The organism is Caulobacter sp. BE254 (genome assembly GCF_031457295.1).
GTDB lineage: Bacteria > Pseudomonadota > Alphaproteobacteria > Caulobacterales > Caulobacteraceae > Caulobacter.
Genome location: NZ_JAVDWJ010000005.1, coordinates 1 through 56,502, shown reverse-complemented (window position 1 = coordinate 56,502; position 56,502 = coordinate 1). Strand labels below are relative to the sequence as shown.

General features: G+C 69.9%; 49 protein-coding genes and 2 pseudogenes (1 of these 51 only partly in view). 27 read left to right on the top strand and 24 right to left on the bottom strand.

Translation table 11 applies throughout. The annotated features are described in order from the left end of the window. The 3 genes in view from J2X41_RS11000 to J2X41_RS10990 are tightly spaced (at most 12 nt apart) and all read right to left on the bottom strand, a layout consistent with a single transcriptional unit that may run on beyond the window. Positions 1–758: the 5' portion of an efflux transporter outer membrane subunit gene (locus J2X41_RS11000; RefSeq protein WP_310081836.1), read on the bottom strand. It extends 649 nt beyond the left edge of the window; only the first 758 of its 1,407 coding nucleotides appear in the window; its start codon is at positions 756–758; its stop codon lies beyond the left edge, outside the window. A gap of 1 nt (position 759) precedes the next feature. After that, a complete protein-coding gene (locus J2X41_RS10995) occupies positions 760–3,954 on the bottom strand; it encodes an efflux RND transporter permease subunit (protein ID WP_310081835.1) in 3,195 nt (1,064 codons plus the stop codon). A 12-nt stretch (positions 3,955–3,966) separates the two neighbouring features. Next, the gene (locus J2X41_RS10990; RefSeq protein ID WP_310081834.1) at positions 3,967–5,136 is read right to left on the bottom strand and encodes an efflux RND transporter periplasmic adaptor subunit; all 1,170 of its coding nucleotides are present in this window, start codon (positions 5,134–5,136) and stop codon (positions 3,967–3,969) included. Positions 5,137–5,324: 188 nt separating this feature from the next. Here J2X41_RS10990 and J2X41_RS10985 point away from each other — a divergent pair, with 188 nt between their 5' ends. Together J2X41_RS10985 and J2X41_RS10980 are read left to right on the top strand one after the other, a co-directional pair. Beyond that, positions 5,325–5,924: a TetR/AcrR family transcriptional regulator gene (locus J2X41_RS10985; RefSeq protein ID WP_310081833.1), complete on the top strand. Its 600-nt coding sequence runs from the start codon at positions 5,325–5,327 to the stop codon at positions 5,922–5,924. Between the two features lie 224 nt (positions 5,925–6,148). Beyond that, the gene (locus J2X41_RS10980; RefSeq protein WP_310081832.1) at positions 6,149–6,907 is read left to right on the top strand and encodes a YceI family protein; all 759 of its coding nucleotides are present in this window, start codon (positions 6,149–6,151) and stop codon (positions 6,905–6,907) included. Positions 6,908–7,154: 247 nt separating this feature from the next. On the opposite strand, the gene J2X41_RS10975 is transcribed toward J2X41_RS10980, so the two are convergent. Next, positions 7,155–8,780 (bottom strand): family 43 glycosylhydrolase, encoded by a 1,626-nt coding sequence (locus J2X41_RS10975; RefSeq protein WP_310081831.1) that lies wholly within the window; start codon positions 8,778–8,780, stop codon positions 7,155–7,157. Between the two features lie 326 nt (positions 8,781–9,106). After that, positions 9,107–10,546 carry a sugar porter family MFS transporter gene (locus J2X41_RS10970; protein ID WP_310081829.1) on the bottom strand — a complete coding sequence of 480 codons (1,440 nt, stop codon included), beginning with the start codon at positions 10,544–10,546 and terminating at the stop codon, positions 9,107–9,109. A gap of 280 nt (positions 10,547–10,826) precedes the next feature. On the opposite strand from J2X41_RS10970, the gene J2X41_RS10965 reads away from it, so the two are divergent. Continuing rightward, entirely contained in the window at positions 10,827–13,013 is a 2,187-nt protein-coding gene (locus tag J2X41_RS10965) for a TonB-dependent receptor domain-containing protein (protein WP_310081828.1), read from the top strand. 334 nt (positions 13,014–13,347) lie between these two features. On the opposite strand, the gene xylD is transcribed toward J2X41_RS10965, so the two are convergent. The 4 genes from xylD to J2X41_RS10945 all read right to left on the bottom strand — a co-directional run bounded on the left by xylD (position 13,348) and on the right by J2X41_RS10945 (position 18,093). After that, positions 13,348–15,129, bottom strand: a complete 1,782-nt coding sequence (gene xylD, locus J2X41_RS10960) for a xylonate dehydratase XylD (RefSeq protein WP_310081827.1) — start codon at positions 15,127–15,129, stop codon at positions 13,348–13,350. Continuing rightward, positions 15,116–15,994 carry an SMP-30/gluconolactonase/LRE family protein gene (locus J2X41_RS10955; protein ID WP_310081825.1) on the bottom strand — a complete coding sequence of 293 codons (879 nt, stop codon included), beginning with the start codon at positions 15,992–15,994 and terminating at the stop codon, positions 15,116–15,118. Before J2X41_RS10955 ends, xylD begins: the two co-directional genes overlap by 14 nt. Before the next feature lie 163 nt (positions 15,995–16,157). Beyond that, a complete protein-coding gene (gene xylB / locus J2X41_RS10950) occupies positions 16,158–16,904 on the bottom strand; it encodes a D-xylose 1-dehydrogenase (protein ID WP_310081824.1) in 747 nt (248 codons plus the stop codon). 37 nt (positions 16,905–16,941) lie between these two features. Next, positions 16,942–18,093 (bottom strand): fumarylacetoacetate hydrolase family protein, encoded by a 1,152-nt coding sequence (locus J2X41_RS10945; protein WP_310081823.1) that lies wholly within the window; start codon positions 18,091–18,093, stop codon positions 16,942–16,944. Between the two features lie 211 nt (positions 18,094–18,304). Between J2X41_RS10945 and J2X41_RS10940 the strand changes: the two genes are divergently transcribed. Further along, positions 18,305–18,682, top strand: coding sequence for a DUF427 domain-containing protein (locus J2X41_RS10940; protein ID WP_310081822.1), 378 nt, complete (start codon positions 18,305–18,307; stop codon positions 18,680–18,682). A 167-nt stretch (positions 18,683–18,849) separates the two neighbouring features. On the opposite strand, the gene J2X41_RS10935 is transcribed toward J2X41_RS10940, so the two are convergent. After that, positions 18,850–19,740, bottom strand: a complete 891-nt coding sequence (locus J2X41_RS10935) for an SDR family oxidoreductase (RefSeq protein WP_310081821.1) — start codon at positions 19,738–19,740, stop codon at positions 18,850–18,852. Positions 19,741–19,818: 78 nt separating this feature from the next. On the opposite strand from J2X41_RS10935, the gene J2X41_RS10930 reads away from it, so the two are divergent. Further along, a complete protein-coding gene (locus J2X41_RS10930; RefSeq protein WP_310081820.1) occupies positions 19,819–20,670 on the top strand; it encodes a helix-turn-helix transcriptional regulator in 852 nt (283 codons plus the stop codon). Positions 20,671–20,921: 251 nt separating this feature from the next. Then, complete coding sequence (locus tag J2X41_RS10925; protein WP_310081819.1) at positions 20,922–22,022, top strand: alpha/beta hydrolase; 1,101 nt, start codon at positions 20,922–20,924, stop codon at positions 22,020–22,022. Between the two features lie 49 nt (positions 22,023–22,071). On the opposite strand, the gene J2X41_RS10920 is transcribed toward J2X41_RS10925, so the two are convergent. Further along, positions 22,072–23,130, bottom strand: a complete 1,059-nt coding sequence (locus J2X41_RS10920; RefSeq protein WP_310081818.1) for a LacI family DNA-binding transcriptional regulator — start codon at positions 23,128–23,130, stop codon at positions 22,072–22,074. Positions 23,131–23,330: 200 nt separating this feature from the next. Here J2X41_RS10920 and J2X41_RS10915 point away from each other — a divergent pair, with 200 nt between their 5' ends. Then, a complete protein-coding gene (locus J2X41_RS10915) occupies positions 23,331–23,867 on the top strand; it encodes an NTP transferase domain-containing protein (protein WP_310081817.1) in 537 nt (178 codons plus the stop codon). A gap of 176 nt (positions 23,868–24,043) precedes the next feature. On the opposite strand, the gene J2X41_RS10910 is transcribed toward J2X41_RS10915, so the two are convergent. Together J2X41_RS10910 and J2X41_RS10905 are read right to left on the bottom strand one after the other, a co-directional pair. Beyond that, positions 24,044–25,609 carry a sulfite reductase flavoprotein subunit alpha gene (locus tag J2X41_RS10910; protein WP_310081816.1) on the bottom strand — a complete coding sequence of 522 codons (1,566 nt, stop codon included), beginning with the start codon at positions 25,607–25,609 and terminating at the stop codon, positions 24,044–24,046. Continuing rightward, the gene (locus tag J2X41_RS10905; protein ID WP_310081815.1) at positions 25,606–26,598 is read right to left on the bottom strand and encodes an FAD:protein FMN transferase; all 993 of its coding nucleotides are present in this window, start codon (positions 26,596–26,598) and stop codon (positions 25,606–25,608) included. Before J2X41_RS10905 ends, J2X41_RS10910 begins: the two co-directional genes overlap by 4 nt. Between J2X41_RS10905 and J2X41_RS10900 the strand changes: the two are divergent. Beyond that, positions 26,597–26,757 (top strand): annotated as a pseudogene (locus J2X41_RS10900) (hypothetical protein); the annotation flags it as partial. The gene J2X41_RS10905 and the pseudogene J2X41_RS10900 overlap by 2 nt on opposite strands. A gap of 54 nt (positions 26,758–26,811) precedes the next feature. On the opposite strand, the gene J2X41_RS10895 reads toward J2X41_RS10900, so the two are convergent. Genes J2X41_RS10895 through J2X41_RS10885 form a run of 3 tightly spaced genes read right to left on the bottom strand, consistent with a single transcriptional unit; the run spans position 26,812 to position 28,891 of the window. Continuing rightward, positions 26,812–27,708 carry a DUF4198 domain-containing protein gene (locus J2X41_RS10895; RefSeq protein WP_310081814.1) on the bottom strand — a complete coding sequence of 299 codons (897 nt, stop codon included), beginning with the start codon at positions 27,706–27,708 and terminating at the stop codon, positions 26,812–26,814. Positions 27,709–27,719: 11 nt separating this feature from the next. Continuing rightward, entirely contained in the window at positions 27,720–28,250 is a 531-nt protein-coding gene (locus J2X41_RS10890; protein ID WP_310081813.1) for a DUF2271 domain-containing protein, read from the bottom strand. An 11-nt stretch (positions 28,251–28,261) separates the two neighbouring features. Then, complete coding sequence (locus J2X41_RS10885; protein ID WP_310081812.1) at positions 28,262–28,891, bottom strand: PepSY-associated TM helix domain-containing protein; 630 nt, start codon at positions 28,889–28,891, stop codon at positions 28,262–28,264. 220 nt (positions 28,892–29,111) lie between these two features. Between J2X41_RS10885 and J2X41_RS10880 the strand changes: the two genes are divergently transcribed. Beyond that, entirely contained in the window at positions 29,112–29,480 is a 369-nt protein-coding gene (locus J2X41_RS10880) for a response regulator (protein ID WP_310081811.1), read from the top strand. A gap of 71 nt (positions 29,481–29,551) precedes the next feature. Here the strand turns inward: J2X41_RS10880 and J2X41_RS10875 are convergent, their stop codons facing one another. Continuing rightward, a complete protein-coding gene (locus J2X41_RS10875; protein ID WP_310081810.1) occupies positions 29,552–29,893 on the bottom strand; it encodes an endonuclease domain-containing protein in 342 nt (113 codons plus the stop codon). 263 nt (positions 29,894–30,156) lie between these two features. Here J2X41_RS10875 and J2X41_RS10870 point away from each other — a divergent pair, with 263 nt between their 5' ends. Further along, positions 30,157–32,091, top strand: coding sequence for a peptidase M61 (locus J2X41_RS10870; protein WP_310081809.1), 1,935 nt, complete (start codon positions 30,157–30,159; stop codon positions 32,089–32,091). 139 nt (positions 32,092–32,230) lie between these two features. Then, positions 32,231–32,737 (top strand): FKBP-type peptidyl-prolyl cis-trans isomerase, encoded by a 507-nt coding sequence (locus tag J2X41_RS10865; protein ID WP_310081808.1) that lies wholly within the window; start codon positions 32,231–32,233, stop codon positions 32,735–32,737. Between the two features lie 126 nt (positions 32,738–32,863). On the opposite strand, the gene rutA is transcribed toward J2X41_RS10865, so the two are convergent. From rutA to J2X41_RS10840, 5 genes are all read right to left on the bottom strand, one after another. Further along, positions 32,864–33,928 (bottom strand): pyrimidine utilization protein A, encoded by a 1,065-nt coding sequence (gene rutA / locus J2X41_RS10860; RefSeq protein ID WP_310081806.1) that lies wholly within the window; start codon positions 33,926–33,928, stop codon positions 32,864–32,866. Between the two features lie 3 nt (positions 33,929–33,931). Beyond that, positions 33,932–34,750: a pyrimidine utilization protein D gene (gene rutD / locus J2X41_RS10855; protein WP_310081804.1), complete on the bottom strand. Its 819-nt coding sequence runs from the start codon at positions 34,748–34,750 to the stop codon at positions 33,932–33,934. 12 nt (positions 34,751–34,762) lie between these two features. After that, positions 34,763–35,155, bottom strand: a complete 393-nt coding sequence (rutC, locus tag J2X41_RS10850) for a pyrimidine utilization protein C (protein ID WP_310081803.1) — start codon at positions 35,153–35,155, stop codon at positions 34,763–34,765. A gap of 143 nt (positions 35,156–35,298) precedes the next feature. Further along, complete coding sequence (gene rutB, locus J2X41_RS10845; protein WP_310081801.1) at positions 35,299–35,994, bottom strand: pyrimidine utilization protein B; 696 nt, start codon at positions 35,992–35,994, stop codon at positions 35,299–35,301. Between the two features lie 374 nt (positions 35,995–36,368). Then, positions 36,369–38,099, bottom strand: a complete 1,731-nt coding sequence (locus J2X41_RS10840; RefSeq protein ID WP_404979926.1) for a sensor histidine kinase — start codon at positions 38,097–38,099, stop codon at positions 36,369–36,371. A 119-nt stretch (positions 38,100–38,218) separates the two neighbouring features. Between J2X41_RS10840 and J2X41_RS10835 the strand changes: the two genes are divergently transcribed. The 4 genes and pseudogenes from J2X41_RS10835 to J2X41_RS10825 all read left to right on the top strand — a co-directional run bounded on the left by J2X41_RS10835 (position 38,219) and on the right by J2X41_RS10825 (position 41,441). Continuing rightward, entirely contained in the window at positions 38,219–38,668 is a 450-nt protein-coding gene (locus J2X41_RS10835) for a hypothetical protein (protein WP_310081800.1), read from the top strand. A gap of 124 nt (positions 38,669–38,792) precedes the next feature. Beyond that, positions 38,793–40,385: a fatty acid--CoA ligase gene (locus tag J2X41_RS10830; RefSeq protein ID WP_310081799.1), complete on the top strand. Its 1,593-nt coding sequence runs from the start codon at positions 38,793–38,795 to the stop codon at positions 40,383–40,385. Between the two features lie 5 nt (positions 40,386–40,390). Beyond that, positions 40,391–40,509, top strand: a pseudogene (locus J2X41_RS25290) (hypothetical protein); the annotation flags it as partial. A 41-nt stretch (positions 40,510–40,550) separates the two neighbouring features. After that, entirely contained in the window at positions 40,551–41,441 is an 891-nt protein-coding gene (locus tag J2X41_RS10825; RefSeq protein WP_310081797.1) for an oxygenase MpaB family protein, read from the top strand. Positions 41,442–41,588: 147 nt separating this feature from the next. Here J2X41_RS10825 and J2X41_RS10820 read toward each other — a convergent pair whose 3' ends face one another. Next, positions 41,589–41,822 carry a hypothetical protein gene (locus tag J2X41_RS10820; protein ID WP_310081796.1) on the bottom strand — a complete coding sequence of 78 codons (234 nt, stop codon included), beginning with the start codon at positions 41,820–41,822 and terminating at the stop codon, positions 41,589–41,591. 108 nt (positions 41,823–41,930) lie between these two features. Between J2X41_RS10820 and J2X41_RS10815 the strand changes: the two genes are divergently transcribed. The 12 genes from J2X41_RS10815 (at position 41,931) to J2X41_RS10755 (ending at position 55,740) form a co-directional block, all read left to right on the top strand. Beyond that, complete coding sequence (locus J2X41_RS10815; protein WP_310081795.1) at positions 41,931–44,243, top strand: glycoside hydrolase family 3 N-terminal domain-containing protein; 2,313 nt, start codon at positions 41,931–41,933, stop codon at positions 44,241–44,243. 6 nt (positions 44,244–44,249) lie between these two features. Further along, positions 44,250–45,023 carry a DUF4019 domain-containing protein gene (locus tag J2X41_RS10810; protein WP_310081794.1) on the top strand — a complete coding sequence of 258 codons (774 nt, stop codon included), beginning with the start codon at positions 44,250–44,252 and terminating at the stop codon, positions 45,021–45,023. A gap of 101 nt (positions 45,024–45,124) precedes the next feature. Beyond that, positions 45,125–45,580 (top strand): VOC family protein, encoded by a 456-nt coding sequence (locus tag J2X41_RS10805; protein ID WP_310081793.1) that lies wholly within the window; start codon positions 45,125–45,127, stop codon positions 45,578–45,580. A gap of 98 nt (positions 45,581–45,678) precedes the next feature. Beyond that, positions 45,679–46,614, top strand: a complete 936-nt coding sequence (locus J2X41_RS10800; protein WP_310081792.1) for a Gfo/Idh/MocA family oxidoreductase — start codon at positions 45,679–45,681, stop codon at positions 46,612–46,614. Positions 46,615–46,752: 138 nt separating this feature from the next. After that, positions 46,753–48,549, top strand: a complete 1,797-nt coding sequence (locus tag J2X41_RS10795; RefSeq protein WP_310081791.1) for a type I secretion system permease/ATPase — start codon at positions 46,753–46,755, stop codon at positions 48,547–48,549. Then, positions 48,546–49,919 (top strand): HlyD family type I secretion periplasmic adaptor subunit, encoded by a 1,374-nt coding sequence (locus J2X41_RS10790; RefSeq protein WP_310081790.1) that lies wholly within the window; start codon positions 48,546–48,548, stop codon positions 49,917–49,919. Before J2X41_RS10795 ends, J2X41_RS10790 begins: the two co-directional genes overlap by 4 nt. 13 nt (positions 49,920–49,932) lie before the next feature. Beyond that, the gene (locus tag J2X41_RS10785; protein ID WP_310081788.1) at positions 49,933–50,397 is read left to right on the top strand and encodes a hypothetical protein; all 465 of its coding nucleotides are present in this window, start codon (positions 49,933–49,935) and stop codon (positions 50,395–50,397) included. Between the two features lie 420 nt (positions 50,398–50,817). Continuing rightward, a complete protein-coding gene (locus J2X41_RS10780) occupies positions 50,818–51,837 on the top strand; it encodes a helix-turn-helix domain-containing protein (protein ID WP_310081787.1) in 1,020 nt (339 codons plus the stop codon). 89 nt (positions 51,838–51,926) lie between these two features. Further along, positions 51,927–52,658, top strand: a complete 732-nt coding sequence (locus J2X41_RS10775) for a response regulator transcription factor (RefSeq protein ID WP_310081786.1) — start codon at positions 51,927–51,929, stop codon at positions 52,656–52,658. Further along, the gene (locus tag J2X41_RS10770; RefSeq protein WP_310081785.1) at positions 52,658–54,226 is read left to right on the top strand and encodes a HAMP domain-containing sensor histidine kinase; all 1,569 of its coding nucleotides are present in this window, start codon (positions 52,658–52,660) and stop codon (positions 54,224–54,226) included. Before J2X41_RS10775 ends, J2X41_RS10770 begins: the two co-directional genes overlap by 1 nt. Before the next feature lie 5 nt (positions 54,227–54,231). Then, positions 54,232–54,768, top strand: coding sequence for a hypothetical protein (locus tag J2X41_RS10765; RefSeq protein ID WP_310081784.1), 537 nt, complete (start codon positions 54,232–54,234; stop codon positions 54,766–54,768). Positions 54,769–55,500: 732 nt separating this feature from the next. Then, positions 55,501–55,740, top strand: a complete 240-nt coding sequence (locus J2X41_RS10755) for a hypothetical protein (RefSeq protein WP_310081783.1) — start codon at positions 55,501–55,503, stop codon at positions 55,738–55,740. A 2-nt stretch (positions 55,741–55,742) separates the two neighbouring features. Here the strand turns inward: J2X41_RS10755 and J2X41_RS10750 are convergent, their stop codons facing one another. After that, positions 55,743–56,165 carry a hypothetical protein gene (locus J2X41_RS10750; protein ID WP_310081781.1) on the bottom strand — a complete coding sequence of 141 codons (423 nt, stop codon included), beginning with the start codon at positions 56,163–56,165 and terminating at the stop codon, positions 55,743–55,745. Between the last annotated feature and the right edge of the window lie 337 nt (positions 56,166–56,502).

Below are 56,502 nucleotides of genomic sequence, written 5' to 3'. Positions count from 1 at the left end.
GCGCCGACCACCAGCCGCAGGGCGTTCTTGTCCTGCTCGACCTGGGCGACATAGGTCGCCACGTCCGAGCGGGCGGTCTCGGCCAGGGTCTCGGCCTGGCGAAGGTCCAGCTGGTTGGCCGCGCCGGCGTCGAACCGGCTGCGGATCAGCTTCAGCGACTCTTCCCGCGTGCGCAGGGTCTCCTGGGCCAGGGCCAGCAGGTCCTGGTCGGCGGCCAGGGCCAGCCAGCTGTTGGCGGTCTGGGCGATCAGGCTGATCTGCACCGAGCGGCTGGTCTCGCGGGTGGACAGGTAGCTCTGCAGGGCCGCGTCCTTGAGGCTGCGGACCCGGCCGAACAGGTCCAGCTCCCAGGCCGTGACGCCGACGCCGGCCGTATAGGCCTCGACGTCGCGCGAGACGCCCGGCTGGGTCTGGGCGGTGGAGTTTTCGCCCCGCGTGCCCGTCGCCGTGGCGTTGACGCCGGGCAGCAGGGCCGCGCGCTGGACGCGGTACTGGGCGCGGGCCTTCTCGATGTTCAGCACCGCCACCCGCAGGTCGCGATTGTTGCTCAGCGCCAGGTCGATCACGCCTTGCAGGCGCGGGTCGATGAAAACCTCGCGCCAGGCCAGGTCGGCGGCGGTGGTCGCCGAACCGTTGGCCTGGGCGATCGGCCAGGCGTTGTCGACCGCCAGGGCCGGGCGCTCGGTCTTGGGCGCCAGGGTGCAGGCGCCCAGGGCCGAGGCCGCGAGCAGGGAGAGGGTCAGGTTACGGACAAGCATCTTAGTGGCTCTCGACCGGAGTCGTGACGGCCTCGTCGTGGCGACGCGGCTTGGGTTTGAAGATCCGCTCGACGATCACGAAGAACAGCGGGACGAAGAAGATCGCCAGCAGGGTGGCCGAGATCATGCCGCCGATCACGCCGGTGCCGATCGCGTGCTGGCTGCCCGATCCAGCCCCGTTGGAGATCGCCAGGGGCAGCACGCCGAACACGAAGGCCAGCGAGGTCATGATGATCGGACGCAGACGGATGCGGACCGCCTCCACCGTCGCCTCGACCAGCTCCATGCCCTGCTCGTGCAGGTCCTTGGCGAACTCGACGATCAGGATGGCGTTCTTGGACGCCAGGCCCATGGTCGTCAGCAGACCCACCTGGAAGTAGATGTCGTTGCTGAGGCCGCGCAGGGTGGTGGCCAGCAGGGCGCCGACGATGCCCAGCGGGATGACCATGATCACCGACAGCGGGATCGACCAGCTCTCGTAGAGGGCGGCCAGCAGCAGGAACACCACCAGGATCGAGATGCCGTACAGGGCCGGGGCCTGGTTGCCGGATTCGCGTTCCTGGGCCGACAGGCCGGTCCACTCGTAGCCGATGCCCGGCGGCAGCTGGGCGGCGATCTTCTCCATGGCGGCCATGGCCTGGCCCGAGCTCTTGCCCGGGGCGGGCGCGCCCTGGATGTTGACCGACGACAGGCCGTTGTAGCGCTCCAGGCGCGGCGAGCCGTAGATCCAGCGCGTGGTGGCGAAGGACGAGAACGGGGCCATCGTGCCGGTGCTGGTGCGGACGTACCAGTTGTCCAGGTCCTCGGGCCGCATGCGGTAGGGCGCGTCGGCCTGGACATAGACCTTCTTGACCCGGCCGCGGTCGATGAAGTCGTTGACGTACGAACCGCCCCACGCGGCGCTGAGCGCGGCGTTGATGTCGGCCGTCGTCAGGCCCATCGCCCCGGCCTTGGCCTGGTCGATGTCGATCTTCAGCTGCGGGGTGTCGTCCTGGCCGTTGGGACGCACGCCGGCCAGGCTTGGGTCCTGGGCGGCCATGCCCAGCACCTGGTTGCGGGCGGCGATCAGGGCGTCGTGGCCGACGCCGCCGATGTCCTGCAGCTGGAAGTCGAAGCCCGACGAGGTGCCCAGTTCCGGCACGGCCGGCGGCACGACGGCGAAGACCATGGCGTCGCGGATCTGCATGAACTTGCCCATGGCCCGGCCGGCGACGGCCGGGGCCTTGAGGTTGGCGGCCTTGCGCTCGTCGAAGTCCCGCAGGCGGATGAAGGCCAGGCCGGCGTTCTGGCCGGCGCCGGCGAAGCTGAAGCCGGCGACGGTGAAGACCGCCTGGACGGATTCCTTCTCGTCGACCAGGAAGTGGTTGCGCACCTGGTCGAGCACGGCCTGGGTCCGCTCTTCCGGCGCGCCGGGCGGCAACTGGACCAGGGTGAACATCGTGCCCTGGTCTTCCTCGGGCAGGAAGGCGCTGGGCAGGCGGATGAACAGGAAGCCCATCACGAGGATGACCACGCCATAGGCCAGCATCCAGCGGCCGCTCTTGCCCAGCAGGCCGCGAACGGTCCCCTGGTAGCGCCGGCTGGTGTCGTTGAAGTTGCGGTTGAACCAGTTGAAGAAGCGGTTGAACAGGTTGGTCACCGCGCCCAGCGGGCCCGGGTGGTCGGTCCTCAAGGCGTCGCCGTGGCCATGGGTGGCCGGCTTGAGCAGGGTGGCGCACAGGGCCGGCGTCAGGATCAGGGCGACCATCACCGACAGGGCCATGGCCGAGACGATGGTGATCGAGAACTGGCGGTAGATCACGCCCTGCGAGCCGCCGAAGAAGGCCATGGGCACGAACACCGCGGCCAGGACCAGCGCGATGCCGATCAGGGCGCCGGTGATCTCGTTCATCGACTTGCGGGTGGCCTCGATCGGGGACAGGCCCTCCTCGCTCATCACCCGCTCGACGTTCTCGACCACGACGATGGCGTCGTCGACCAGCAGGCCGATGGCCAGCACCAGGCCGAACATGGTCAGGGTGTTGATCGAGTAGCCGAAGGCCGCCAGCACGCCGAACGTGCCCAGCAGGACGACCGGCACGGCGATGGTCGGGATCAGGGTGGCGCGCCAGTTCTGCAGGAACAGGAACATGACGATGAAGACCAGCACGATGGCTTCGGCCAGGGTCTTGACCACCTCCTCGATCGACAGCTTCACGAACGGCGTCGAGTCGTAGGGGACGACGTAGCGATAGCTGGCCGGGAAGGTCTTGGACAGCTGCTCGACCCGCGCCTTGACGGCGTCGGCGGTGTTCAGGGCGTTGGCGCCGGGGGCCAGGCGGATGGCCAGGCCGGCGGCGGGCTTGCCGTTGTACTTGGCGCCGAAGCCGTAGCTTTCAGCCCCCAGCTCGACCCGGGCCACGTCGCGCATGCGGACGATGGCGCCGCCGGGGCTGTTCTTGACGATGATTTCCTGGAACTCGGCCGGGGTGGAGAGGCGCGACTGGGCCGTGATCGTGGCGTTCAGGGCCGTGCCCGGCAGGTTGGGCACGCCGCCCAGCTGGCCGGCCGAGACCTGGGCGTTCTGCGCCCGGATGGCGGCGATGACGTCGGCCGGGGTCAGGTTGTAGCTGGTCAGCTTGTTGGGATCCAACCAGATGCGCATGGCGTACTGCGCGCCGAACAGCTGGACCTCGCCGACGCCGTCGACGCGGCTGAGGGGATCCTGCAGGTTGCTGGCGATGTAGTCGGCCAGGTCGGTGTTGGTGGTCTTGGGATCCTCGGAATACATGCCGATGATCAGCAGGAAGTTCCGGGCCGACTTGGTCACGGTCAGGCCTTGCTGCTGCACTTCCTGCGGCAGCAGGGCGGTGGCCGTCTGCAGCTTGTTCTGCACCTGCACCTGGGCGATGTCGATGTTGGTGCCGGCCTTGAAGGTCAGGGTGGTGGTGGCCGAGCCCGAGCTGTCGCTGGTCGACGACATGTAGTCCAGGCCGTCCAGGCCCTTCATCTTCTGTTCGATGACCTGGGTGACGCTGTCCTCGACGGTCTTGGCCGAGGCGCCGGGATAGATGGCGTTGACCGCCACCTGGGGCAGGGCGATGTCGGGATACTGGGCGATCGGCAGGCTGCGGATGGCCAGGGCCCCCGCCAGCATGATGACGATCGCGACGACCCACGCGAAGATCGGCCGGTCGATGAAGAAACGGGAAAGCATGACGGGCCGGCCTTATTGAGCAGCAGCGGGGGCGGAGGCGGTGATGACGGCCGGCTTCACCGGGGCGCCGGGGCGGACCTTCTGCAGGCCTTCGACGATGACCTGGTCGCCGGGCTTCAGGCCCGAGGTGACCAGCCACTTGTCGCCCACCGTCTGGCTGGTGACGATCTGGCGGGGTTCGGCCGCGCCCTTGGCTCCGACCACCATCACGGTGGCCGCGCCCTTGGGATCGCGGCTGACGGCCGCCTGCGGGATCAGCATGCCGCTGTTGGCCACGCCCTTGCCGAGCACGGCGCGGACGTACATGCCCGGCAGCAGCACGCCGTTAGGATTGTCGAAGGTGGCGCGCAGGCCGACCGAGCCGGTGGTCGGGTCGACGGTGACGTCCGAGAACTCCAGGCGGCCCGGGACCGGGTAGGTCGAGCCGTCCTCCAGCTTCAGGGTCACCTGGGCCGAGCCGCTGCGGCCCAGCTCGCCGCTGTTCATCGCCGCCTGCAGCTTCAGCATCTCGGCCGAGGACTGGGTCAGGTCGACATAGATCTTCGACAGGTCCTGCACCGTGGCCAGGGCGGTGGCCTGGCTGGCGGTGACCAGGGCGCCGGGAGTGACCGAGCTCTTGCCGATGCGGCCCGAGATCGGCGAGACGACCTTGGTCCAGCCCAGATTGATGCGGGCGTTGTCCAGGGCGGCCTTCTGGGCGGCGACATTGGCGATGGCCTGCTGGCTGGCGGCCTGGGCGTCGTCGTTGTCCTGCTTGGACACGGCGTTGATGGCGACTAGCTCCCTGTAGCGGTCGGCCTTCAGCTTGGCGGCCGTGGCGGTGGCCTGGGCCTGGGCCAGGCCGGCGGCGGCGCTGTTGTAGGCGGCTTGGAAGGTGGCCGGATCGATCTGGTACAGCGGCTGGCCGGCGCGGACATAGCCGCCTTCCTGGAACAGGCGGGCCTTGATGATGCCGCCGACCTGCGGGCGCACTTCCGAGACCAGATAGGCCGAGGTGCGGCCGGTCAGTTCGCTGGTCAGGGTCACCGGCTCGGTCCTGGCGACGACGACGCCGACCGGGGTCGGTCCGCCGGAGCCCATGGCGCCGGCCGCGCCCTTGCCTTGGCCGCAAGCCGCCAGGGTCAGAGCGATGGCCGCCAGGGAGGCCGCCGAGAGGACGGCGCGAGAACGGTCGAAGGACATGCAGAAACCCCAGGAGCGACAGGGCGTCGCAGGCGCCTGGCCTTGACGACGTCCCGTTGGTGACCAACATGAGAATGAACGTTCATTCTCAACGGGGCTGGACATAGGTCCGAGGTTGTCGCAAGTCAACCTCGGGGGTTCCGTCCAGCTTGACGTGACGGAAATTTAATTGGGAAGCGATGCTTTCGATGAGCGACGACGCCAACACCACGCTGCGGCCGACGCCTGAGGCGCGGCGGCAGCAGATCCTGGACGCCGCGTGCGACTGCGTGCGGCAGGCCGGGTTCCATGGCGCCAGCATGGCCGAGATCGCCAAGGCCGCCGGCCTGAGCGTGGGCCAGATCTACCGCTACTTCGAGAACAAGGAGGCGATCATCGCCGCCATCGTCGCCCAGGACCTGGCCGAGATGCGCGAGAAGTTCGCCGAGATGGAAAGCCGGCCCGGCGACCTGGTCGACGCCCTGGTCGAGCACCTGCCCGAAGCCGTCGGCAAGTGCTTCGACCTGAGCCGCGCGGCCCTGACCCTGGAGGTCCTGGCCGAGGCCAGCCGCAATCCAAAGGTCGCCGCGATCCTGCGGGCCGCCGACGAGCAGGAGCGGGCCTACGCCCAGACCATGCTGGATCGCGGCCGCCGGGCCGAATGGACCGACGCCGAGTTCCAGGCCCGCTGCGAGGTGGTGGGCCTGCTGTTCGACGGCATGATCATCCGGGCGGTCAACCATCCCGACACCGACCGCGAACCCCTGACGCGCGTGCTGACCGCGACGATCCGGCAACTGCTGGGCTAGGATCGCGAGACTGCTCAAGGACCGTCTCCATAAGGGGCGGGATCCATCGACGTGGCTAGACAAGATCCCTACCCCTTCCGTAACGTCAAGTTGTGACCAGAAAAAAGCGGTCCCAATGTCGGGAAGCCGCGCCGTCGTGCGTCCTTCGTGGGATCGCGCGCCTCGGAGTTGACCGTGAACGGCGCGCCGGCCCCCGCGGGTCGCCAATCAGAAGGGAAGACGCCATGACCTATTCCACCGTCCGTCCGCACGCGCGCCGGGTTCTCTGGCTGAGCGCCGGGGCCGTCGCCCTGGCCCTGGCGGCCTGTTCGCCGCCGGCCGACAAGAAGGCCGAGACCACGGCGCCGTCGGCCACGACGCCGGCCGCCGCGCCGGCGGCGGACAAGTTCGTCATGCCGAAGGTTCCGGCCGGCGACTACAAGCTGGATCCGGCCCACGCCAACCTCGAATTCAAGGTCAACCACCTGGGCTTCTCGCGCTACACCGCCCGGTTCACCGATTTCGACGCCAAGCTGAAGTTCGACCCGGCCAACCCGTCGGCCTCCAGCGTCGAGGCGACCATCGATCCCAAGTCGCTGACCCTGCCCAACCCGCCGGCCGGCTTCAAGGACGAGCTGACCGGCAAGGCCTGGCTGGACGCGGCCCAGTATCCGGCCATCACCTTCCGCTCGACCAAGGTCGAGGTCACCGGCGCCAACACCGCCAAGGTCACCGGCGACTTCACCCTGCACGGCGTGACCAAGCCAGTGGTGCTGGACGCCACCTTCAACGGCGGCTACGCCGGCCACCCGATGGACCCGCACGCCCGTATCGGCTTCTCGGCCCACGGCACGTTCAACCGCTCGGAGTTCGGCATGGGCTTCGGCGTCCCGGCCCCGGGCACGACCATGGGCGTCGGCGACGCGGTCGACGTGACGATCGAGGCCGAGTTCAGCGGCCCGCCGCTGCCCGACGCCAAGGCTCCGGCGGCGCCGGCCACCTAATCCTTCCGCTCATCCCGGCGAACGCCGGGACCCAGATGGAATGGCTTTGAGGCTGACGCCATCGGCGCTGAGCCGCTCCAGTCAGACTCTCCGCTACGGGATCTGGGTCCCGGCATTCGCCGGGATGAGCGGAATTTTCTCGTCTACGGAACCAGGTTCCGCGCCAACCCCGGGAACCGTCCCCTGGGTCCCGGACAGCCTCTGCGAGGCTTCCGGGACGACAAGCTTTTGGGGCGCCTGACGTAAGCTACGCCAGCGCCCGGTACTTGAATCCCTTGAACCGCGCCGAGCCCTTGCCGGCCGCGTAGAGGCCCGGCTTCAGCATCAGGAAGCCGCCGCGCACATTGTGGTGGTAGCCGGAGACCTCCATGCCGCGGTCGAACCGCTTCCAGGTGGCCCCGCCGTCGCCGCTGGTGTGGAAGCTGACGATGTGGCGGTTGTTGCGCAGCCGCATCAGCATCTTCGAACCATGCGGATTGGCCGGCCGGCCGCGCTCGATGCCGTACTGGTGGGTGACGAAGTTCTTCGTGTCGAAGCCCAGGCCGCAATAGAGCTGGCGGTCGTAGAACAGGATCAGGCCGGCGCGGGTGTCCGGATCGACCTCGATCTCGCACTCGATCTCGTAGGCCTGGTCGCCGTTGACGAAGATCAGCGGCGCGCCGGTGCTGGGCGCCTCGCCCGCGCCCTTCAGGGTCAGCACCCCGCCTTCGCGCTTGATCCGGTCGCGCTCGCCCGGCTTGGGATCGAAGAAGCTCCACTGCACGCCGTACTTGTCGGCCGTGAAGTCGTCCGACAGGGCCATGCCGTGCGGGACGGGCTTACCGCCCTTGGGCTTGGGGAGGGGCTTGGAAAGATCGCCGCCGCCGACCTCGAACCAGCCGTCCTTGGTCCATCTCACCGGCGCCAGCAGGGTCTGGCGGCCCAGGGTGTAGAAGCCGTTCTCGTAGCCGTGATAGACGGTCCACCAGTCGCCGGCCGGCCCCTCGACCAGGGTGGCGTGGCCGCGCGACCACCATTTCTCGGAATTGTTCGTCGTGCGCACGACCGGGTTCTTCGGATCGTCCTCCCACGGCCCGGCCAGCGACTTGGCGCGGGCGACGATGACCATGTGGCCGGTCGGCGGTCCCGCCGTGCCGCCCACGGCCGTGACCAGGTAATAGTAGTCGCCGCGCTTCATCACCTTGGGGCCCTCGGGCGAGAAGCCCTCGACGTCCCAGTCGTCGGGATAGCGCCAGGGATTATAGACGTGCTCGGGCCGGCCCACCGTCGACAGGCCGTCGGGGGCCAGCTGGATGCGGTCGCCGCCGGACAGGAACAGCCAGCGCACGCCGTGCTCGTCGACCACGTGGCCGGGGTCGATATAGCGGGGCAGCTTCAGGTCGACCGGCTCGCTCCACGGGCCCTCGATGGCGTCGGCCCAGATCACGTAGCTGGTGTTGTTGTCGGGGAACTTGGCCGGCAGGTAGATGTAGTAGCGGCCCTTGTGCTTGCAGAGCTCGGGGGCCCAGATCGAGCCGACATTAGTCTTCAGGGCCGGGCCGACCGGCGTCCAGTTCACCAGGTCCTTCGAACGCCAGATCAGCAGGCCCGGATAGGCGTCGAACGACGAGTGGGTCATGTAGTAGTCGTCGCCGTCCTTGAGGATCGACGGGTCGGGGTGGTCGCCGGCCAGGATCGGGTTCAGGAAGGTCCCGTCGCCCAGGTCGGCCTTGCGCTGGCCCTCGATCCCCTTGGCCCAGGTCGGTCCGGCGCCGGGCGTCGGCGCGCTGGGCAGCGTGCCCATCTGGGCGGCTTGCGAAGCGGCGGGAACGGCGGCGACGGCCGCGCCGGTCAGCAGGGAGCCCAAGGCGCCGCGGCGGTTGATGTCGACCATGAAAATTTCCTCCCGACCTGCGCGTCGCACGGCTTGTTAGCGGCCACTTAGCGACAAGGAAACCGTCTTGTCCACCGGTGTCATTCGCCGTTTTCCGGGCCTGAAGCGGCCCCTGAAAGCGACGTTCGGCGCGGCGAAAACCGCACAAGAAAACGCCCGGGAGGCGGAACCTCCCGGGCGTTTTTTAAAGGTCTTGTCCCTCCCCCTCGTGGGGAGGGTGGCGGCGAAGCCGAAGGGTTGGGGCCGGTGCAGAGAGTCATTGCGGCGGCTCCCCCACCCGACCCCTTCGGGGCCACCCTCCCCGCAAGGGGGAGGGAAGAGGTCCGTCAGCCCTCCATCGCCTCCAGCTCCTTGCCGCGCGTTTCCTGGACCAGCTTCTGGACCAGGAAGAACGAGACCAGGGCGCTGAGCGCGTAGAAGCCGTAGGTCATCGGCAGGCTCTTGGCGGCCATCGACGGGAAGCTGACCGAGATGGCGAAGTTGGCGATCCACTGGGCGAAGCCGGCGACGGCCAGGGCCGAGCCGCGCATCTGGTTGGGGAACATCTCGCCCAGCATGACCCACATCACCGGGCCCCAGCTGAGGTTGAAGAACACCACATAGGCGTTGGCCGCGAACAGGGCGATCACGCCGGTGTTGTCGGCCAGGTGCAGGGCGCCGTTGACCGTGGTGGCGGTCGAGAAGCACCAGGTCAGGATGCCCAGGGTCACGGCCATGCCGGCCGAGCCGATCAGCAGCAGCGGCTTGCGGCCGATCTTGTCGATGACGGCGATGGTGGCCAGGCAGGCCAGGATCGACAGCGCGCCCGACAGGATGTTGATCTTCAGGCTGTCGTCCTCGGTGAAGCCCACCGACTGCCACAGCACCGAGCCGTAATAGAAGACGATGTTGATGCCGACCAGCTGTTGGAAGACGGCCAGGACCAGGCCGGCCCAGACGATCAGGCGGATCTTGCGGGTGGTCGGGTCCAGCAGGTCCGACAGCTTGGGCTTGTGGTGGTCGGAGGCCAGCGAGGCGCGGATCTCGGCCACCTTGCCGGCGCCCTGGCCCGCGCCGAACAGGCGCGACAGGATCTTCTCGGCCTCGGCTTCCTTGCCCTTGGCGACCAGGTAGCGCGGGCTTTCCGGGATGGCCAGCAGGCTGAAGAAGAAGACGCCGGCCGGGATGGTCTGCATCCAGAACATCCAGCGCCAGGCGGGCAGGCCCAGCCAGAACGGCGCGGTCGAGCTGCCGGCGGTGTGGGCCAGGATGTAGTTGGCCACGAAGGCGCCGGTCAGGCCGGTGATGATCATGATCTGCTGCACGGACGACAGCCGGCCGCGGATGTTGGCGGGCGTGACTTCCGAGATGTAGACCGGGCACAGCACGCTGGCCGCGCCGACGCCCAGGCCGCCCAGCAGGCGGAAGGCGATGAACACCAGCGAGGTGTGCGAGGCGCCGGTGCCCAGGGCGCTGACCAGGAACAGCAGGGACGCGATGATCATCACCGTGCGGCGGCCCCAGACGTCGGCCAGGCGGCCGGCGGCGAAGGCGCCAAAGGCGCAGCCGATCAGGATGGCGCCGACGTTCAGGCCGGTGCCCAGCTTGCTGAGGCTGAACGCCTTCTCCAGGCCTTCCTGCGTGCCGTTGATGACGCCGCTGTCGTAACCGAACATGAAGCCGCCGATGGTGGCGACGGCCACGATGGCGGCGATGAAGGCCATGTTGACCTTCGCTCCGTCGGCGCTCATGCCGGGGCTGGGCCCGGCGTTGATGACTGATGCCACTTTGGTCTTCCCCGAAAGGCCCGAAGGCCGCGTTTGATCCCTAACGAGTCCCGTCTTGGGCTCTTGGTTGGCCCGACCTTAATGTTAGCGGTATCAGGTCGCAAGCGTCCTCAAGCTGTCCAGGCTTAAGGTGCATTGGCAACGTTGTCATCCCCGTCGCCGCGTGTGTGAGCGCGAACATTGCCGAAAAGACATTTGCCCCGGCGGCCGCGATGGCGTCTTAGCCTCGGCGTCGGGCGCAGCGCCCGTCGGGGTTGTCTTCGGGGGAAGTCCGTTGCGTTTGAAAGTTCTTCTGCTCGCCGCCGTCGCGGGCCTGTCGCCCGGCCTGGCTCTGGCCCAGGCCGCCGCGCCTCCCACGCAACCCGCCCCTCGGACGTCTCCCGGCGGCAAGGCCGACGCGCCGACCGCCGTCGAGGGCGTGACGGTGACCAGCGACTCGACCGCCATGCGCACCTCGATCGACCGTCGCAGCTACAGCGTCGCCAACGACCTGACCGCCAAGACCGGCTCGATCGCCGACGCCCTGCGCAACATCCCCTCGGTCGAGGTCGACGTGCAGGGCAATGTCAGCCTGCGCGGCGATCCCAACGTGACGATCATGATCGACGGCAAGCCGTCCAGCATGTTCAACGGCGACGGCAAGGCCGACGCCCTGCAGCAGATGCCGGCCGATCAGATCGACCGGGTCGAGGTGATGACCAACCCCTCGGCCGCCTATCGCCCGGACGGCACGGCCGGGATCATCAACCTGATCACCAAGAAGACCCGCAAGCCCGGCGCGACCGGCTCGTTCAAGCTGAATGTCGGCCCGAACAGCCGCTACAACACTGGCGTCACCGGCAACCTGGTCAAGGGCAAGCTGACCCTGTCGGGCGACGCCGGCTATCGCTACGACCGCCAGAGGTTCTGGTCGACGGACGAGCGCGAGACCACGCCGCCGGCCGGCGCCCCCGTGCACACCCTGCAGGACGGGGCGTTCGTGAACGACGGCAGCGCGGTGAACCTGCGCGGCGGCCTCGACTACAACCTGACGCCGAAGGACCGGCTGAGCGGCGAGGTCCGCTTCCGGCGCATGGACTACGACGCCGACGGCGAGGAAAGCTTCACCGACCTGATCGTGTCGCCCACCGCGCCGGTCTATACTCGCGCGTCGAGCGCCGGCATGAAGCGCGACAACACCGTGGCCAGCGGCGACTGGCGCCATCAGTTCAAAGGCGCCGAGCACGAGCTGGACGCCCACCTGGAATACGAGGTCACCGACTTCCAGCGCGACGGCAAGGCGTTCATCGACAACACCATCGGCGCGGACGTCTACGAGAGGTTCGGCTTCGGCGCCGACCAGGACCGCGCGAACTTCAAGCTCGACTACACCCGCCCGATGCCGGACGAGGCCAAGCTGAAGACCGGGCTGGATTTCGAGGTCGTCGACAACGACTACGACAATCACGGATCGACCGGCCCGACGGCCGCCGACCAGATCGCGGATCCGCGCCGCACCAACCGCTTCCTGTACGACCAGGACGTCTATGCCGGCTATGTCACCTACGAGCGGCCGTTCGGCGACGTCACGGTGCTGGGCGGTCTGCGCGCCGAGCAGGTCGAGATCCGCACCAACCAGCTGACCTCGGTCCAGAAGGACGACAACAGCTATTTCCACGTCTATCCGTCGCTGCACCTGGGCTACACCCTGAGCCAGACCCAGACGCTGACGGCCAACTACAGCAAGCGCGTCCAGCGCCCGCAGGTCCAGGACCTGAACCCCTATCCGGTCTATCAGGACCCCAAGAACTTCTTCGCCGGCAATCCCGACCTGAAGCCGCAGATCACCGACTCCTACGAGCTGGGCTATCAGTACCGGAAGGGCCCGGCGTCGTACCTGGCCACGTTCTACTATCGCGAAAGCCGCGACGGGGTGACCAGCGTGGTGCGCGACCTCGGCGACGGCGTCTTCCTGACCACGCGCGAGAACCTGGCCAAAGGCCGCAACGGCGGGCTGGAGCTGGTGGCCAACGGCAAGCTGACCCCCAAGCTCAGCTACAATGTCAGCGGTAACGCCTTCTGGAACGAGATCCAGTCCACCACCCCCGGCGTGGCGGGCACGCGCGAGGGCACGACCTTGACCGGCCGCGCCAGCCTCAGCTGGCAGGCCACGCCCAAGGACTTCCTGCAGCTGAACGGCTTCACCTCGGGCAAGCGCCTGACGCCCCAGGGCTATCGTGAGCCGCTGTCGATGCTGAACCTGGGCTATCGCCGCAAGGTCAGCGACAAGCTGAACTTCGTGGTCACGGCCAATGACGTGCTGAAGTCGTTCAAGGACGACTCGGTTCTCGACACCCCGGTCCTGCGGCAGCGCGTCGAGCGCCGGGTCGCCGTGCGGGCGGTGTTCTTCGGCTTCACCTACGCCCTGGGCGGCGGCAAGGCCCGGCCCGAGCAGTTCGACTTCGGCGGCGGGGCGGTGGGGGGATAGGGCGCTCCTCCCCCTATGGGGGAGGTGTCGGCGAAGCCGACGGAGGGGGGAGTGATCGGAAGATGACCGCGACGGGCCAAACATCCCGAAAAACTCCCCCCACCGATCGCTTTGCGATCGCCTCCCCCACGGGGGCAGGGCTATCGCATATGGAAGAACGAAGGGTGGACGGCTTGAGCCGTGCATCCAGCCGAAGCCAGAAGGTTGGCTCGCAAGCCCGTTTGGATTCGTTTTGTTCGCCTTTTGGAAGAGCTTGCGTCGATCCAATACGCGCTCTCGATAGGGCAAATCCATATGCAATAGCCCTGCCCACGGGGGGAGGACCTTCTAGTCTCTAGTGATTATGCCGCGGCAGCTTGCTGGCCAAATCCTGGTACTTGACCGCGAACTCCAGCACGCCGCCGGTGTCCAGCTGGCCCGTATGGGCGCGGTAGATCTCTTGCCACGGCGTCATGGTCGCCGGCACGGCCGGAATGCCTTCCTTGCGGCGCTCGGCGATGGTCGCCTCGTCCACCAGGGCGTCGCAGCGGCCGGTGTTCAGGTCGATGCGGATGGTGTCGCCGGTGCGCAGCCACGACAGCCCGCCGCCCACCGCGCTCTCGGGCGAGGCGTTGAGGATCGAGGGGCTGTCGGCGGTGCCCGACTGGCGTCCATCGCCCAGGGTGGGCAGGCTCATGATCCCGCGCTTCAGCAGGGCGTCCGGCGGCTGCATGTTGACCACCTCGGCCGAGCCGGGCCAGCCGATCGGGCCGGCGCCGCGGATCACCAGGATGCAGTGCTCGTCGATCTCCAGCGCCGGGTCGTTGATCCGGGCGTGGTAGTCGCCGGAACCGTCGAACACGATGGCCCGGGCCTCGAAGATGTCCTCCTGGCCGGGCTTGCTGAGGTAGCGGGCCCGGAAGTCGGCGCCGATCACGCTGGACTTCATGATCGCGAAGTCGAACAGGTTGCCCTTCAGCACCAGGAAGCCGGCCTTTTCGGCCAGAGGCTGGGCGTAGGGGAAGATCACCTCGCGGTCCTTGGTCTCGCGGCCTTCCAGGTTCTGCGCCATGGTCTTGCCGGTGACGGTCAGGACGTCGCCGTGCAGGCGGCCCTGCTGCAGCAGCTCCCACAGCACCGCCGGCGCGCCGCCGGCCCGGTGGAAGCGCTCGCCCAGATACTTGCCGGCCGGCTGCATGTTGACGATCAGCGGGATGTCGTAGGCCGCCCGCCAGTCGTCGGCGGTGATCTCCAGGCCCGCATGCCGCGCCATGGCGGCGATGTGCGGCTGGGCGTTGGTCGAGCCGCCGGCCGCCGCGACCAGGGCGATGGCGTTCTCGAACGCCTGCTTGGTCAGGATGTCCTTGGGCTTGATGTCCTCATAGGCCAGGTCGACGATCCGCTGGCCGGTGCGATAGGCCATCTGGCCGCGCTCGCGATAGGGGGCGGGGATCGCCGCGCAGCCGGTCAGCGACAGGCCCAGGGCCTCGGCCACGGCGTTCATGGTCGAGGCCGTGCCCATGGTGTTGCAGTGGCCGGCCGAGGGGGCGCTGTCGGCGGCGCGCTGGATGAACTCGTCCTCGTTGATCTCGCCCGCCGCCAGCTTGCGCCGCGAGCGCCAGATCACCGTGCCCGAGCCGACCAGCTCGCCGTCGTGCCAGCCGTCCAGCATCGGGCCGCCCGACAGCACGATGGCCGGGATGTTGACCGTGGTGGCGGCCATGATGCCGGCCGGAGTGGTCTTGTCGCAGCCGGTGGTCAGGACCACGGCGTCGATCGGATAGCCGTGCAGGGTCTCGACCAGGCCCAGGTACGAGAGGTTGCGGTCCAGGGCCGCGGTCGGGCGACGGCAGTTCTCGAAGATCGGGTGGACCGGGAACTCCATCGGGATGCCGCCGGCGTCGCGGATGCCGTCGCGGATCCGGGTCACCAGGTCCAGGTGGATGCGGTTGCACGGCGAGATGTCGCTGCCGGTCTGGGCGATGCCGATGATCGGCTTGCCGCTGCGCAGCTCCTCCGGCGTGATCCCATAGTTCATGAACCGCTCCAGATAGAGGGCGGTCATGTCGATGTGGTCGGGATTGTCGAACCAGTCGCGCGAGCGGAAGCGGCGGGGCGTTCTGTTAGGGGAGGTCAAGGCGCACCTCGTACTGGGGCTGGCCGGCCACGGCGACGGGCAGGGCGAACAGGCCGCCGCACAGAGGATAGGCGGCCAGCTGCTCGTCGCTCAGGCCCTTGCGGGCGGTGGTGAAATAGATCGTCTTCAGGTCGGGCCCGCCGAAGCAGGGCTTGGTGACGTTGATCGCCGGCAGGGTGACGCGGTCGACGATCTCGCCGGCCGGCGACAGGCGCAGGGCGCCATGGCCGCCCCACAGGGCCGTCCAGACGAAGCCCTCGGCGTCGACCACCGCGCCGTCGGGCCAGGCGTCGTCGATCTCCAGCTTGAAGAACTGGCGCTTGTTCGACAGCTCGCCTTCCGGGCTCAAGTCGTAGGCCCAGATGATCCCGCCCAGGGTGTCGGTGTTGTAGAAGGTCTTGCCGTCGGGCGAGGCGCAGGGGCCGTTGGTGATGCAGACGCCGTCGTCCTGCTTGACCGGCTTGCCGTCGGGGCCGAGGCGGTAGAGGGCGCCGGTCAGGGTGGTCTCGGCGTCGTGCATCGTGCCGAACCACAGGCGGCCCTGGGCGTCGACGGTGGCGTCGTTGGGACGATTGTCCAGCTCGGGCGGCTCGATCTCGCCGTGATGGACGAAGGCGCCGGTCGCGGGGTCGAAGCGGTGCAGGCCGCTCTTCAGCCCGGCGATGAAGCCGCCGCCCGCCAGCGGCGCCAGGAAGGTCACCTGGTCGGGGGCGTCGAAGGTCCGGGTCTCGCCGCTTTCTGGATGGAAGCGGTGGACCTTGTGGCCCTTGATGTCGACGAACCACAGGGCCTGCTCGGCGGCGATCCAGATCGGCCCCTCGCCGAGGGTGGCCTTCAGGTCCCAGACGCAGATGGGTTCGGGCATTAATTCTCTCTCCGTTGTCATCCCGGCCGAAGCGAAGCGTAGGGCCGGGACCCAGGGACTGGGCGAATGCGGTGCGGCCGCCCCTGGGTCCCGGACAGCCTCTACGAGGCTTTCGGGATGACACCGAGGCGGGCGTCGCCCCCGCTATGACAATCTTGTGCGATCAACGCCAGCCGGCGTCGATCCAGTATTCGTGGCCGGTGCATAGCGACGCGTCGTCCGAGGCCAGGAACATCACCAGCGAGGCGATGTGGTCGGGGACCAGGCGGCCCTTCAGGGCCTGGGCCTTGACGATCTCGGCCTCGCCCTCGGGCGTGTACCACTTCTCCTGGCGCTTGGTCTTGACGTTGCCCGGCACCACGCAGGTGACGCGGATGTCGTCGGGGCCCAGTTCGCGGGCCAGGGCCCGGGTCATGCCCTCGATGCCGGCCTTGGCGGTCTCGTAGAGGACCAGGTCCTCCAGCCCCAGGTGCCAGCTGATCGAGCCGAAATTGATCACCGCCCCGCCGCCGCGCGCCTTCATGCCCGGGGCCACGGCCTGGGTGCAGAACAGCATGTGGCGCAGGTTGACGTTCATGCGCTCGTCCCAATAGGCGGGCGTCACCTGGGCCAGCTTGTGGCGGTCGTCGTTGCCGGCGTTGTTGACCAGCACGTCGATGGGACCGATCTCGGCGAAGGTCTTGGCCACCGCGGCCAGGTCGGTCAGGTCGCAGCGGACGAAGACCGGCGCGATCGGCGAGTCCGACAGCTGCTGGGCCAGCGCCTTGGAATCCTCGTCGGCGACGTCGAGGAAGATCACTTCGGAGCCCTGGCGCGCGAAGCCGGCGACAATGCCGGCGCCGATGCCCGAACCGCCGCCGGTGATGACGACGCGTTTGCCCTTGAGGCTGGGATAGATGGCAGAGGACATACGCTTCACGACCAGGAGCAGACGATTTTCAGGGAGATCACAGCAGGCCGCGGCCGGCCAGATTGCGGATCAGGGCGGAGACGCCGAACGTCCACGGGGCGGCGAGATCGCAGGTGGTCACCTCGTTCTCCAGCACGCCCAGCTTGGGGGTGGCCACCCGCACGCGGTCGCCGACCTTGTGGGTGAAGCCCTGGCCCGGCGCGTCGCGGTCCTGGATCGGGGCGAACATCGTGCCCAGGAACAGGACGAAGCCGTCGGGATACTGGTGCTGCTTGCCATAGGCCTGGCCGGCCAGCACGGCTGGGTCGCGGCTGATCAGGCTCATATTGCTGTGGCCGTCGAGCACGAAGTTGTCGCGGCCGGTGATCTTCAGCGTCACTTCCGCCGAGCGCACGTCGTCCAGCGAGAACGCGTCGTCGAACAGCCGGAAGAACGGGCCGATCGCGCACGAGGCGTTGTTGTCCTTGGCCTTGCTGAGCAGCAGGGCCGAGCGGCCTTCGAAGTCGCGCAGGTTGACGTCGTTGCCCAGCGAGGCGCCGCGGATCCGGCCCGAACCGTCGCACAGCAGCACGACCTCCGGCTCGGGGTTGTTCCAGTGGCTGTCGCTGCGCACGCCGACCTGGTCGCCCCAGCCCACCGACGACAGGGTCGGGCCCTTGGTGAAGATCTCGGCGTCGGGGCCGATGGCCACTTCCAGATATTGCGACCACAGGCCGTCGGCGATCAGGGTCTGCTTCAGGCGCTCGGCGCCGTCCGAGCCCGGGTTCACGCTGCGCAGGTCGCCGCCCATGCTGGCCGACAGCTGCTCGCGGATCTTCAGGGCGGCGGCGGCGTCGCCACGCGCCCGCTCCTCGATCACCCGCTCCAGGGTCGAGACCGCGAAGGTCACGCCGGCCGCCTTCAGCACCTGCAGGTCGACGGGGGCCAGCAGCTTGGCGGCCGCGCCTTCCGGGTTCTCCCACACGGCGCGCAGGTCCAGGGCTTCGAGCGGGCCCAGGTCCTCGCCGGGCGGAATCGCCGCGCCGGGCGCGAAGGCGTTCATCAGGTCCGAGGTCGTGGGCGCGATCCGGCTGACGTCCTCGACGCGGCCGTCGCGGATCAGGACCGGGGTCGGGCCCTGGCCGAAATCGATGCGCCCCAGCAGGGTCGCGTCGCGCCAGTCGTCAGGCAGAAAATCACTGAGGGCCACCGGTCGTCTCTCCCTAGCGGGCGCGTTGGGACCGGTCTTGACTCGCCGCCCACGCCCCCCCGTCACTTGTCGATCACGTTGTTAGCGCTAACACTACGCCCAGCGCAAGTCCCGCCGCGACGGGCAAATCGCGCCGCGTCCATCGACACGCCCTGGCGGACCGCCATGGGTAGAACCACGTAAAGGGCTCAAGCTCAAGCAGGACAACGCCATGACCGACCGGCCGATCAGGATCCCGGGCCCCGACCACCCGATCAGCATCACGCGCAATCCGCGGCGCGTGGTCGTCACCCTGGGCGGCAAGGTCGTCGCCGACACCCGCGACGCCCTGACGCTGCGCGAGGCGTCCTATCCGCCGGTGCAGTACATCCCGCGCCAGGACGTCGACATGGCGCTGCTGGCCCGCACCGACCACGCCACCTACTGCCCCTACAAAGGCGAGGCGTCCTACTACAGCCTGCCGTCGGGCGGCGCGCGGTCGGTCAACGCGGTCTGGACCTACGAGTCGGCCCATCCGGCGGTGGCGGCGATCCAGGATCACCTGGCGTTCTATCCCGACCGGGTGGACGGGATCGTCGAGGAGGGGTGAGCTGCGTAGGTCGGCCTTGGGATTCAGGTTCGGTTTCTTTGTTGTCATCCCGGAAAGCGCGCAGCGCTTGTCCGGAACCCAGGTGAACCGCACCGCCTTCGCCCAGTCCTCTGGATCCCGGACAGCCCCTGCGGGGCTTCCGGGATGACAACGAGGTAAGGGCGAACCTAAACCCCGTAGTCCATCGCCTGCAGATCGGCGATCAAGGTCGGGCCGGTGGGAGACCAGCCCAGCGTCTGCCGCGTCCAGGCGCTGGACGCCGGCATGTCCAGGCTCGCGAACATCGCCATCCAGCCGAAATGGGCCGCCGCCTCTTCCGGGGCCAGGGACACGGCCGGGACCTTGAGACCCGCGCCGACGACTTCGGCGATCTGGCGGGCGGTCACGCCTTCCTCGGCCACCGCGTGGTAGCGGGCCCCGGCCTGCGCCCGCTCCAGCGCCAGCCGGTAGAGCCGGGCGACGTCCAGCACGGGCGCGGCGGGCCAGCGGTTGAGGCCGTCGCCCACATAGACCGACAGCCCCTTCTCGCGGGCGATCGCCACCATGTAGGTCACCAGGCCCTGCCGGACCGGGTCATGGACCTGCGGCAGCCGCATGACCGAGACGTTGACGCCGGCCGCCAGGGCCGCGGCGCCGGCGATTTCCGAGGCGCTGCGGGGATTGGGATGGTCCAGGTTGAAGACATCCTCGGTCGCGGGGCGGCCGTCGCCGGGGGCGCCCATGCCGGTGCCGGAGGTGATGACCAGCGGGCGGTCCGAGCCGGCCAGCGCCGAGCCCAACGCTTCGATGGCGCGGCTGTCCTTCTGGCAATTGGCCGCGAAGTTCGAAAAGTCGTGGTCGAAGGCGCAGTGGATCACGCCGTCGGCCTGGGCCGCGCCGGCGCGCAGGCTGTCTGGGTCCTCCAGGCTGCCGCGATGGGCCTGGGCCCCGGCGGCGGCCAGGGCCTGGGCGCCCGCGTCGGACCGCGTCAGCCCCAGCACCTGGTGGCCCGCCTTGAGAAGTTCCGGCACGATGGCCGAGCCGATGAAGCCGGTCGCGCCGGTGAGGAAGACACGCATGGAAGCTCTCCGCTGTTGTTCGGAGACGGATATCGCCCTAGGCTGATCCTGTTAAAGTAGTGACTTTATCCTAGTATAATGACCAACAGGATCGGCATGGCCGTCGAGCGCGACAATCGGCTGGGCGCCTATCTCAAGGACCGCCGCGCCCGCCTGGATCCCGCCGCCCTGGGCTTTCCGGCGGCCCGCCGGCGGACCTCGGGCCTGCGCCGCGAGGAGGTCGCCCAGCGCGCCAACATCAGTCCCACCTGGTACACCTGGCTCGAGCAGGGCCGGGGCGGCGCGCCGTCCGCCGAGGTGCTGAATCGGATCGCCGGCGCCCTGATGCTGACCGACGTCGAGCGCGAGCACGTGTTCCTGCTGGGCCTGGGTCGGCCGCCCGAGGTTCGCTACAAGGCCAGCGAGGGCGTGTCGCCCCGTCTGCAGCGGGTGCTGGACGCGATGGCGTTCAGCCCGGCCATGATCAGGACCGCGACCTGGGACATCGTCGCCTGGAACCGCGCCGCCGCGGCGGTGCTGACCGACTACGGCGCGTTGCCGCCGGACCAGCGCAACGTCCTGCGCCTGATGTTCGGCGACGCCAGGGTCCGGGCGGCCCAGCACGACTGGGAAAGCGTCGCCCGCTTCGTGGTCAGCACCTTCCGGGCCGACGCGGTCCGGGCCGGCGCGGTGTCCGAGGTCAGCCAGCTGGTCGACGAGCTCTGCCTGACCAGCCCCGAGTTCAAGCGCTTCTGGCTGGAGAACGACGTGGTCGCGCACGGCGAGGGCGTCAAGCACCTGCGGCACCCGGTGCTGGGCCCGCTGGCGATGGAATACTCCGCCTTCGCCGTCGACGGCCGGCCGGACCTCAGCATGGTCGTCTACAACCCGGCCACCGACGCGGACGCCGAGCTGGTGCGGTCGTTGATGAAGGGGGCGGCGGGGGCTTGATCGGGCGGGGACGCGCTCTCACGGCAGGGCGTCGCAAGCCCAACTCCCAAGGACAGGGTGAGTGGGTGTCCCCAATTTCGTCCCCCAATTTCGTCCACGGACCTGCAGGCAAATCAGCGGATCCGTTGGGACATGCACTCACGGCAAGCCCTGTACGTACCCGTTCAAGGCCCCGGGGTGAGAGCACGTCCCCGCGCCACGTCCACTGGCGGCGATCAGGCCTGATCGTCAGTGGCCAAGGCACGACCTCGATGCCAAGTTCCCAGCGTGAACGGAGCGCGCAAGCCGTGAAGATCTTCCCTATCGTCCTTGGCCTTGCCGTGATGCTGGGTCCGCTACGCGCTGTCGCGGCGGAGGCCCAGCCGCCGCGGACACCGGCCTCGACGGGCATGGCTCCGGAGCTGCTCCACCCGCACCTCGTGGACATCGGCGATGGCCGCAGGCTGAACCTGCACTGCGTCGGTCATGGCGCGCCGACCGTCCTGTTCGAGCAAGGCGGCGAAGGGCTGATCTTCAACTGGCGAAAGGTGCAGCCCGCGATCACCGCGATCACGCGCACCTGCTTCTATGACCGGGCCGGTTTCGGGTTCAGCGACCCGCCCGCCAAGCCCGTGACGGCGATGAACGTGACGGACGACCTGCATGCGCTCTTGAAGGTCGCGGGGATAAAAGGGCCGATCGTTCTCGTCGGCCATTCCATCGGCGGCTTCTACGCCACGATGTACGCCGACCGGTTTCCAGCCGACGTGGCGGGCATGGTGCTGGTCGAACCGGGCTTTGCGGGCCAGTGGCCGAAGCTTTCGCCGGAGGACGCCAGAACCCGCGAGGAAGAAACCCGGCGCGGCGGCGATCACTTCCTGCAGTGCGGCGCGCTCGCCCGCCAGGGACTGCTTTCAGCGGAAGCGCCCCACGGCTGCTTCAAGATCCCGCCCGACCTGACGCCGGCCGAACGCGACTACTTCCTTCACGTCAACACCCGGCCCTGGTGGTACGAAGCCGAGATCGACCAGTCCAACAACTACTTCCCCTACCATGCCGATGACAGCACCAGCTGGAAGCAGGAGCGGGCCCTGAGCCGGTCGTTCGGAGCCGTGCCGCTGGAAGTGCTGTCGGCTGGCGTCGCCCCGGGAAACGCCTGGGAGTCCGAGGCCGTTCACGAGACGTCGGCGCGGTGGTGGCGCGCCGGGCACCAAGCCCTGGCCCGAAGGTCCACGCGTGGGGTCTGGACGCTCGCGCCGAAGGCCGGCCACTTCATCCAGAAGGACAACCCCGAAGTCGTCATCCAGGCGATCAAGCGTGTCGTCGAGCAGGCGCGGCGACTGGACGCCGCGGAGCCCGTAGACGGCAAGTAGCCCTGGGCGTGCTGAGGTCGCTCGAAACGCGCCGCTATGGACTAGACCCTCACCCCTCCGGGGCCGGCCCCGTCGAATCCCGCACGATCAGGGTGTGCGGGTGCATCAGCTGGCGGGGCTCGCCGGCCTTGCCGCGCTTGCGGCGGATCTCTTCTAGCACCAGGTCGACGGCGGCGCGGGCCATGGCGGCGATGGGCTGGTGGACGGTGGTCAGGGCCGGCCAGATATTGGCGGCGATCGAGGTGTCGTCGAAGCCGACGATCGACACGTCCTCGGGCACGTCCAGGCCCATGCGGTGGGCCACGCCCGCCGTGGCCGCGGCCATGTCGTCGTTGCCGGCGAAGATGGCGGTGGGCCGGTCGTCCTCGCCGAGCAGCCGCTCGGCGGCCTCCAGGCCCGAGCGGTAGGTGAAGTAGCCCTGCTCGATCCGCACGGCCTCGTCGGGCACGCCGGCCGCCTTCAGGGCCGACAGGAAGCCGTCCAGGCGCTGCTGGCTGACCGTCTGGTTGGGGTGGCCCTTGATGATCCCGAAGCGCTTGTGGCCCAGGGTCAGCAGGTGCTGGGCCAGTTCGAAGGCGGCGGCCTCGTTGTCGATGCGGATGGTGGCCATGTCGGCGCTGGGCATGCCCGGGGCGACGGCCACGGCGGCCGCGCCGGCCTTCTTCACCTCGGCCAGGACCTGGGCGCTCTCGCACAGCGGGGCGGGCAGGATCAGGCCGTCGACGCCGGTCTTCAGCAGGCGGGTCAGGGTGGCGCCGGCCAGTTCGGGCTCGGCGCACTTCTCGATCACGACTTGCGCGCCCGTGCGGCTGCTCTCGTCCAGCGCCCCGACCAGGAACTCCGACAGGTAGCCGGTCGAGGGGTTGTCGTAGAGCAGGCCGATGCGGAACGGGGCCGAGCCGGCCAGGCTGCGGGCGGCGGGGTTGGGGGCGTAGTTCAGGTCGCGGATCGCCGCGTCGACCAGGGCCTTGGTCTCCGACTTGACCGTCGTCTCGCGGTTGATCACCCGCGACACCGTCATCGGCGACACCCCGGCCAGGGCGGCCACGTCGCGGATGGTCGCGCTCTGGGTCGTACGGCGGCGCTGACGCTCGTTGCGGTCGTTCATCGATGGTCCGTCCCTTTGTCGCGGCGGACACTAGACCGTTTCGGTCATGTCTTGGAAGACAAGCCGCAAGTCTTTGATCGAACTCAGATCCGGACGGCGCGAACACCGGCCGCCGTTTCCTGTCCTTTCCGGCTTTCGTCCGGGCCGGCCGGGACAAGGCGGGTGCAGACGGCGAACTTTGCCTGGCCTAGATTGGGGCCATGACCTGGCATGCGACTCCCTTCGGAGCGATCATCCTGACCGGCGGCGCCTCGCGCCGGATGGGCGCCGACAAGGCGGCCCTGGATTGGGGCGGCCAGAGGGCCGTCGACCGCGTGGCGGCCCTGGCGACGGCGGCCGGCGCCGCGCGCGTGCTGACGGCCGGGCGCGACCTGGGCCTGGAGCATGTCGACGATCCGGCCCCCGGGGCGGGTCCGGTCGGCGGCGTGCTGGCCGGGGCGCGGGCCCTGGCGGCGCACGGCCTGGCGCGGGCCCTGGTCCTGGCGGTCGACGCCCCGACCGTGACGGTCGAGGATTTGGCCCCGCTGCTGGCGGCGGCCGCGCCGGGGGCGGTCTATGACGGCCTGCCGGTGCCGATGATGCTGACCTTCGCCGCCTTGCCGACCGAAGCCGAGGCCGGCTGGCCGCTGCGGCGGCTGGTCGAGCGGGCGGGGCTGGCGGCGCTGCCGTGCGACGAGGCGGTGCGGTTGCGGCTGCGAGGGGCCAATACGCCGGAGGAGCGGGCGGCATTGCGCTAAAGGGGCGGCCCCGGCTCGGCATTCCCCTCCGTTGTCATCCCGGAAAGCGCGCAGCGCTTGTCCGGGACCCAGGACAGCCGCACCGCATCAGCCCAGTCCCCTGGGTCCCGGACAGCCCCTGCGGGGCTTCGGGGATGACAACGGTTGAGGGCGTCGGGAGACCCTCGGCGCCTTCCTCAGTACACGTCCCGCCGATAGCGCCCCTCGTCGGCCAGGCGCTCCATCGTTTCCGCCCCCAGCACGGCCGTCAGCGTCGCGTGGACCTCGCCGGACATGCCTTCCAGCGAGCCGCAGACATAGATCGCCGCCCCATCGGCGACCCAGGCGCGCAGGGCGTCGGCGGCGTCCATCAGCCGGTGCTGGACATAGACCTTGCGGTCCTGGTCGCGGGAGAAGGCCAGGTCGAGGCGTTGCAGGACGCCGTCGGCGCGCCAGGCCTCGATCTCGTCGCGATGGAAGTAGTCATGGGCCGCCGTGCGCTCGCCGAACACCAGCCAGTTGCGATGACGTCCCGCCGCCGCCCGGGCCTTCAGGTGGGCGCGCAGGCCGGCCAGGCCGGTGCCGTTGCCGATCAGGATCAGCGGCCGGTCGTCCGGGGGGGCATGGAAGGCGCGGTTGGTCCGCACCCGGGCGGCGATCTCGGCCCCCTCGGCGGCGTGGACGGTCAGCCAGCCCGAGCCCAGGCCCGGCTTGCCGTCGGCCCGTCTCATGGCCCGCACTAGCAGCTCGACCCCGCCGTCGGCCGGCAGCGAGGCGATCGAATATTCGCGGTGGGGCAGGGGCGGCAGGGCGTCGACCAGGGCCTGGGGCCTCAAAGTCCGATTGGGGGCGGCCGCGAACTCGTCGTCGTGCGGCAGCCGGCGCCAGGACAGGGCCTCGGCCAGGGTCGGAGCCTCGTCGGCGACGACCTGGGCCGCCGGGTCCAGGCCCAGCCGCGCCAGCAGGGCCGCGACCTCGGCCGGGTCGTTGCGCGGGCCGACCTCCAGAATGTCGCCGGCCTCCCAGGTCGCGGCGTCCAGGGCCTCGAGCCGGATGTGGAAGGCGCCGTCGCCGGGGCCGCCCGGGTTCAGCTGCCGACGCTCGACGAGCCGCCAGCGGCCGTAGCGCGGGCGGGTCCAGTCGGGCGCGTCGGTGACGCCGGCCAGCACGCCGACGTGGCTCTGCCAATGGCGCAGGGCGGCCGGGTCGCCGTCGTCGACCTCGACCCGGTCGAACAGCGGCGCGGCGCCGTGCCGGGCCAGCCAGGCGTCCAGGGTCCGGCCGAAGGCGCAGAACCGGGCGTAGCCGCTGTCGCCCAGGGCCAGCACGCCGTAGTCCAGGCCGTGCAGGGCGGGCTCGGCGCCCATGACGTCGCGCCCCATCACGTCGCGGATGAACCGGCGGGCCGTGTCGGGGGCGTCGCCCTCGCCGGTGGTGCTGACCACGAACAGGGCGCGGGCCGCTCCAGCCAGGTCGGAGGCGGTCAGGTCGGCCAGGCCCTTCAAGGTGACGCGCCCGCCGGCGTCGCCCAGCAGTCGGGCGGTGGCCAGGGCCAGTTCCTCGGCGAAGCCGGTCTGGCTGGCGTGGACCACCAGGATCGGCGCGCCGGTCCCCGCCGACAGGGCGTCGGCCGCGCAGCGGGCGGCGCGCTTGCGCAGGGCCTGGCGCCAGGCGATGGCCAGGCAGAACAGCAGGTAGCCGCACAGCACCAGGCCGGCGGTCGACAGGCGGTCGGACCAAAGGGCGTCCCAGAAGCCGCTCATGCGTCGAGCATCGCCGCCAGGGCCGGCGACAGGCGCTCCTCCAGGCCAGTCGGGCCGTGGGCGAGGATCATCGCGGCCAGGCCGTGCTCCGCCGCGAAGGCCAGGGCCGCGTCGGGCGCCATCACGGTCAGGGCCGTGGCGTAGGCGTCGGCGCGCATGCAGCTTTCGTCCAGCACCGTGACGCTGACCGTGGGGTTGGCCGCCGGCGCGGCGGTGGCGGGGTCCAGGGTATGGGCGTAGCGGCGGCCGCCGTGTTCGAAGAACCGGCGGTAGTCGCCCGAGGTGGCGACCGACAGGCCGTGCAGGGCGACCAGGGTCCGCACGCCGTCATTGGCCGCCGGCGGGCGTTCCAGCTCGACCCACCAGGGCTGGCCGTCGGGCTTGGCCCCGGTCCCGCGCAGCTCGCCTCCGACCTCGACCAGGTAGGAGCGGGCGCCGGCCCGGTCCAGGGCGGCGGCGACCTGGTCGACCGCGAAACCCTTGGCGATGCCGTTGAGGTCCAGGCGCAGGCCGCCCGGCTGGAACAGGCTGTCGCCGTCCAGGACCAGGCGTCGCCAGCCTGCGGTTTCACGAGCCTTGGCGACGTCCTCGACGTCCGGCGGCGCGCCCGAGAACGGGCGAGGGCCGAAGCCCCAGAAGTCGACCAAAGCGCCCAGGGTCGGATCGAAGGCGCCGCCGGCAGCCTCGGCGATCTGCAGGGCGCAGCGCAGCACCTGGACGAAGGCCGGGGGCAGGGGCGTCCAGCTGCCCCCGGCGGCGCGGTTGTAGCGCGACAGGTCCGACAGCGGCTCCCACGGGCTCATCTGCCGCACCACCTCGTCCAGCTCGCGCTGGGCCATGGCGGTCAGGGCCCGGGCGTCGGCGGTCGGCGGGGCCACCAGTCGGACCGACCAGGTCGTGCCCATCGTCGCGCCGGCGAGCGCCAGCACCGCGCCGCCGATCGGGCGGGCGGGCGGTTCGGCGAGCTGGGGGACGAGGACGCGGGTCATGCGCAAATCCTGTCATCCCGGGCGGAGCGAGGCGGCTGGCCGGTCACTGGAACGGCGGTGGGAAGAAATCCTCGTCCTTCGACAAGCTCAGGATGAGGATTTCTACTGAGCGGCCGCAAAATTCGTCCTCATCCTGAGCTTGTCGAAGGACGAGGACGTCCCACGGCGCTAGCCACATCGTCTTGCCACGCGAGATGACAATACCTTTGACTCCTAAGGCCGCAGGGCTTCGAGCGTGGCGGTGTAGCTGGCGCTCGCGCCATTGCCGGGCAGCGGCGTGGCCGGGGCCGGAGCGCCGCCGGGGGCGCCGCCGCCCGGACCGCCCATGCCGCCGCCGGGACCGCCGGGGCCCCGGCCGGTCTCGCCCGTCCGCGCCACGGCGTTCATCCAGTACATGCCCGCTTCGGGGAAGGTGACCTTGAACGCGCCGTCGGGGCCGGTCTTGACCTTGAAGTCGCCGGGCGTGGCGCGATAGCGCGAATTGCCGGGGGCGAAGGTCACCTCCAGGTCGGCCGCCGGCTTGCCGTCCAGCAGGAACTTGAAGGTCGCCGCCTCGCCGGCCACCAGGTCGTTGGGGTGGGTCACCGGGACCAGCTCCAGACCCTTGCCGGTCGGGGCGAACACCGTGGTGGTGGGGGCGTCGCGGGTGACGAAGGTCTCGTTGCGGTTGAAGCTCTTGATGGTCTTCAGGTCGGCGGCGCCGGCCGGGACCTGCTTGGCGAAGTCCTCCGGCGAGCCGCGGAAGCGCTTGACCTGGCCGTCCTGCGTCCAGCTGGCCATGACCATGCTGGTCGCCGAGCCGATCTTGTAGGTGCCCGGCTTGGCCAGCTGGACGTCGAAAGTCGAGCGGTACTTGCCGGTCAGGGCGTTCTGGATCTTGTCGACCGAGCCGTCCGGGGCGGTGACGACCACCGCGTCCAGCCGCATCGGGTTGTGGTCGGCGTAGAACAGCTCGTTGGAGATCGCCGCGTCGACCGTGACCCAGGCGCCGTCGCCCGACAGCACGGTGAACGACGGCACGATCCAGCCGCGGTGGGCGTTGGCGGCCAGCGGCAGGGCCAGGACGAGGCCGGCGGCCGCGACGGCGAGAAGGCGATTGCGCAGAGACATGGCGTTTCTCTCTATTTGACGGCGACGGTGACGGCGCCCAGTTCGGCCGTCCCCTTGGCGGTGGCGGGCTTTCCAGGTTTGCCCCAGACGAACGGCACGCGGACGGCCTCGTGGCCGCCGACCTCGCGGGCCGCCTCGACCACCAGGGTGTACTGGCCGGGCTTGAGGTCCTTCAGCGGGCCCTTGGCGCCGGCGAACACCAGCTTCTGCGGGCCCGGCGCGCGGGTCGCGCCGCTGATCCCGTCGGCCGGGAAGCTCATGGTGCGGCCGGCCTTGCGCCACCACTGACGCATGTCCTTCAGCCACTTGACGCCCTTGTCCTCCTTGGAGCCGGCGTCATACCAGACCGCCAGGGTGCCGGCGGCCGCGGCGTCGGCCGGGTTCTCGATCCAGATCGAGACATAGGGCTTGTGGTATTCGGCGACCGTCAGGCGCGGCACCTCGACGGTAACGGCGAGGTCGGCGGCCAGGGCGGGCGTGGCGCCCACCGCGGCGCCGGCGCCGAGGGCCGAGAAGGTCAGCAGGGATAGGGTGCGCTTCATGGCGGGACGCCTCACAGGTGGACGAAGAGGATGACGAGCAGCAGCGGGATCACCAGCCCCCCGGCTGCCAGGGGCCAGGTCAGGGGGCGGGCCCGGGCGTGGAACTGCAGCAGGATCAGGCCGGTGACCGCAAAGACCACGCAGGCCCCGGCGAAGACGTCGATGAACCAGCCCCAGGCCTTGCCCGCGTTGCGGCCCTTGTGCAGGTCGTTGAGCAGGCTGATCGCGCCGCGCGTGGTCTTCTCGTGCTCCACCGCGCCGCTCTGCCGGTCGATGCTGATCCAGGCGTCGCCGCCGGGACGGGCCAGGGCGACATAGACCTCCTCGGCCGACCATTCGCCCTCGCGGCGGGCGATGTCGGCGTCGACCGCCTCGTCCAGCCAGGTCTCGACCTGGACCGGCAGCGGGCGCTTGCCCTTGGCGGGACCCTTGGCCAACTGGGCCAGCAGGTCGGCGGGCAGGGTCGCCTTGCGGTCGACGACCTTGGGCTGGGCCTCGATCTGGCCGGCGTGGTTGAGGGTGAAGCCGGTGACCGCGAACAGCAGCATGCCGACCAGGCTCAGGGCCGCGCTGATCCAGTGCCACTGGTGCAGCTGCTTGAGCCAGAACGAGCGGCTTTGCTGGGCGGGTGCGGTCTTCACGAAATCCGGGGGCGCGAGGGGCTTCAGGCTGAGCTCCAAGGCCATACTTGAGAACGACTTGCAAAAGCAAGCCTTCCCGCGCACTCGCGGTCACACGCCTGGGTTTTCCCTTGAAACATAAGGCTTCTGGGTTGCCGAGTGCGACGATAGCGCACGGCGACGGCGCCGCTGGGGCGGGCTAATCGTGCTTAACCAGTCGTTAAGCATGTTGGGGCGGGCGTTGCGCAAGATCCTAGTCGCGGAAGACGATATCCTCCTGGCCGCCATCCACGAGATCACCTTACGAGAGGCGGGTTTCGACGTGCTGATCTGCCGCGACGGCGAGCAGGCGCTGGAGGCCATGGACGCCTTCGACCCGGACCTGCTGATCACCGATTTCGCGATGCCGCGCATGAACGGCGGCGACCTGATCCGGGCCACCCGCCGCCGGCGGGGCGCGCGCACGGCCGTGCTGCTGGCCTCGGCCCGCGACGAGCACCTGCTGCAGGACGACGAGCGCGGCGACGCCCGCCTCGAAAAGCCGATCACCCCCGGCCGCCTGCTGGGCGCGGTGCGGGCGCTGGAGGCTATCTGGCCGCAGGCGGCGTAGAGGGCTTACCTTTCCCTCTCTCATAGAGAGAGGGAGGGGCCCGCCGCCGCAGGCGGTGGGAGGGTGAGAGGTTACAGCCTGCCCGATCGAAGCGCGGCCAGGATGTCGTCGAGGACGCCACCGGGATCGGCCAGGACCCGTTCGTTGGAGATCCTCAGCACCGCATATCCGAACAGCTCCAGGGTCTGGGTGCGGCGTTCGTCGTAGTCCTCGCGGCCTTCATGGGCGGGGCCATCCAGTTCGACGATGAGCTTGCCCGCCTCGCAGACGAAGTCCGCGAAGTAGCGGTCGATCGGAACTTGTCGCAGGAATCTGAACCCGCCGGCCCGGCGGTTGCGGACGAGTTTCCACAGGGTTTTCTCGGCCAGGGTCTGGTTCTGGCGCAGGCGGCGGGCGTTGGCGGTCGTATCCATGGCGACAGCTTGGGAACGCCGTAAAGACCGCGCAACGGAAGGAATCGGGATTTTCCGGCCAGCGGTGAAACCTCTCACCCTCCCACCGCTTCGCGGCGGGCCCCTCCCTCTCTCAAAGAGAGAGGGATTCCGGTCGCGGCGCCCAAAACACCGCCAACCCAACGGTCCCCGCCACGGACGACCTCGACAAGCCCCGCTTTAGAGGAGAAGTATGCCGCCTTTCGTCGCGGGGAGACGCCCGCGCGTCGCATTGGGGTCGTTTGTTGAAAACGCTGTTCTTTACCGCCTCCGCCCTCGCCCTGTCGCTGAGCTTCGGGGCGGCCGTCGCCCAGGAGCGGCTTCCCGTCCAGGCTCCGCCGACCCCGCCGATCGCCGCCGCCCAGGACGTGGCCTATCCCGGCGTGCTGAAGCTGTCGGTCGACGCCACCGACCTGGACCGCAAGATCTTCCAGGTCCGCGAGACCATCCCGATCGCCAAGCCCGGCCCGATGACCATCCTCTATCCGCAATGGGTGCCCGGCGGCCACTCGCCCCGCAACGACCTGGACAAGATGGCCGGGCTGGTGATCACGGCGGGCGGCAAGACCCTGCCGTGGACCCGCGACCCGGTCGCCGTCCACGCCTTCCACTTCGACGTGCCCGACGGCGCGACCGAGATCCAGGTCAGCTTCCAGTTCCTGACCGCGGTGAAGTCCGACGTCGGCCGGATCGAGGTCACCGACGACATGCTGAACGTCCAGTGGCTGCAGCTGGGCTTCTACCCGGCCGGCTACTACACCCGCCGCATCCAGGTCGAGCCGACCGTCAAGCTGCCCGAGGGCTGGGGCTTCGGCACGGCGCTGGAGAAGGCCTCGACCACCGGCCAGACCACCACCTTCAAGACCACCACCTTCGAGACCCTGGTCGACTCGCCGATGTTCGCCGGCCGCTACTACAAGCAGGTCGACCTGGACCCCGGCGCGGCCGTGCCGGTGCGCCTGAACATCGTCGCCGACAAGCCGGAATATCTGGAGATCAAGCCCGAGCAGCTGCAGATCCACCGCAACCTGGTGCAGCAGGCCTACAAGCTGTATGGCGCGCACCACTACGACCACTACGACTTCCTGCTGGCCTTGACCGACAAGATGGGCGGCATCGGCCTGGAGCATCACCGCTCCAGCGAAAACAGCGTCGTGCCCAAATACTTCACCGACTGGGACAAGACCTTCGTCGGCCGCGACCTGCTGGCCCACGAATACACCCACTCGTGGAACGGCAAGTTCCGCCGCGCGGCCGACCTCTACACCCCGACGCTGAACGAGCCGATGCGCGACAGCCTGATGTGGGTCTATGAGGGCCAGACCCAGTACTGGGGCAATGTGCTGGCCGCCCGCTCGGGCCTGCAGACCAAGCAGCAGGGCCTGGAGTCGCTGGCCGCCACCGCCGCCCTGTACGACACCCGGGCCGGCCGCCAGTGGCGCAACGTGCTGGACACCACCAACGACCCGATCATCGCCAACCGCAAGCCGGCCTCGTGGACCAGCTGGCAGCGCAGCGAGGACTACTATTCCGAAGGCCAGCTGGTCTGGCTCGACGCCGATACGCTGATCCGCGAGAAGACCGGCGGCAAGAAGTCGCTGGACGACTTCGCCAAGGCCTTCTTCGGCGTCGAGAACGGCTCGTACGTGGTGCTGACCTACGATTTCGACACCGTGGTCCAGACCCTGAACGGCGTCACGCCCTATGACTGGGCGACGTTCCTGAAGACCCGCATCGAGGGCCTTTCGGAACATGCGCCGCTGGATGGCCTGACCCGCGGCGGCTACAGGCTGGTCTATACCGACACCCCGACCGACTACTTCAAGGCGGCCGAGACCAAGGGCAAGATCGTCAATCTCAGCTACTCGCTGGGGATCACGATCGGCAAGGACGGCGTGCTGTCGGCGGTCAACTGGGACACCCCGGCCTTCAAGGCGGGGCTGACGGCCGGCGAGACCATCGTGGCGGTCAACGGCACGGCCTATGGCGACGACCTGATCAAGGACGCGGTCAAGGCCACGGCCAAGGCCGACGCGCCGGTGGTCGAGCTGCTGATCAAGGACGGCGAGCGCTACCGGACGGTCAAGATCGACTACCACGGCGGACTGAAGTATCCGCGCCTGGAGCGGATCGAAGGCACGCCGGCGCGGCTGGATGATATCTACAGCCCGAAGAAGTAGGGGCTTCGAAGGGCTGGCGGCGGCGACGTCGCCGGCCCTTTTTCGTTGGGGCGCGCATCGGTCTTGATGCCGCCATCGGTTCCGTGGAAGACAGCCCCGCTTCAAGGCCCTTCCGCTTCAGATCCAATGTGAGTTTCCGATGAACCGTATCGCCGGCCTGGCCCTGGGCCTTTCCCTGCTCTCGAGCCCGGTCCTGGCGCAGGAAGCGTCCGCTCCGCCCCAGTTGGCGGCCGCCGTCGACACGTCCAAGGCGCTGGCCGAGGGCCAGGCGTTCCTGGCCAAGAACGCCAAGGCGCCGGGCGTGGTCACCACGGCCTCGGGCCTGCAGTACAAGATCACCACCTCGGGCCCGAAGACCGGCCCGTCGCCCAAGGTCGGCGACATCGTCAAGGTGCACTACGAGGGCAAGCTGCTGGACGGCACGGTGTTCGACAGCTCGTTCCAGCGCGGCCAGGCGGCGATCATGCCGGCCGATGGCCTGATCCCGGGCTGGCTGGAGGCGCTGCCGATGATGCATGTCGGCGACGAATGGACCCTGTGGATCCCGGCCAACCTGGCCTATGGCGAACGCGCCGCCGGCCCGATCCCGGCCAACAGCGTGCTGGTGTTCCGCCTGCAGCTGATCGGCATGCTGGCGGTGGATTAGGATTTCCTGGGTCCTCCCCCTGTGGGGGAGGCGGCGCGAAGGCGCCGGTGGGGGGAGTCGACCCACCTCGGCAAACTCCCCCCTCCGTCGGCTGCGCCGACACCTCCCCCACAGGGGGAGGAGCTTCTAGACGCCCGCCCGGCTCTTCATCAGCGGCTGGATCCTCGTCCCGAAGTTCTCCACCCCCGCCACGAAGTCGTCGAACACCAGCAGCACGCCGGCCGTGCCCTCGACGGCGGCGACCTCGTCCAACATCCGCGCGACGCTTTCGTACGAGCCCACCAGCGTGCCCATGTTGAGGTTGACCGCCGATTCCGGGGCGGCCAGCTGGGCGGTGTTGGTGGTCGAGCCGGCGGCGGCGTTCGGGGCGGCCTGGTTGGTCAGCCAGGCCAGGGCTTCCTGGTCGGCGCCGGCCCGGTAGGCCTGCCACTTGGCCATGGCCGCCTCGTCGGTCTCGTCGGCGATGATCATGAACAGGATGTAGGAGGCCACGTCGCGGCCGGTCTTGTCGGCGGCGGCCTTCAGGCGGTCGTTGACGCCGCCGAAGGCGGTGGGGGTGTTGACGCCCTTGCCCAGGGCGAAGCTGTAGTCGGCGTACTGGGCCGTGAAGGCCAGGCCCTCGTTGGACGAGCCGGCGCAGATCAGCTTGGTCTCCTCCGGGTGCGGGCTGACCCGGCAGTCGGTCATCTGGAAATACTTGCCCTTGAAGTCGCTGACCCCGGTGTCCAGCAGCTCGCGCAGCACGGTCGCGTATTCGGCCAGGTAGTTGTAGCGGTCGGTATAGTGGCCCTCGCCCGGCCACAGGCCCATCTGGTCGTACTCCGCCTTCTGCCAGCCGGTGACCAGGTTGATGCCGAAGCGGCCGGGGGCGATCGAGTCGATGGTCGAGGCCATGCGGGCGACGATGGCCGGCGGGATGGTCAGGGTGGCGGCGGTGGCGAAGATCTTGATCTTCTCGGTCACGGCCGCCAGGCCGGCCATCAGGGTGAAGCTTTCGAGATTGTGCTCCCAGAACTGGGTCTTGCCGCCGAACCCGCGCAGCTTGATCATCGAGAGCGCGAAGTCGAAGCCGTATTTCTCGGCCTTCTGGACGATCTCCTTGTTCAGCGCGAACGACGGCATGTACTGCGGGGCCGCCTCGGAGATCAGCCAGCCGTTGTTGCCGATCGGAATGAAGACGCCGATTTCCATGGGTTATTCCCCCCGTTGAAGGTCGCCGCCGAGAAAGCTCAGCAGGCTTGAATTGAACGCCTCCGCCGCGGTGACGGTGAAGCCGTGGCCGCCCCAGGGCGCGATGTCGAGCACGGCGTTGGGCAGGCGCTCGGCCAGGCGGCGCGAGCAGGCCAGGGGGACCAGCATGTCGTCGGCGCTGGCGCTGACCAGCACCGGGCATCTGATCCGCTCCAGGTCGGCGTCGATGTCGAAGCCGAGCAGGGCCTGGATGCGGGCCCGCATCACGTCGGGATCCGGGAAGCCGTGGATGTGGTGGACCTCCTCGGCCTCGAGGCGGGCGTGGTTGGCGCTCAGCCAGTCGGCCGGATACAGGAACAGCGGTTGGGCGTGCACATAGGCGGCGATGCCGGTGTTGTTCAGCAGGGCCAGGCGGGTGTCGAAGCAGCGCTTGATGTGCGGGTCGGGTCGTGACCAGCCGTTGACCACCACCAGGCGACCGATGCGATCCGGATGGTCCAGCGCCAGGGCCAGGCCGGCGTTGCCGCCCGCCGCGTGGCCCACCAGGTGGGCGCGGTCCAGGCCCAGGGCGTCCATGACCTTGACGATGTCGTCGGCCATGGCGGCGACGCTGTAGGGCCCGGCGGGCAGTTCGCGCACGCCGCGGCCCGTGCCGCGATGGTCGTACAGCACCATGCGGAAGCGGCTCAGCAACGCCTCCATCTGCGGCGCCCAGAAGGCCCCGGAACCGCCCAGGCCGGCCGACAGGATCACCGTGGCGCGATCCGCCGCCGGGCCGCCGTGGACCTCGTAGTACAGGCCGTCGACGGTCCCGGACTGCATTACTTCTTGCCCCTAAGCTTTTTGGCCGATGTGGGCGACCGAGGCGATCTCGACCACGAAGCCGGGCTTCACCAGGCCACACTGGATGCAGTAGCGGGCCGGCTTGTCGCCGGGGAAGTACTCGGCATAGACCTTGTTGATCGTCTGGTAGTTGGACCAGTCGGTCAGGAAGATGTGGTTCATGGTCACGTCGTCCATCGTGCCGCCGGCGGTCTCGATCACCGACTTGATCGTCTCCAGCACCTGACGGGTCTGGGCCTCGGCGTCCTCTGGGAAGGCGACGTTGTTGTCCTTGTCGAAGGCCAGGGTGCCCGAGACATAGACCACGCCATCGGCCAGGGTCCCCGGCGAGAACGGGGCGATGGGCGTGCCCGTGCCGGGCGGGATGATGGCGGTCTTGGGCATGTGGTTTCTCCGATTTCCAGTTGTCATCCCGGAAGCCTCGCAGAGGCTGTCCGGGACCCAGGGTAACCGCACCGCCTTCGCCCAGTCCCCTGGGTCCCGGACAGCCTCTGCGAGGCTTCCGGGATGACAACGGTTTGGCGTTTCTAGATCTCCCTCTGCCCCATCGCCCCCTTGAAGTCGGCCGTGGTCGAGACCCAGCCGAAGAACTTCTCGATGTTGTAGAGCGCCGCCTGCTGCACGAACTCGGGGCCGGCCTGGTGGGTGGCGTCCTCCAGCACGGTGCCGAAATATTCCAGGAAGAAGCCGTCGCGCAGGGTCGACTCCACGCAGACATTGGTGGCGATGCCGACGAACACCAGATGGCGCACGCCGCGCGAGCGCAGCACGCTGTCCAGCTGGCTGTTGAAGAAACCGCTGTAGCGGGTCTTGTGCAGCTGGATGTCGCCCGGCTGGGGCTTGAGCGCGTCGACCAGTTCGTAGTCCCAGCCGCCGCGCGCCAGCAGCTTGCCCTGCAGCTCGGGCCGGGCGCGCATGGTCTTCAGGGCGTTGGACTTGTGCCAGTTGGGCGAGCCGGGGCCGCCGGCCTCGACATAGTCGCTGTCCCAGCCGTTCTGGAAATAGATCACCGGCATGCCCGCGCCGCGCGCCACGTCCAGCACGCCCTTGATCTTGTCGATCACCGCCGCCGCGCCGCTGATGTCGAAGCCGGCCAGGTCGAGATAGCCGCCGGGCGAGGCGTAGGCGTTCTGCATGTCGATGACGATCACCGCGGTCTTGTCGACCGGCAGGGCGATCGGCTCGGGCCGGGCCGGCAGCATCAGGGCGTCGGGTGTCGTCATGGGCCCAATCCTTGCGCGGGGACCGTCCCCACGGGGTGAGCGACGCAGGTAAGACCATCGCGAAGCCCGGCGCAATCGATCGATGATCGGCGAACCGCAATTGCCCCGGCGGGCGCCTAAGTCTTGGGCTAATTCAGAAACGACTTACTAAATGTCGCCTGGTTTGAGGGGCTGCCCGCCGGCTTCGGCGCCGAGCTCCGCCCTTTTTTACCGTCATTCCGGGCCTTGTGCCCGGAACCCCTTCGTCCGCTGCAGGTGCGGATGTGTGGCGCGCCGGCGCGCCAAGGCGCTTCACGCGTAGGCTGAACCAGGGGTTCCGGGCACAAGGCCCGGAATGACGAACGTCTAGGGAGGCGAGTTCGATCTAGCCGACCCTAGGCGTCCCGCCCTTCGGCTTCCTCCTCGTCCGGCCGGCGCAGCGACAGGGTCAGGACGCAGACCAGGCCGCTGGGCCGGTAGTCGATCCGGGCCTCGCCGGCCAGGTCGGATTTCAGGGTGGCGGCGATCAGGCGCGAGCCGAACCCCTTGCGGGCGGGCGGCGACACGGTGGGGCCGCCGCGCTCCTCCCAGTGCAGGGTCAGGCGGTGGCGCGCCGCGGGGTCCACGTGCCAGACCACGGTCACGACGCCCTCGGGCAGAGACAGGGCGCCGTACTTGCCCGCATTGGTGCCCAGCTCGTGGAACACCATCGACAGGGCCAGGGCCGCGTTGGGCGTCAGGGCCACCGGCGGGCCGGCCAGGATCGTCCGGTCCAGATAGGGCTCGAGCGTCTCCTCGAGGATCTCCTGGAGGTCGGCGCCCTCCCAGACGCTGCGGGTCAGCAGGTCGTGGGCCCGGGCCAGAGCCATGATGCGCTCGTTGAAGGCGTGCAGGCCCGGCGTGTCGTCGGGGCGGCCCAGGCTCTGGCGGGCCAGGGACTGCACCGTGAACAGGGTGTTCTTCACCCGGTGGTTCAGCTCGTTGATCATCAGTTGCTGGCGCTGGTGGGCGCGCAGTTCCTCGGCCTCGCGGGTCCGCAGCTGGACGGAGGCGTCGTGCAGGGCCGCGCGCACCTCGGCGATCTCCTGGAAGCGGTCCGGGACCACGGCGATTTCGCCGCCCGCCGCCACCGCCTTGGCGTCGGCCCCCAGGCCGCGCACGGCCGCCGAGATCTCCCGCGACACCGCCAGGGCCACCGCCGCGCCGATGATCAGCAACACCAGGCTGGCCAGGGTCAGCCCGCCCACCGACGACCAGTTGGCCCGGCTGAGTTCGGTGCGCGGCACCCCGACGATGAAGGCCCAGCCGCTGGCGGGCGAGCGGCTGAAGGCCGAGAGGGTGGGGGTGCCGTCCAGCGTATGGCTCAGCGCCACGCCCTCGTTGCCCCGGGCCATGGCCTGGCGCATCTCGCCGCTGACCCTGTGGCCCAGGAAGCGCTTCAGGTCCTTGGAGCGGGCCACCACCGAGGCGTTGCGATCGACGATGCTGGCCGTCCAGCTGGACGGGATGTTCTGGCTGGCGAAGAGGGTCGCGAAGGCCTCGGGCGTCTGGACATAGGCCAGGTCGCGCAGCTGGCCGTCGACGATCACCGGCATGTCGATCGACACGAAGGCCGGCGCCGAGCCGTCGTCCTTGCGCACGATCAAGTTCGAGACCGAGGTGCGGCCCTCGCGGATGGTCCGCCAGCGGTCGTCCGGAAGGCGGGCCCGGGGCGGCGGGGCGCCGGGGGGCAGGCGGGTGTTGACCAGTTGCCGGTCGCCGTCGATCAGCACGATCCAGCCGTCGCCGCCCTGCACGGCGGCCCGGGCCTGGCGTTCGAAGGCGGGAAGGTCGCCGGAGATCAGGGCCGGCGACACCGCCAGGGCCTGCAGGATGCTCTGGCCCTGGCCGATCTGCCGGTCGGTGGCCAGCACCAGGGCCCGCGTGGTGGCGATCAGCTGCCGCTCGTAGCGGGCCCGGCTCTCGCCGAACTCGGCGCGGGCCAGCAGGACCATGAACAGCACGGCCGGCACCACCAGGCTGAGCGCCATCAGCAGCAGACGCCGGCGCACGGTACCAGCGGCGGGCGAGGGCGGAGGCGACGCGGGGCCGGGGGCGACCAGGTCTGGCAAGGCGAACGGGCTCATCCTGCGGGCTGGGCTCAAGAGACGGCCGTCGCCGGGCCGGGTCAAGCGGTTAACAGACAGGGCGTCGCCCCTTGTCCATGCGGCGGAGCGAAAGCCTCCTCCAGCGCGTTGCCGTCGGCATGAACCGGACCCGCAAGACGCCCCGCCGCCGCAAGGCGACATCCTCCGACGCCTTCGCCCTGGCCAGCGCCAGCGCCGAGCTGGCCCTGGCCTCCCTGCGGGTGATCGACGCCCGCGCGCCGATGATCGTCGCGGCGGTTCGCGACCCGATGCGCGGCGACTACGCCGAGCTGGCGCGGATGGTCTCCGAGAAGCCGCTGGCCTTCGCCCAGGGCGTGGCCGCGACGGGTCCGGCCTGGCTGGCCATGGCCGCGGAGTCCAACCGCTACCTGGCCCAGGCCTGGAAGGCGCCGCGCGCCGGCCTCGCCCCGACCCTGGACGCCTCGCTCGGCGCGATGGCCTTCTGGGGGCGCATGATGTCGCTGGGCGTGGCCTGGCAGTCGGCGATGCTGGCCCCGATCCACGCCGCCGCCACGGCCAACGCCCGGCGCCTGGGCCCCAAGACCTGACGGAACCCCGCGCCGCGCCGCGTTTTTTTCCTAGCCGCGCGCCGGGAATGGGCCCCATGCTGGCGGCGGTTCAACCCGAAGGCGACGCAGATCGCCTCGGACCGCGCGAGGAGGCCCGCCCACCATGTCCGGACCCGCCGTCGATTTCGATCGCATGACGACCCTGGGCGACGTCGCCCGCTATCATCACCAGGTCCGGCCCGAGGCGACGGCCCTGGTGTTCGAGGGCCGCGCGACCAGCTTCGCCCAGTTCGACCGCCACACCGACCAGGTCGCCAACGCCCTGCTGGCCGAGGGCTTGGTCAAGGGCGACCGCATCGCCTATGTCGGCAAGAACAGCGACCATTATTTCGAGCTGCTGTTCGGGGCGGCCAAGGCCGGGGTCGTGCTGGCCCCGATCGGCTGGCGCCTGGCCCCGCGCGAGATCGCCTACATCCTGGGCGACGCCGAGGCCCGCATGGTGTTCGTCGGCCCCGAACTGCTGGCCCATGTCCGCGACGTGGCCGTGCTGATGCTGGACCACCCGGTCGTCGTCGCCATGGAGGCCAACGATTATGGACATCCGGTGTTCGAGGCCTGGCGCGACGCCGCGGCGTGCGAGCCGCCGGACGCGACGATCACTCCGGCCGACATCGCGGTCCAGCTCTACACCTCGGGCACCACGGGCCGGCCCAAGGGCGCGATGCTGACCCATTCCAACATCCTGACGACGCGCAAGCTGGCGGCCCAGGCCGACATGGACTGGAACCGCTGGGGGCCGGACGACGTCAGCCTGGTGGCCATGCCGGTGGCCCACATCGGCGGCACGGGCTGGGGCGTGGTGGGGCTGATCAACGGCGCCAAGGGCGTGGTGGCCCGCGAGTTCGATCCGACCAAGGTGCTGGACTTCATCGAGAAGGACCGGGTCTCCAAGATGTTCATGGTGCCCGCCGCCCTGCAGATCGTGGTGCGGCAGCCCCGCGCCCGCCAGGTCGACTACAGCCGCCTGACCCATATCCTCTATGGCGCCGCGCCCATCCCGCTGGACCTGCTGCGCGAGTGCATCGAAGTGTTCGGCTGCGGCTTCGTCCAGCAGTACGGCATGACCGAGACGACCGGCACGGTGGTCTATCTGCCGCCGCGGGACCACGACCCGGCCGGCAACGCCCGCATGCGCTCGGCCGGCCTGCCGATGCCCGGCGCCGAGCTGAAGGTGATCGACGAGGACGGCCAGGCCCTGCCGCCGGGCGAGGTCGGCGAGGTGGCGGTGCGCTCGCCCGCCAACATGGCCGGCTACTGGAAGCTGCCCGAGGCGACCGCCCTGGCCATCGACGCCGACGGCTGGCTGCGGACCGGGGACGCCGGCTATCTCGACGCCGACGGCTACCTGTTCATCCACGACCGCGTGAAGGACATGATCATCTCGGGCGGCGAGAACATCTATCCGGCCGAGGTCGAGAGCGCGGTCTACGGCCATCCGCACGTGGCCGAGGTGGCGGTGATCGGCGTGCCCGACGACGCCTGGGGCGAGGCGGTCAAGGCGGTGGTCGCCCTCAAGCCCGGCGCGCCCCAGGACCCGGCCGACATCATCGCCTTCGCCAAGAGCCGCATCGCCGGCTTCAAGGCCCCCAAGACCATCGACTTCGTCGAAACCTTGCCGCGCAACGCCTCGGGCAAGATCCTGCGGCGCGAACTGCGCGAGCCGTACTGGGCGGGCAAGAGCCGGCGGGTGAACTAGGGTTGGTGTTACTTGCCCGGTCAGGGGGCGAATTCCTCGTCCTTCGACAGGCTCAGGATGAGGAATTCGAATTCATCGCCGCAAAAGTAGCCCTCATCCTGAGCTTGTCGAAGGACGAGGGCGGCCGCCGACGGCGGCCAGGCTAGCGTTTGGAAGGGAGACCTGATGGCGGATGGCCCCGGTCGCATCGCGGGTCTCATCCAGGGCCTCTACCAGCCCGAGGGGGCTCCGCGGGTCGACTTTCGCCAGCCCCCCGGCGAGCCGGCCCTGGTCGCGCCGGACTCGGTGTCCTGGCGGGTGTTCAAGAACCCGGTGTCGCTGTTCGTCGGCGGGGTGAGCGCGGTGATCCTGGAGCTGGCCGAGCCCCGCGTGCGCACCGGCGTCTGGGAGCATTCCAGCTTCCGGACCGATCCGCTGCCGCGCCTGAAACGCACCGGCCTGGCGGCGATGGTCACGGTCTATGGCGCGCGCTCGACGGCCGAGGCGATGATCGCCGGCGTGCGGCGGATGCACGACCGGGTCGCCGGCGACACCCCGGCCGGGACGGCCTACCGCGCCAGCGACGTGGAACTGCTGAACTGGGTGCAGGCCACGGCCAGCTTCGGCTTCCTGGAGGCCTACCACGCCTACGCCCGGCCGCTGAGCGCCGCCGACCGCGACCGCTTCTACGCCGAGGCCGCGCCGGTCGCGGCCCTGTACGGGGCGGTCGGGGCGCCGGCCTCGGTGGCCGAGTGGCAGGCGCACCTGGCGGCCATGCTGCCAAAGCTGGAGCGGCACGCGATCGTCCTGGAGTTCCTGGACCTGATGCGCAAGACCGCGATCCTGCCGACCCCGCTGCGCGGCCTGCAAGGAGCGCTGATCCGGGCGGCCGTGGCGATCACGCCGGCCGAGGTGCGGACGGTGGTCGGGCTGGGCCGCGAGTGGGACCTGGGGCCGGTCGAGGGGCGGCTGGTTCGCCTGGCCGGCGCGGCGGCGGACCGCCTGGCAATCCAGGGGACGCCCGCGGTCGAGGCCTGCCTGCGGCTGGGGCTGGCGGGGGATTATCTGTATTCCTGAGCCCTCCCCCCGTGGGGGAGGCGATCGCGCAGCGATCGGTGGGGGGAGTTTTGGGATCGTCGATCCGGGGTATTGGTCGCCGGCCGATCACTCCCCCCACCGTCGGCTCCGCCGACACCTCCCCCACAGGGGGAGGGCCTGGCGCGATCAATCCGTCTGCCCCTGGTGCTCCACATGCCCCTGGCGCACCTCGGTCCGGGAGAACACCTCCTCCTGGCCGTCCTGCAGCAGCTCCTCGGCGTCGGCCTTGTCCTGCTCGGCCTGGGCCAGGACGATCCGCAGGGCCTCGACCTCGGTCGGGGCCTCGACCATCATGCTGCGAAGCGGCGCTTCCGGCGGGGCGTCGCCGAGACGGACATCGATGCGCCAGCGGGTGGTCATGAGAGCTTCTCCAAGGTTGAAGACGTGGGTTCGCCCCTCAGATAACGCACCATTGCACCCGCCGGCGTTTCTGGCGAGGTTGCGGCGATTTCAGTGCGGGGAGGCTTCATGGCGACGGGTGGCGGGCGACGGGGGCCCGAGCGACAGGGGCCCGAGCGGCAGGGCGTGGACCGCCGGGCGGTCCTGGCTGGCGCGACGGGCCTGGCGGGGTACGCCCTGACCGGGGCGGGAGCGGCCCGCGCGGCCTCGCCGCGGGTCGAGGCCCTGATCGCCCGGATGACCGTCGAGGAAAAGGCCGGCCAGCTGTCGTGCTATTCCGACATGATCCGGCCGCCGGTCGGCGACATCAACCCGCTGGTCAACCAGCGCAACACCCAGCAGATCCTGGTCGACATCCGCGCCGGGCGAGTCGGCGCGCTGGTGAACGGCGTCGGCGTCGAGGGCGCGCTGCTGGCCCAGACCGCCGCCGTCGAGCAGTCGCGCCTGCGCATCCCGCTGCTGTTCGCCGCCGACGTGATCCACGGCTTCAAGACCATCTACCCGATCCCCCTGGCCGAATCCGCCAGCTTCGACCCCGGCCTGGCCGAGCGCACGGCGCGGGCGGCGGCGGTCGAGGCCTCGTCCTACGGCAACCACTGGACCTTCGCCCCGATGGTCGACGTGGCCCGCGACCAGCGTTGGGGCCGGGGCGCGGAAGGCTCGGGCGAGGACGTGTTCCTGGGCGAGGTGATGGCCCAGGCCCGGGTGCGCGGCTTCCAGGGCCGCGACCTCAGCGCGCCCGACAGCCTGCTGTCGACCGCCAAGCACTTCGCCGCCTATGGCGCGGTGGCGGCGGGGCTGGACTACAACACGGTCGACATCTCCGAGGAGACCCTGCGCGAGGTGCACCTGCCGCCGTTCAAGGCCGCCTTCGACGCCGGCTGCCTGGCGGTGATGTCGGCGTTCAACGATATCAACGGCGTGCCGGCCACGGCCAACCGGCACCTGCTGACCGACATCCTGCGCGGCGAGTGGAACTTCAAGGGCGTGGTCATCTCCGACTACACCGCCGACCAGGAGCTGGTGGCCCACGGCTACGCCGCCGACGACAAGGACGCCGCGCGGCTGGCGATCCTGGCCGGGGTCGACATCAGCATGCAGAGCGGCCTCTACAGCCGCTACCTGCCCGAACTGGTCGCCCAGGGCCTGGTTCCCATGGCCGCCGTCGACAACGCCGTGCGCCGGGTGTTGAGCCTGAAGGAGACCCTGGGCCTGTTCGATCGGCCCTACCGCTCGATCGACCCCAAGGCCCAGGCCGCCAACACCGCCACCCCGGCCATGCGGGCGCTGTCGCGCGAGGCCGGCGCGCGGTCGATCGTGCTGCTGAGGAATGACGGCGGCCTGCTGCCCTTGCCGGTCCGGGGGCGCAAGCTCGCCCTGATCGGACCGTTCGGCGAGGATCGCGACAACATCCTGGGGCCCTGGGCCTTCTTCGGCGACAAGAGCCTGGGCGTCGACCTGGCGACCGGCATCCGCGAGGCGATGGCCGACCCGTCGCAGCTGATCGTCGCCCGGGGCTGCGACGTCGAGAACCCCATCCCCGGCGGCTACGACCAGGCCGTCGCCGCCGCGCGGGCCGCCGATGTCGTGCTGCTGGCGGTGGGCGAGAGCCAGAACATGTCGGGCGAGGCCCAGTCGCGCACCGAGATCGGCCTGCCCCGGGCGCAGCAACAGTTGGCCGAGCTGGTGGCGGCGGCCGGCAAGCCGACGGTGGTGCTGCTGCGCCACGGCCGGGCCCTGGTGCTGGAGGGCGCGGTCAAGGCCGCCCCGGCCGTGCTGGCCACCTGGTTCCTGGGCACCGAGACCGGCCACGCGGTGGCCGACGTGCTGTTCGGCAAGGTCAATCCGTCGGCCCGCCTGCCGGTCAGCTTCCCGCACGAGAGCGGCCAGGAGCCCTACGCCTACAACCACCGGACCACCGGCCGTCCCGCGCCCCAGGCCGACGACAGCCAGGAGTACAAGGCCCGCTGGCGCACCACCCGCAACGAGGCGCTGTACCCGTTCGGCCACGGCCTGTCCTACACCAGCTTCGCGCTCAGCGACGTGCGGCTGTCGACCACCCGCCTGGCCTGGAACGACAAGCTGTCGATCACGGTCAATGTCGCCAACACCGGCAAGGTCGCCGGCGAGCACGTGGTCCAGCTCTATATCCGCGACCGGGTGGCCAGCCGCACGCGGCCGGTGCGCGAGCTCAAGCGCTTCGTGCGGGTGGCGCTGAAGCCCGGCGAGCGGCGCGACGTCCGCTTCAGCCTCGAGCGCGGCTCGCTGATGTTCGTCGGCGACAACGACCGCTGGATCGCCGAGCCGGGGATGTTCGACCTGTGGGTGGCCAACAGCGCGGTCGATGGCCTGACGGCGAGTTTCGAGCTGCTGGGGGCCTAGGGAAAGATGCACGAGCCTTCCCAAACGCTCAGCGAACGCGAGAAGGAAACGTTGCGGCTTCTCCTCAAGGGACACGACGCCAAGTCGATCGCCGTGGCGCTGGGGCTCTCGGTCCACACGGTGAACGAGCGCCTTCGCGAGGCGCGCCGAAAGCTGGGTGTCGGCAGCAGTCGGGCCGCGGCACGGCTGCTGGCCCAGATGGAGGCTCAGCACCCAAATTTCTTGGAGGACATGGAATTGGGGGTGGCCGCCGCGCCGGCGCGGGGCGGAGAACCTGGGGCATCGACCAGGCGTCGACGCGTCGGTCACTGGACCGCGTGGCTCTCAGGAGGATTGGCGATCATGTTGGCGATAGTAGCCGCGGCCGCGATAGCGATGGCGTTGCAGGGCGATGGAAAGGTGACGCCGCCGGCGGCGCTTTCGGCGTCTTCAAGCACGTCCGACCAGGCGAGCACGGCCTCGGCCGAGGCCTGGGCCAAGCTGCTGGACGGTCAGCGTTGGGCCGAGAGCTGGGCGTCGTCGGGCGGCGTGTTCAGGTCGAAAGTCACGCAGGCCGACTGGACCGCGACGGTCCAACCCCTTCGACAAAAACTCGGCACGGTATCCTCGCGTTCGCTGAAAAGCATATCGAGCGCCACTTCGCTGCCCGGCGTTCCCGACGGCGAGTACAAGATCGTGCAGTTCGCCACGGTCTTCGCCAACAAGCCCGACGCCGTCGAGGCCGTCGTGCTGGCCCACGAAAATTCCGGCTGGAAGGTGATCGGCTATTTCATCCGCTGACGGCCGATAGAAAAAGGGGGCACGCCCCTGCGGCGTGTTCCCTTCGGGCGAAAAAAGCCGCCGTCGGCAGCCAGGCCATCATCAGGGAGACGACCGAAATCATGACCAAGAGCCAACTCCTGCGCATGGACAATGTCGGCGTCGTGGTGGACTCCCTCGACGACGCCGTCGCCTTCTTCACCGAGCTTGGCCTGACGCTTGAGGGGCGGGGCCTGGTCGAAGGCGAATGGGCCGGACGCATCACCGGGCTGGGCGATCAACGGGTCGAGATCGCCATGATGGTCACGCCCGACGGCCACAGCCGCCTCGAGCTCTCGCGTTTTCTGGCCCCGTCCGTCGTCGCCGATCACCGGAACGCCCCCGTGAACGCCCTCGGCTATCTGCGCGCCATGTTCACGGTCAGCGACATCGACGACACCCTGGCCAGGCTCGGCAAGCACGGCGCGCAACTGGTCGGCGAAGTGGTCCAGTACGAGGACGCGTACCGGCTCTGCTACGTCCGCGGCCCTGAAGGCCTTCTCATCGGGCTGGCGGAGCCGCTCGCCGGCGGTCGATAACGATCGACGGAGAGCGTCGAGCCTCACTGGCCGTTTGACATCCCAAGCGCGGCCGAGCATTTATCCTACAAATAGCGTTTCCAGAGTCGCGAGGCCCCATGACCGCCGCCACACCCGTCCGCGTGGCCCTGATCGGCCTGGGCAAGATCGCCCGCGACCAGCACCTGCCGGCCATGGCCGCCGATCCGCGGTTCGCCTTGGTCGCGGTGGTCAGCCGCCACGCCGAGCAGCCCAGCCTGCCCAGCTTCCACACGTTCGACGACCTGCTGGCCAGCGGCCTGGCTTTCGACGCCGTGGCCCTGTGCACCCCGCCCCAGGTGCGCCACGGCTTGGCGCGCCGGGCGCTGGAGGCCGGCAAGCACGTGATGCTGGAAAAGCCGCCGGGCGCGACGCTGAGCGAGGTCGAGGACCTGCGCCAGGTCGCCGAAGCCCAGGGCGTCACCCTGCAGGCCACCTGGCATTCGCGCTACGCCCCGGCCGTCGCCCCGGCCCGGGCCTGGCTGGAGGGCCGGACGATCACCGCCGCCCGGATCAACTGGCGCGAGGACGTCCGCGTCTGGCACCCGGGCCAGGACTGGATCTGGGAGCCGGGCGGCCTGGGGGTGTTCGACCCCGGGATCAACGCCCTGTCGATCGCCACCGCCGTGCTGCCGCGCCCGTTCTTTCTCACCGAAGCCACCCTGCACGTGCCCGAGAACCGCCAGTCGCCGATCCAGGCCGAGCTGGCTTTCGTCGACACCTTGGGCGTGCCGGTCACCGCCGAATTCGACTTCCTGCAGACCGGCCCGCAGAGCTGGGACATCGAGGTCGACACCGACGGCGGCGTCCTGCGCCTGTCGCACGGCGGGGCCCGGCTGTGGATCGACGGCGCCCTGGTCCACGAACAGCCCGAGGCAGAGTATCCGGGCCTCTACGCCCGCTTCGCCGAGCTGATCGCCGCCGGCCAGTCCGACGTCGACGTGACGCCGCTGCGCCACGTGGCCGACGCCTTTCTGCTGGGCCGGCGGGTCGCGGCGCCCGCCTTCGTCGAGTAGGCCCCGACCGCCCCCCTGCGACGTAAGGACCGTCTTGCATAAATCCCGGACGCGACGTTAGGTACGGCCCGAAGGGGTGTGGGACCCGCGCGCGGCGACCGCGCCGGCGGGAAACTCTCCACGCCCGCGGAGAGACTCGTGAAATTCCTCGACGCCCCATTGCCGCCGCCGCTGGTCGCCGCCCTGCGCGCGTGCCGGCCGCACCTGATGGCCGCGGCCGTGTTCAGCGCCCTGATCAACATCCTGCTGCTGGCCCCGACCATCTACATGATGCAGGTCTATGACCGGGTCGTGCCGACCGAGGGCCGGCTGACCCTGCTGTACCTGACCCTGGTGGTGGCCTTCGCCCTGGGCACCCAGACGGCGCTGGAATCGGTGCGCTCGCGCCTGCTGACCCTGGCCGGGCTGCGCCTGGACCGGCTGCTGGCCGGCGGCATCCTGCAGAAGCTGATGAGCGCCATGGCGCCCGGGGCCTCGGCCCAGGGCATGCGCGAGTTCGACATCGTGCGCCAGGCCCTGTCGGGCCCGGTGGCCGTGGCCGCCTTCGACATCCCGTGGACGCCGATCTACGTGCTGGTCGCCTTCATGATCCATCCGGCGCTGGGGGCGATGACCATCGTCGGCGGCGCGGTGCTGGTGGCGCTGGCGGTGCTCAACGAGCGCGCCACCCGCACGCGGGCCCGCGAAGCCTTCGTCGCCCAGTCCCAGGCCTACGCCTCGCAGGAAGCCGCCGCCGCCAACGGCGAGGTGGTGCGCGCCCTGGGCATGCGCGGCGCCCTGCGCGAGCGTCAGCTGGCCGACCGCCGGGCGGGCCTGGACCTGTCGGCCAAGGCCCAGTTCACCGGCGGCGGCTATTCGGCGGCCACCAAGTTCACCCGCATGTTCCTGCAGTCGGCGGCCCTGGGCCTGGGCGCTTGGCTGGCGGTCGACAAGCAGATCTCGGCGGGGGCGATCATCGCCGCCTCGGTGCTGATGAGCCGCGCCCTGCAGCCGATCGAGCAGCTGGTCGGCTCCTGGGCCGTGGTCGGCCAGGCGCGCGGCGCGCTGAACAACCTGATCAAGCTGTTCCCGCCCGGCCGGGGCCTGGAAGTGTCGGGCACCCAGCTGCCGGCGCCCACCGGGGCCCTGGCCCTGGAGCAGGTGGCGGTGCGCGCGCCCGGCGAGGGCCCGGTGCTGCTGCGCGGCGTCAGCCTGAAGCTGACCCCGGGCGAAGTCCTGGGCGTGATCGGTCCCAGCGGCGCGGGCAAGACCACCCTGGCGCGGGTCGCGGCCGGGGCGGTGACCCCCGAGCTCGGCACGGTGCGGTTGGACGGCGCCAACCTGGCCGACTGGGACGGCGACCGGCTGGGCCGCTATATCGGCTACGTGCCGCAGGACTCGGGCCTGCTGGCCGGCTCGATCAAGGACAACATCTCGCGCTTCGAGATCTGGTCCCCCCAAGGCAAGAATGGGGGCGACCCGGCGATCGTCGACGCCGAGGTGGTGGCCGCGGCCCAGGCGGCGGGGGTGCACGAGCTGATCCTGCGCCTGCCCAAGGGCTATGACACCACGCTGGGCGCGGGCGGACGCGGGCTGTCGGCCGGCCAGGCCCAGCGCGTGGCCCTGGCCCGGGCGCTGTACGGCCAGCCGCCGCTGCTGGTCCTGGACGAACCCAATTCGGCGCTCGACGCCGATGGCGAGATGGCCCTGAACAGCGCCATCCTGTCCGCCAAGGCGCGGGGCGCGGCGATCCTGATCGTCGCCCACCGCACCGGCATCCTCAACATCGCCGACCGCCTGCTGGTGCTGCGCGAGGGCCAGGTCGAACTGGTCGGCCCGCGGGCCGAGGTGGTGGCCAAGATGGCCGCCGCCGCCCAGCCGGCCGCCCAACCGGTCCCCAAGACCGCGTCCCAGTCCGGCTCGACCGCCACTCCGCTTCAGGTCGCCAAACCATGACCGACACGACTTTCCAGACCGCCGGAACCGCCGGCGAGGCCGCCGCCAAGATCCCGCCCCGCCTGTCGGACGATCCTGTCCGATTCATCCGTATCGGCGCCGGAGTGGCGGGCCTGTTCTTCGTCGGCTTCCTGGGCTGGGCGGCGCTGGCGCCGCTGGACGCCGGGGCCTACGCCCACGGGGTGATCGCCGTGGCGGGCAACCGCCAGGCGGTGCAGAGCCGCGAGGGCGGCGTGGTCACCGCCATCCGGGTGGTCGAGGGCCAGAGCGTGGTCAAGGGCCAGATCCTGGTGGAGCTGTCGGCCTCGGAACTGCGGGCCAGCGAGCGGGGCATGACCGGCGAGGTCCTGACCCTGCTGGCCCAGCGCGCCCGGCTGGTCGCCGAGCGCGACCGCCTGCCGGCCGTCGCCGCGCCGCCGGAGTTCGCCGACCTGGCGCCCGAGGACAAGCCCCTGGCCGACGACGCCCTGCGCCTGCAGCGCCAGCAGTTCCAGGCCCGCCGCAGCTCGCTGCAGACCCAGCGCGGGGTGCTCAACCAGCGCGTCCTGCAACTGAGCCAGCAGAGCAGCGGCGCCGAACGCCAGCTGGACGCCAACCGCGAGCAGCAGAAGCTGATCGAGGAAGAGCTGCAGGGCGTGCAGGAGCTGGCCGCCAAGGGCTTCGCGCCCAAGACCCGGGTGCTGGCCCTGCAGCGCAGCGCCGCCTCCCTGACCGGCGAGGACGGCGCCTACCGCGCCCAGATCGCCCGCTCGGCCGAGCAGATCGGCGAGACCAAGCTGCAGACCCTGTCGCTGGAGCGCCAGATGATGGAGGAGGTCTCCGGCCAACTGCGCGACGTGCAGGTGCGGCTGGACGACCTGCAGCCCAAGGTGCTGGCCGCCCGCGAGCAGCTGGCCCGGGCCACGGTCCGCGCCCCGTCCGGCGGCAAGGTGGTGGGGCTCAACGTCTTCACGGTGGGCGGCGTGGTGGCGCCCGGCCAGACCCTGATGGAGGTCGTGCCCCAGGATCGCCGGCTGGTGATCCAGGCCAAGGTGTCGCCCAACGACGCAGACGACCTCAAGCCCGGCCAGAAGACCCAGATCCGCTTCACCTCGCTGCACGAGCGCGACCTGCCGCTGCTGAACGGCACCCTGACCGAGCTGTCGGCCGACAGCTTCACCGACGAGAAGACCGGGGTGCAGTACTTCCGCGCCGAGGTCGCCGCGCCGCCCGAGGAGCTGGAGAAGATCCGCAAGATCCGCGGCGCCCAGTCGGGCCTGCAGGCCGGCCTGCCGGTCGAGGTGCTGATCCCGCTGCGCAAGCGCTCGGCCCTGGCCTATCTGGTCGAGCCGATGTTCCAGACCTTCTGGCGGATGGGACGCGAGCACTAGAGGGGCGGTCGACATGAAAGCGCTGATCGGGGCGGCGGCGCTGGTCATGGTGTTTTGCACGCAGGCCCAGGCCGCCGATCTGGAGGGACCGGCGCGCTTCTGCGGCTACTCGGCGATCATCGACCTGGCGCCTGGCGAGAAGGTCACGACGCTCGAAGGCGGCGTCCACGCGGGAAACTTCCGTTGGGAGGGACCGTTCGGGGTGCTCGACGTTCGCGGAATCGGCTGGGCCGGCCGGCCGAAGGGGCGGATCGTCGAGGCGCGGACGGACGCCAGGCCGGCGAGGTTCGCGCAACGCCGGGACGAGGATGGGCGTCATGGGGTCGCCCTCTGGAACGGCGGCCATGGCGCGGCCTATTTCCGTTCGCCGGCGCCGCTCACCTCGCGTCAGATGGAAGCCATCCGGCGCGTGACCTTGTTCGAGGAAGGGCAGACGCCTCGAGATTGCGCTCTGCGCACGGTCTTTTCCTGGGAGTAGGGATCCAGCCAAGCGTCTGAGGCGCGGCGGGCGCCAGGCGGATGCGAAACCCGGATCGGCGAATAAAAAAGGCGGACCTCCCCAAGGCCCGCCTTTAGTTTTAGGTCCCCCTCGGGACGTGGGCGACGCTGGTCGCGCGACCTCCCCCAAGGTCTCGCGGTGCGTCGTTCTCCAAGCCGATGGCCTGCGCCCGAGCCTCGGTCGGCCGGGTCGCGGCCGCGCCGATCGCCGACCGGCGTTCGTCCGAAGCAGCCGACACCTGTAAGGCTTTGCGCGCCGCGCGCCTTACATGCCGGTTCCATTTTCTTGATCCCTTGTCTCAAAGGAAAACGCCGCTCTCGCATGGCGCCCCGCGCGGTGCGACGAACGCCCGCATTGGCGAATATGGTCAATGCGTGATTGTGCCTTGGGGGAGGCCACATGAATGATCCTTTGGACCCGCCCGCCGAAACGCTGTTTCGGCTGGGGCGGACGAATTTCAGCACCCGGAGCGTTCCGCCCGACCAGCGGCACGACCACTACCGCCGGGAAGTGCTGACCGCGCTGGACGCGCGCGATCCGGAACCGGGCTTCACCGCCAACATCACCGCGCTGCGCCTGGGGCCGCACGCCTTCTACGTCACCGAGACCGGCGGCCAGACCATGTTCCGCACGCCGGAGATGATCGCCGCCGACGGTCTCGACCACTACATCGTGCAGTTCAACATCGCCGGCTCGCATACCGGCGACTTCGACGGCGTGCCGTTCGCGTTCGGTCCGGGCGAGGTGGGGATCTGCGACCTGTCGCGGCCGATGCTGATGCACAGCACGACGGTCAAGGTGCTGACGACCTTCCTGCCGCGCGCCGAGGTCGAGGCCGTGGCCCCCGACATCGCGCTGCACGGCATGGTGCTGGACGCCAATCGCGCCGGCCTGCTGATCGAGCACCTGACCTCGGTCACCCGCTGGTTCCCGCGGCTGCTGCCCGAGACCCTGCCAGGCATCACCCGGGCCACCATCGCGCTGCTGGGCGCCTGCCTGGCCATGGAGGCGGGACGGGCCGATTTCGGCGTGCGCGAGTCGCCGGTGCTGGCCCGGGCCCGGGCCTATGTCGAGCACAACCTCCTGGAGCCCAGCCTCAACCCGGCCCGGATCAGCGAGTCGCTGGGCGTGTCGCGCTCGACGCTCTATCGGCTGTTCGAGCCCCTGGGCGGGGTGACGGCCTACATCTGGGAGCGCCGCCTGCACCTGGCCCGCGCGGCGCTGCTGGACCCCAAGCGGGCCCGGCGGATCAGCGAGATCGCCTTCCAGTGCGGCTTCAGCAGCGAGGCCCATTTCAGCCGCAGCTTCCGCAAGGCGTTCAACATGCGCCCCAGCGACCTGCGCTCGCTGCAGCCCAGTCTGGCCGAGGAGCCCGACACGCCCTTCGCCAAGTGGACCGACGCGGCGACGGGGGCTTAGCGGGATTTTCTCCTCTGCACCGGATCTGCACGGCAAACGCGCCGGACCGACGCGTCGAGTCCGTTGACCCCGCACGCGGAGCGCGGAACATGGGTCTCATGCAGCGCACGATCCTGGTCGTCGACGACGATCCCCACATCCGCCAGCTCCTGGTGTTCGCCCTGGCCAAGGTGGGCTTGCAGACCCGCGAGGCGGCCGACGGCGAGGCGGCCCTGGCCTCCGTCGCCGAGCGCGCCCCTGACCTGGTGGTGCTGGACATCAACATGCCGCGCCTGGACGGGCTGGAGGTCTGCCGCCGGCTGCGGGCCCGGGGCGACCTGCCGATCCTGTTCCTCAGCTCGCGCGACGACGAGATCGACCGGGTGCTGGGCATCGAGCTGGGGGCCGACGACTACGTGGTCAAGCCGTTCAGCCCGCGCGAGGTGGTGGCCCGCGTCCAGGCCATCCTGCGCCGGGCCGGCGGCGGCAAGGGCGCCGAGGCCGCCCCGGCCGACGGCCGCATCCTCCGCGGCCGGCTGAGCCTGGACCCCGAGGCCTGGAGCGCGCGATGGATCGAGACGGGGGCCGGCGTCGAGGTGTCGCTGACCGTCACCGAGTTCACGATCCTGCGCACCCTGGCGGCCACCCCGACCAAGGTGTTCAGCCGCGACGCCATCATCGACCGCCTGCGCGGCCCCGGCTTCGCGGTGACCGACCGCACCATCGACAGCCACGTGCGCAACCTGCGGGCCAAGTTCGCCGGCGTGGGCGGGCACGACGTGATCGAGACCCGGGCCGGCATCGGCTACCGGCTGGGAGCCTGCCAAGGCGCCGTCGCCTGATGGAAGCCTGGCTGCGGCGCTGGTGGCCGGCCCTGCGCCTGCGGACCATCCTGCTGACCGTGCTGTTGTTCGCCGCCGCGATGCCGGCCATCGGGGCGGTGTTCCTGCGCACCTACGAGAACACCCTGGTGCGCCAGACCGAGGCCGAGCTGACCTCGCAGGGCGCGGCCCTGGCCTCGGCCGCCGCCAATCTGTGGCCGGGCGCGGTGCGCGACCTGACCCCGGCCGACCCCGACGCCCGCGACGACCCCGGCTACTACCGCCCCGAGGCGACCAGCGTCGACCTGCGCAGCTCGCCCCTGCTGCCCGAGCGGCCTGCCTCGATCCCTGGCGCCAGGGCCGATCACCAGGCCGAGGCGGCGGCCGAGGTGCTGGAGCCGATCTTCGACCAGACCAGCCGCAGCACCCTGGCCTCGATCCTGATCGTCGACCGCCACGGCGTCGTCGTCCGCGGCCTGGGGCAGGGCGGCAGCCTGGCGGCCCTGCCGGAGATCCAGGCGGCGCTGCAGGGCCGCTCGCGCACGGTGCTGCGCCGCAACGGGGCCTATCACCCGCGCTATTCGTTCGAGTGGCTCAGCCGCGCCTCGGCCGTGCGCCTGCACCACGCCCGGCCGGTGGTGGTCAACGGCCAGGTCGTGGGCGCGCTGCTGCTGTCGCGCTCGCCCCGGGCGCTGTTCCGCGGCGTCTACCAGGACCGGGGCAAGCTGCTGGTCGGGGCGGCGGCGACGATCCTGCTGCTGGTGCTGCTGTCGGGCCTGGTGTCGCGCGGCGTGACCCGGCCGATCGAGGCGCTGAGCGCCGCCACCCGCAGCGTGGCCACGGGCCAGGGCAGCGTGCCCGACACCCCCGCCACCGCCGCCCTGGAGATCCGCGACCTCTACCAGGACTTCCGGGTGATGGCCGACGCCATCGCCGTGCGCTCGCGCTACCTGCGCGACTTCGCCGCCGCCGTCAGCCACGAGTTCAAGACCCCGCTGGCCGGAATCACCGGGGCGGTCGAACTGCTGGACGACCACTTCGACACCATGACCCCGGACGAGCGTCGCCGGTTCCTCGGCAACATCTCGGCCGACAGCGCCCGGCTGTCGCAGCTGGTCGGCCGGCTGATGGACCTGGCCCGGGCCGACATGGCCATGCCGCAGGCGGGGGTGGCGTCGCAGCTGGCCCCGGCCGCGCGACGGGTGGCCGACGCCCAGGGCCGCGACATCGCCGTGATCCTGGACCTGCCCGACGGCCTGCCCCTGGTCGCCGCCCCCGAGGCGACGGTCGAGACCGTGCTGACCACCCTGGTCGAGAACAGCCGCCAGGCCGGGGCGAAGGTGGTGCGGATCGCCGCGGCGGCGGTCGGCGACGAGGTGGTGCTGCGGGTGTCGGACGACGGCCCCGGCGTCCCGGCCGCCGACCGCGACCGCCTGTTCGAACCGTTCTTCACCAGCCGGCGGGAGACCGGCGGGACAGGGCTGGGCCTGTCGATCGCGCGGTCGCTGCTAGCGGCGAGTTCGGGGCGGATTTCGCTGGTCGAGGGCGAGGCGGGGGCGGTGTTCGAGGTGGGGTTGTTGAGGGGGTGAGGGGCGTGGGCCTCGAAACTGCGCTGAAGATCTACAGCCCTGACGCTTCATTTCGGATTGCGTCGCCAGAGCGAGGTCAAGTCGTGTTCATTCCAAGGTCAACGCGCCGCTCAAGCGTGCTCGCCGCATTGTTCCTATTCGGCTGCGGCCAGACGCCCGAAAAGATCGTCACCAGCACCCGACACTGTACCGAGGTTACGCTCGATGCGGACCTGATGATGCGCCTCAGCTCATACTCGGGATATCCGGACTCGACGGACCAGTGGGTCGTGCAGGTTTGCCACCCGACGGGAACCGCCTGTTCGCCCATTTTGATCTACGACCACGCCCCTCCACCGGTCTACTCGCTGGAGGGAGACAGGATCACCGTTGAGCTGTTGGGTGGAAATCTTCAAAAGCATGTCGATACGGTCGCCGTGGGTCGCACCTATCGTATTCGCACGCATGTGATTACCGGCTACGTGAGCGCGGAAGGCATCAAGGCTTTTCAGCGCAAGGTTCGGCATAGGTGTCCGCCCGGCAATCAGCAGTACCCGCACTAGGGCCGGCTTCCCACGGTGGACTCATCCGGGACGGTGAGCTCTCAGGTCTGCATTCGGCGACGGCGCCGGTTTCCGGACCCGACCCAAGTCAGACCTTAGGTCTAAGCGCCCGCCCAAAAAATACATCCGTCATTCCGGGCCTTGTGCCCGGAACCCCTGGTTCGGCCCGCACGTGAAGTGCAAGCGGTTCGCCAGCGAACCGCCCCTCCTGCACCTGCGGTGGAGAGAGGGGTTCCGGGCACAAGGCCCGGAATGACGGCTGAAAAGGGAGTGGCGAAGGGGGTGCTTCCCACCCTTCTGAGACTCTCAAAACGTCCGCTCGGCGCAAGCCTCCATCCGCCACGGATGGGACCGCGCCTTAAACCCTTGGTGGATCGGAGCTCTGGCGTCTGGCCGTGTCAAGGACCGGCCTTTGGCCGGCCGCGGCGCGGCGACGCGGCGCGTCGTCCTTGACACGGCCAGACGCCAGAGCAGGCTCGCCATCAAGGTTTCAAGGCGCGGCCTCGCCGCTGGCGGACCTTCTCCTCACCCGTGCAACGGGGGAGGTGGCTCGGCGCGTAGCGGCGAGACGGAGGGGGCGTCGTGCGGCGGCTGGACGCCCCCTCCGTCACGATGCGTATTCGCATCGCGCCACCTCCCCCGCTTTGCGGGGGAGGAGAAGAATTGGCCACTCACGGGACCGAACCGCCGCGTCCGGCATTGAACCCTCGCGCCGTCCGATGGAGGCCTCCAATGACCGGACTGTTGGCGATCGACCTGTTCGCCGTCGTGATCTTCGCCCTGGGGTTCCTGCTGGCCTTCAAGCCCGGCGCCTTTCGCGCGTTCAGGGGGCGGGAGCGGGGCGTGTCCGAGGACGTCGCCTCGGCCCTGCGCATCGCCGGGGTGATGGCCATGGCGTTCAGCGTGATGATCTGCGTGTTCGCAAACCTGATCGTCCGCTACTCGGCGGCGAGCGCGGCGGCGGGGTCGTGAACCTATAGCCGGCCGCGTCGTCCGCCCTTGAGCTTGTCCAGGGCGCGGCGGGCGTGCTCGGCCTGAGCGGCGATGGGGGCGGCGGCGGGCGCGTCCACAGGCGCGTCCGCCTGAGCGTCCATTGGGGCGGCGGCGGCCCTGGAGGCCATCAGCATCTCGCGCACGTTGGCTAGGCCCTGAGCGGCATGCAGTCCGGCGGCGGCCGTTTCGGCCAACTGCGGCTTTCCGCGTGGGGTCGGCAGGACCAGGGCGATCTTGCGGGCCATGGCGGCCAGGTCGCCGATGGCTTTGGCTTTGTCGCGAGCCTGGCGGATGGCGGCGGGATTGTTCGTGCTCTCGATGCTCTTCCAGGTCGCCTCGAGGGCGTCCATCAGCTGGAGCTGGAAGGTCAGGCAGCGGGTGGGGATGTCTTGGGCTTGGGTCATGCCGCTAGTGTGCGGCCGTCCTGGAGGGTGGGGACAGGAAACGTGCGTTTTTGTGTAGGGCGTTGATTGGGTTGGGGTTTGGTTTGGCGGGAGCGGGGATAGACGGCGTTTCAACCCACCTCACAACCGTCATCCCGGGCCTCGTGCCCGGGACCCCTCTGTCCGCCGCAGGTGCGGATGCGTGGCGCGCTGGCGCGCCAAGCTGTCTCACCGTCGGCTGAACCAGGGGTCCCGGGCACGAGTGTTCAGTCCGGGGACATGGCGGACACCTGTTCGGAGACATGACTGACAGGTTTGGGGTCGGTCAAGTCGATGGTGGCGACCTGATGGCTGGCGA

Coding starts and splice junctions, on each gene's coding strand:
- J2X41_RS10995 (WP_310081835.1), bottom strand. CDS start 3,954: ATGCTTTCCCGTTTCTTCATCGACCGGCCGATCTTCGCGTGGGTCGTC.
- J2X41_RS10990 (WP_310081834.1), bottom strand. CDS start 5,136: ATGTCCTTCGACCGTTCTCGCGCCGTCCTCTCGGCGGCCTCCCTGGCG.
- J2X41_RS10985 (WP_310081833.1), top strand. CDS start 5,325: ATGAGCGACGACGCCAACACCACGCTGCGGCCGACGCCTGAGGCGCGG.
- J2X41_RS10980 (WP_310081832.1), top strand. CDS start 6,149: ATGACCTATTCCACCGTCCGTCCGCACGCGCGCCGGGTTCTCTGGCTG.
- J2X41_RS10975 (WP_310081831.1), bottom strand. CDS start 8,780: ATGGTCGACATCAACCGCCGCGGCGCCTTGGGCTCCCTGCTGACCGGC.
- J2X41_RS10955 (WP_310081825.1), bottom strand. CDS start 15,994: ATGCCCGAACCCATCTGCGTCTGGGACCTGAAGGCCACCCTCGGCGAG.
- xylB (WP_310081824.1), bottom strand. CDS start 16,904: ATGTCCTCTGCCATCTATCCCAGCCTCAAGGGCAAACGCGTCGTCATC.
- J2X41_RS10940 (WP_310081822.1), top strand. CDS start 18,305: ATGACCGACCGGCCGATCAGGATCCCGGGCCCCGACCACCCGATCAGC.
- J2X41_RS10935 (WP_310081821.1), bottom strand. CDS start 19,740: ATGCGTGTCTTCCTCACCGGCGCGACCGGCTTCATCGGCTCGGCCATC.
- J2X41_RS10930 (WP_310081820.1), top strand. CDS start 19,819: ATGACCAACAGGATCGGCATGGCCGTCGAGCGCGACAATCGGCTGGGC.
- J2X41_RS10925 (WP_310081819.1), top strand. CDS start 20,922: ATGCCAAGTTCCCAGCGTGAACGGAGCGCGCAAGCCGTGAAGATCTTC.
- J2X41_RS10920 (WP_310081818.1), bottom strand. CDS start 23,130: ATGAACGACCGCAACGAGCGTCAGCGCCGCCGTACGACCCAGAGCGCG.
- J2X41_RS10915 (WP_310081817.1), top strand. CDS start 23,331: ATGACCTGGCATGCGACTCCCTTCGGAGCGATCATCCTGACCGGCGGC.
- J2X41_RS10910 (WP_310081816.1), bottom strand. CDS start 25,609: ATGAGCGGCTTCTGGGACGCCCTTTGGTCCGACCGCCTGTCGACCGCC.
- J2X41_RS10905 (WP_310081815.1), bottom strand. CDS start 26,598: ATGACCCGCGTCCTCGTCCCCCAGCTCGCCGAACCGCCCGCCCGCCCG.
- J2X41_RS10895 (WP_310081814.1), bottom strand. CDS start 27,708: ATGTCTCTGCGCAATCGCCTTCTCGCCGTCGCGGCCGCCGGCCTCGTC.
- J2X41_RS10890 (WP_310081813.1), bottom strand. CDS start 28,250: ATGAAGCGCACCCTATCCCTGCTGACCTTCTCGGCCCTCGGCGCCGGC.
- J2X41_RS10875 (WP_310081810.1), bottom strand. CDS start 29,893: ATGGATACGACCGCCAACGCCCGCCGCCTGCGCCAGAACCAGACCCTG.
- J2X41_RS10865 (WP_310081808.1), top strand. CDS start 32,231: ATGAACCGTATCGCCGGCCTGGCCCTGGGCCTTTCCCTGCTCTCGAGC.
- rutA (WP_310081806.1), bottom strand. CDS start 33,928: ATGGAAATCGGCGTCTTCATTCCGATCGGCAACAACGGCTGGCTGATC.
- rutD (WP_310081804.1), bottom strand. CDS start 34,750: ATGCAGTCCGGGACCGTCGACGGCCTGTACTACGAGGTCCACGGCGGC.
- rutC (WP_310081803.1), bottom strand. CDS start 35,155: ATGCCCAAGACCGCCATCATCCCGCCCGGCACGGGCACGCCCATCGCC.
- rutB (WP_310081801.1), bottom strand. CDS start 35,994: ATGACGACACCCGACGCCCTGATGCTGCCGGCCCGGCCCGAGCCGATC.
- J2X41_RS10840 (WP_404979926.1), bottom strand. CDS start 38,099: ATGAGCCCGTTCGCCTTGCCAGACCTGGTCGCCCCCGGCCCCGCGTCG.
- J2X41_RS10835 (WP_310081800.1), top strand. CDS start 38,219: ATGAACCGGACCCGCAAGACGCCCCGCCGCCGCAAGGCGACATCCTCC.
- J2X41_RS10830 (WP_310081799.1), top strand. CDS start 38,793: ATGTCCGGACCCGCCGTCGATTTCGATCGCATGACGACCCTGGGCGAC.
- J2X41_RS10825 (WP_310081797.1), top strand. CDS start 40,551: ATGGCGGATGGCCCCGGTCGCATCGCGGGTCTCATCCAGGGCCTCTAC.
- J2X41_RS10820 (WP_310081796.1), bottom strand. CDS start 41,822: ATGACCACCCGCTGGCGCATCGATGTCCGTCTCGGCGACGCCCCGCCG.
- J2X41_RS10815 (WP_310081795.1), top strand. CDS start 41,931: ATGGCGACGGGTGGCGGGCGACGGGGGCCCGAGCGACAGGGGCCCGAG.
- J2X41_RS10810 (WP_310081794.1), top strand. CDS start 44,250: ATGCACGAGCCTTCCCAAACGCTCAGCGAACGCGAGAAGGAAACGTTG.
- J2X41_RS10805 (WP_310081793.1), top strand. CDS start 45,125: ATGACCAAGAGCCAACTCCTGCGCATGGACAATGTCGGCGTCGTGGTG.
- J2X41_RS10800 (WP_310081792.1), top strand. CDS start 45,679: ATGACCGCCGCCACACCCGTCCGCGTGGCCCTGATCGGCCTGGGCAAG.
- J2X41_RS10790 (WP_310081790.1), top strand. CDS start 48,546: ATGACCGACACGACTTTCCAGACCGCCGGAACCGCCGGCGAGGCCGCC.
- J2X41_RS10785 (WP_310081788.1), top strand. CDS start 49,933: ATGAAAGCGCTGATCGGGGCGGCGGCGCTGGTCATGGTGTTTTGCACG.
- J2X41_RS10780 (WP_310081787.1), top strand. CDS start 50,818: ATGAATGATCCTTTGGACCCGCCCGCCGAAACGCTGTTTCGGCTGGGG.
- J2X41_RS10775 (WP_310081786.1), top strand. CDS start 51,927: ATGGGTCTCATGCAGCGCACGATCCTGGTCGTCGACGACGATCCCCAC.
- J2X41_RS10770 (WP_310081785.1), top strand. CDS start 52,658: ATGGAAGCCTGGCTGCGGCGCTGGTGGCCGGCCCTGCGCCTGCGGACC.
- J2X41_RS10755 (WP_310081783.1), top strand. CDS start 55,501: ATGACCGGACTGTTGGCGATCGACCTGTTCGCCGTCGTGATCTTCGCC.
- J2X41_RS10750 (WP_310081781.1), bottom strand. CDS start 56,165: ATGACCCAAGCCCAAGACATCCCCACCCGCTGCCTGACCTTCCAGCTC.